At 63.3% G+C, this 41433-nt stretch carries 46 protein-coding genes and 1 pseudogene; 3 read left to right on the forward strand and 44 right to left on the reverse strand.

Going from position 1 to position 41433, the window contains the following annotated elements:
- Positions 1 to 566: 566 nt before the first annotated feature.
- The 5 genes and pseudogenes from Q0687_RS04665 to Q0687_RS04685 all read right to left on the reverse strand — a co-directional run.
- Positions 567 to 1703 (reverse strand): annotated as a pseudogene (locus Q0687_RS04665) (RluA family pseudouridine synthase); the annotation flags it as partial.
- A complete protein-coding gene (locus Q0687_RS04670; RefSeq protein ID WP_298872893.1) occupies positions 1700 to 2017 on the reverse strand; it encodes a HigA family addiction module antitoxin in 318 nt (105 codons plus the stop codon). The gene Q0687_RS04670 and the pseudogene Q0687_RS04665, both read right to left, overlap by 4 nt.
- Positions 2018 to 2026: 9 nt before the next feature.
- Positions 2027 to 2311 (reverse strand): type II toxin-antitoxin system RelE/ParE family toxin, encoded by a 285-nt coding sequence (locus Q0687_RS04675; protein WP_298872896.1) that lies wholly within the window; start codon positions 2309 to 2311, stop codon positions 2027 to 2029.
- 56 nt (positions 2312 to 2367) lie between these two features.
- On the reverse strand, positions 2368 to 3702 hold the full coding sequence (locus Q0687_RS04680; RefSeq protein WP_298872898.1) for a replication-associated recombination protein A: 1335 nt from the start codon (positions 3700 to 3702) through the stop codon (positions 2368 to 2370).
- Complete coding sequence (locus tag Q0687_RS04685; protein ID WP_298872900.1) at positions 3699 to 5105, reverse strand: DegQ family serine endoprotease; 1407 nt, start codon at positions 5103 to 5105, stop codon at positions 3699 to 3701. Before Q0687_RS04685 ends, Q0687_RS04680 begins: the two co-directional genes overlap by 4 nt.
- A 315-nt stretch (positions 5106 to 5420) precedes the next feature.
- Between Q0687_RS04685 and Q0687_RS04690 the strand changes: the two genes are divergently transcribed.
- Positions 5421 to 7052 carry an OprO/OprP family phosphate-selective porin gene (locus Q0687_RS04690; protein ID WP_298872902.1) on the forward strand — a complete coding sequence of 544 codons (1632 nt, stop codon included), beginning with the start codon at positions 5421 to 5423 and terminating at the stop codon, positions 7050 to 7052.
- A 39-nt stretch (positions 7053 to 7091) separates the two neighbouring features.
- Here the strand turns inward: Q0687_RS04690 and Q0687_RS04695 are convergent, their stop codons facing one another.
- Entirely contained in the window at positions 7092 to 7469 is a 378-nt protein-coding gene (locus Q0687_RS04695) for a helix-turn-helix domain-containing protein (protein WP_298872904.1), read from the reverse strand.
- A gap of 121 nt (positions 7470 to 7590) precedes the next feature.
- Between Q0687_RS04695 and Q0687_RS04700 the strand changes: the two genes are divergently transcribed.
- The gene (locus Q0687_RS04700) at positions 7591 to 8604 is read left to right on the forward strand and encodes a zinc-binding alcohol dehydrogenase family protein (RefSeq protein ID WP_298872905.1); all 1014 of its coding nucleotides are present in this window, start codon (positions 7591 to 7593) and stop codon (positions 8602 to 8604) included.
- A gap of 113 nt (positions 8605 to 8717) precedes the next feature.
- On the opposite strand, the gene hisC is transcribed toward Q0687_RS04700, so the two are convergent.
- The 35 genes from hisC to rpsL all read right to left on the reverse strand — a co-directional run bounded on the left by hisC (position 8718) and on the right by rpsL (position 32346).
- Positions 8718 to 9776: a histidinol-phosphate transaminase gene (hisC, locus tag Q0687_RS04705; RefSeq protein ID WP_298872907.1), complete on the reverse strand. Its 1059-nt coding sequence runs from the start codon at positions 9774 to 9776 to the stop codon at positions 8718 to 8720.
- Positions 9773 to 11089: a chloride channel protein gene (locus Q0687_RS04710; RefSeq protein WP_298872909.1), complete on the reverse strand. Its 1317-nt coding sequence runs from the start codon at positions 11087 to 11089 to the stop codon at positions 9773 to 9775. The genes hisC and Q0687_RS04710 overlap by 4 nt, the downstream gene beginning before the upstream one ends.
- Before the next feature lie 115 nt (positions 11090 to 11204).
- Complete coding sequence (locus tag Q0687_RS04715; protein WP_298872911.1) at positions 11205 to 11993, reverse strand: SDR family oxidoreductase; 789 nt, start codon at positions 11991 to 11993, stop codon at positions 11205 to 11207.
- Between the two features lie 80 nt (positions 11994 to 12073).
- The gene (locus Q0687_RS04720) at positions 12074 to 12910 is read right to left on the reverse strand and encodes a c-type cytochrome (RefSeq protein ID WP_298872913.1); all 837 of its coding nucleotides are present in this window, start codon (positions 12908 to 12910) and stop codon (positions 12074 to 12076) included.
- A 121-nt stretch (positions 12911 to 13031) separates the two neighbouring features.
- Positions 13032 to 13448: a 50S ribosomal protein L17 gene (gene rplQ, locus Q0687_RS04725; RefSeq protein ID WP_298872915.1), complete on the reverse strand. Its 417-nt coding sequence runs from the start codon at positions 13446 to 13448 to the stop codon at positions 13032 to 13034.
- 166 nt (positions 13449 to 13614) lie between these two features.
- Positions 13615 to 14646: a DNA-directed RNA polymerase subunit alpha gene (locus Q0687_RS04730; RefSeq protein WP_220005479.1), complete on the reverse strand. Its 1032-nt coding sequence runs from the start codon at positions 14644 to 14646 to the stop codon at positions 13615 to 13617.
- 112 nt (positions 14647 to 14758) lie between these two features.
- Positions 14759 to 15148, reverse strand: coding sequence for a 30S ribosomal protein S11 (gene rpsK / locus Q0687_RS04735; RefSeq protein WP_007603045.1), 390 nt, complete (start codon positions 15146 to 15148; stop codon positions 14759 to 14761).
- Positions 15149 to 15271: 123 nt separating this feature from the next.
- On the reverse strand, positions 15272 to 15640 hold the full coding sequence (gene rpsM / locus Q0687_RS04740; RefSeq protein WP_014494511.1) for a 30S ribosomal protein S13: 369 nt from the start codon (positions 15638 to 15640) through the stop codon (positions 15272 to 15274).
- Between the two features lie 188 nt (positions 15641 to 15828).
- Entirely contained in the window at positions 15829 to 16686 is an 858-nt protein-coding gene (locus Q0687_RS04745) for an adenylate kinase (RefSeq protein ID WP_298872924.1), read from the reverse strand.
- A 275-nt stretch (positions 16687 to 16961) separates the two neighbouring features.
- Entirely contained in the window at positions 16962 to 18293 is a 1332-nt protein-coding gene (gene secY / locus Q0687_RS04750; RefSeq protein ID WP_092228451.1) for a preprotein translocase subunit SecY, read from the reverse strand.
- Between the two features lie 150 nt (positions 18294 to 18443).
- Positions 18444 to 18929, reverse strand: a complete 486-nt coding sequence (gene rplO, locus Q0687_RS04755; RefSeq protein ID WP_280706223.1) for a 50S ribosomal protein L15 — start codon at positions 18927 to 18929, stop codon at positions 18444 to 18446.
- Positions 18930 to 19004: 75 nt separating this feature from the next.
- Entirely contained in the window at positions 19005 to 19199 is a 195-nt protein-coding gene (rpmD, locus tag Q0687_RS04760) for a 50S ribosomal protein L30 (protein WP_298872936.1), read from the reverse strand.
- Positions 19200 to 19224: 25 nt separating this feature from the next.
- Entirely contained in the window at positions 19225 to 19818 is a 594-nt protein-coding gene (rpsE, locus tag Q0687_RS04765) for a 30S ribosomal protein S5 (RefSeq protein ID WP_057745465.1), read from the reverse strand.
- A 44-nt stretch (positions 19819 to 19862) separates the two neighbouring features.
- Positions 19863 to 20225 carry a 50S ribosomal protein L18 gene (gene rplR, locus Q0687_RS04770; RefSeq protein WP_007603036.1) on the reverse strand — a complete coding sequence of 121 codons (363 nt, stop codon included), beginning with the start codon at positions 20223 to 20225 and terminating at the stop codon, positions 19863 to 19865.
- An 11-nt stretch (positions 20226 to 20236) separates the two neighbouring features.
- Complete coding sequence (rplF, locus tag Q0687_RS04775) at positions 20237 to 20770, reverse strand: 50S ribosomal protein L6 (RefSeq protein ID WP_027549201.1); 534 nt, start codon at positions 20768 to 20770, stop codon at positions 20237 to 20239.
- A gap of 16 nt (positions 20771 to 20786) precedes the next feature.
- Positions 20787 to 21185, reverse strand: a complete 399-nt coding sequence (rpsH, locus tag Q0687_RS04780; protein ID WP_195803904.1) for a 30S ribosomal protein S8 — start codon at positions 21183 to 21185, stop codon at positions 20787 to 20789.
- A 14-nt stretch (positions 21186 to 21199) separates the two neighbouring features.
- Positions 21200 to 21505, reverse strand: a complete 306-nt coding sequence (gene rpsN / locus Q0687_RS04785) for a 30S ribosomal protein S14 (RefSeq protein WP_027535302.1) — start codon at positions 21503 to 21505, stop codon at positions 21200 to 21202.
- Between the two features lie 46 nt (positions 21506 to 21551).
- The gene (rplE, locus tag Q0687_RS04790) at positions 21552 to 22109 is read right to left on the reverse strand and encodes a 50S ribosomal protein L5 (protein WP_298872952.1); all 558 of its coding nucleotides are present in this window, start codon (positions 22107 to 22109) and stop codon (positions 21552 to 21554) included.
- Entirely contained in the window at positions 22102 to 22416 is a 315-nt protein-coding gene (gene rplX / locus Q0687_RS04795; protein ID WP_011088142.1) for a 50S ribosomal protein L24, read from the reverse strand. The genes rplE and rplX overlap by 8 nt, the downstream gene beginning before the upstream one ends.
- Positions 22416 to 22784: a 50S ribosomal protein L14 gene (rplN, locus tag Q0687_RS04800; protein WP_008549246.1), complete on the reverse strand. Its 369-nt coding sequence runs from the start codon at positions 22782 to 22784 to the stop codon at positions 22416 to 22418. Before rplN ends, rplX begins: the two co-directional genes overlap by 1 nt.
- Positions 22785 to 22868: 84 nt before the next feature.
- Entirely contained in the window at positions 22869 to 23117 is a 249-nt protein-coding gene (gene rpsQ, locus Q0687_RS04805; protein ID WP_057745481.1) for a 30S ribosomal protein S17, read from the reverse strand.
- 13 nt (positions 23118 to 23130) lie between these two features.
- Complete coding sequence (gene rpmC, locus Q0687_RS04810; protein WP_027535297.1) at positions 23131 to 23337, reverse strand: 50S ribosomal protein L29; 207 nt, start codon at positions 23335 to 23337, stop codon at positions 23131 to 23133.
- 5 nt (positions 23338 to 23342) lie between these two features.
- Positions 23343 to 23756 carry a 50S ribosomal protein L16 gene (rplP, locus tag Q0687_RS04815; protein ID WP_027535296.1) on the reverse strand — a complete coding sequence of 138 codons (414 nt, stop codon included), beginning with the start codon at positions 23754 to 23756 and terminating at the stop codon, positions 23343 to 23345.
- 32 nt (positions 23757 to 23788) lie between these two features.
- Positions 23789 to 24514, reverse strand: coding sequence for a 30S ribosomal protein S3 (gene rpsC, locus Q0687_RS04820; RefSeq protein WP_151649651.1), 726 nt, complete (start codon positions 24512 to 24514; stop codon positions 23789 to 23791).
- A gap of 18 nt (positions 24515 to 24532) precedes the next feature.
- Positions 24533 to 24922 carry a 50S ribosomal protein L22 gene (gene rplV, locus Q0687_RS04825; RefSeq protein WP_057745488.1) on the reverse strand — a complete coding sequence of 130 codons (390 nt, stop codon included), beginning with the start codon at positions 24920 to 24922 and terminating at the stop codon, positions 24533 to 24535.
- Between the two features lie 10 nt (positions 24923 to 24932).
- The gene (gene rpsS, locus Q0687_RS04830) at positions 24933 to 25211 is read right to left on the reverse strand and encodes a 30S ribosomal protein S19 (protein ID WP_008136357.1); all 279 of its coding nucleotides are present in this window, start codon (positions 25209 to 25211) and stop codon (positions 24933 to 24935) included.
- A 12-nt stretch (positions 25212 to 25223) separates the two neighbouring features.
- A complete protein-coding gene (gene rplB / locus Q0687_RS04835) occupies positions 25224 to 26057 on the reverse strand; it encodes a 50S ribosomal protein L2 (protein ID WP_237861443.1) in 834 nt (277 codons plus the stop codon).
- Between the two features lie 12 nt (positions 26058 to 26069).
- The gene (locus Q0687_RS04840; protein ID WP_298872970.1) at positions 26070 to 26372 is read right to left on the reverse strand and encodes a 50S ribosomal protein L23; all 303 of its coding nucleotides are present in this window, start codon (positions 26370 to 26372) and stop codon (positions 26070 to 26072) included.
- Positions 26369 to 26989, reverse strand: coding sequence for a 50S ribosomal protein L4 (rplD, locus tag Q0687_RS04845; RefSeq protein ID WP_011088150.1), 621 nt, complete (start codon positions 26987 to 26989; stop codon positions 26369 to 26371). Before rplD ends, Q0687_RS04840 begins: the two co-directional genes overlap by 4 nt.
- Position 26990: 1 nt before the next feature.
- Positions 26991 to 27707 (reverse strand): 50S ribosomal protein L3, encoded by a 717-nt coding sequence (rplC, locus tag Q0687_RS04850; protein ID WP_298872973.1) that lies wholly within the window; start codon positions 27705 to 27707, stop codon positions 26991 to 26993.
- 53 nt (positions 27708 to 27760) lie between these two features.
- Positions 27761 to 28069, reverse strand: coding sequence for a 30S ribosomal protein S10 (rpsJ, locus tag Q0687_RS04855; RefSeq protein WP_002712302.1), 309 nt, complete (start codon positions 28067 to 28069; stop codon positions 27761 to 27763).
- Positions 28070 to 28154: 85 nt separating this feature from the next.
- The gene (tuf, locus tag Q0687_RS04860; protein WP_194467931.1) at positions 28155 to 29345 is read right to left on the reverse strand and encodes an elongation factor Tu; all 1191 of its coding nucleotides are present in this window, start codon (positions 29343 to 29345) and stop codon (positions 28155 to 28157) included.
- 40 nt (positions 29346 to 29385) lie between these two features.
- On the reverse strand, positions 29386 to 31458 hold the full coding sequence (fusA, locus tag Q0687_RS04865) for an elongation factor G (RefSeq protein ID WP_298872979.1): 2073 nt from the start codon (positions 31456 to 31458) through the stop codon (positions 29386 to 29388).
- Positions 31459 to 31488: 30 nt separating this feature from the next.
- The gene (gene rpsG, locus Q0687_RS04870) at positions 31489 to 31959 is read right to left on the reverse strand and encodes a 30S ribosomal protein S7 (protein WP_212235938.1); all 471 of its coding nucleotides are present in this window, start codon (positions 31957 to 31959) and stop codon (positions 31489 to 31491) included.
- Between the two features lie 15 nt (positions 31960 to 31974).
- On the reverse strand, positions 31975 to 32346 hold the full coding sequence (rpsL, locus tag Q0687_RS04875; RefSeq protein ID WP_007603006.1) for a 30S ribosomal protein S12: 372 nt from the start codon (positions 32344 to 32346) through the stop codon (positions 31975 to 31977).
- 657 nt (positions 32347 to 33003) lie between these two features.
- On the opposite strand from rpsL, the gene Q0687_RS04880 reads away from it, so the two are divergent.
- Entirely contained in the window at positions 33004 to 34251 is a 1248-nt protein-coding gene (locus Q0687_RS04880) for an NAD(P)/FAD-dependent oxidoreductase (RefSeq protein WP_298872985.1), read from the forward strand.
- On the opposite strand, the gene Q0687_RS04885 is transcribed toward Q0687_RS04880, so the two are convergent.
- The 3 genes from Q0687_RS04885 to Q0687_RS04895 all read right to left on the reverse strand — a co-directional run.
- On the reverse strand, positions 34170 to 36206 hold the full coding sequence (locus tag Q0687_RS04885; RefSeq protein WP_298872987.1) for an ABC transporter ATP-binding protein: 2037 nt from the start codon (positions 36204 to 36206) through the stop codon (positions 34170 to 34172). The two genes, Q0687_RS04880 and Q0687_RS04885, sit on opposite strands and share 82 nt — an antisense overlap.
- 134 nt (positions 36207 to 36340) lie before the next feature.
- The gene (locus Q0687_RS04890) at positions 36341 to 38398 is read right to left on the reverse strand and encodes an FAD-dependent oxidoreductase (RefSeq protein WP_298872989.1); all 2058 of its coding nucleotides are present in this window, start codon (positions 38396 to 38398) and stop codon (positions 36341 to 36343) included.
- Positions 38399 to 38590: 192 nt separating this feature from the next.
- A partial coding sequence (locus Q0687_RS04895; RefSeq protein WP_298872991.1) for a DNA-directed RNA polymerase subunit beta' occupies positions 38591 to 41433 on the reverse strand: 2843 nt, incomplete at its 5' end.

Consider the following 41433-nt stretch of genomic DNA (forward strand, 5'->3'; position numbering starts at 1 on the left):
GGATCATGTTCATACCAATTTCAGAAAGCGAGGTCGTCGGAAAGCTCGGTACTGGCCGCATGTATCGCGGCCAGGATCGACAGGTCGAGTGGGGTCATCTCCAGGGTACCCCCGCTGATGAAATCCGGATCGTGGGTGCGGTCGGCGACGCCGCTCCACAGCACGCCGCTGTTGCGCAGGTCGATCATCTGGCCGCTGACGCGGGCGTAGCCCTTGGCGTCGCTGATCGCTACGAAACCGAAGTAATTGCGCACGCTGCCGGCGTCGCGCAACTGCAGCAGCAGCAGGCGGTCGATGCCGGCGCTGGCGCGCAGCGCCGCGTAATCGTGGTCGGCGAACTTGTCGTCGCTGCCTGAACTACGCTTGGGATAGTCGTCAGGATTGACCGGCTGCTCCAGGATCCGCACCTGCAGGCCGCGCGCCTCCAGCTTCTTGGCGATGTCGCCGCGCAGCTGGCGGAACTGGCTCAGGTCGAGTGTCGCCAAGCGCTGGTTGAGCTGGTCGGCGACGGCGTCATTGATGACGACGTCGATCAGGCCCTCCTTGCCCTGGCGGTAGGTGCGCGCCGGCGGCAGCGGCGCGGTGGCGTCGATGACGCCGCCGCGCGGATGCGGGATGACGATGCGGCGCGCGAGCAGATGCAGGCGGTTTTGCAGGCCGCCCGGCAGCTGCCAGTTCTCGATGTTGAAATATTTGGGATCGCCGACGATGGGATGGCCGATATGCGCCATGTGGGCGCGGAGCTGGTGGGTGCGGCCCGTCACGGGCTTCAGCGACACCCAAGTCAGCTTGTTGCCGGCGGTCTCGACCACCGCATAATACGTCACCGCGTGGCTGGCGCCCTCGTCGCCATGCTGGGCGATGCGCATGATGGTGTCGTCCTCGCTCTCCTCTTTCGCAAGGAAGGTCGAGATGCGGCCCTGCTTCGGCTTCGGCAGGCCCGGCACCAGCGCCCAATAGACTTTTCTTGCCGAGCGCGAGCGGAACGCGCCGGTGAGATGCGACGCGGCAAAGCGCGTCTTGGCAATCAACAGACAGCCTGACGTCTCGCGATCGATACGGTGCACGAGGCGCGGCTTCTGACCCTTGGAATCGCGCATCACCTCCAGCATCTGGTCGATGTGGCGCGTCATGCCCGAGCCGCCCTGCACGGCGAGACCAGCCGGCTTGTTCAGCACGAGGACGTCGTCGTCCTCGTAGATCGTCATCTCCTTCAGCGCCTTGAGCGTCTTCTGCGCGCCTTCCGAGAGCTCGTCGACGGCCTTCGGTGCGTCGAGCTTCAGCGGCGGAATACGGACGCTCTGGCCCTCTTCCAGGCGGTCCTTGCTGTCGACGCGCTTGCCGTCGACGCGCAGCTCGCCTTTGCGGACGACGCGCTGGATGTGGGAGAACGACAGGCCGGGAAAGCGCGCTTCGAGGAAGCGGTCGACGCGCATGTTGTTCTCGTCGGCCGTGACAGTGACGGTCTGCACCTTGGTCGGCAGCAGCGCCTCGACTGGTTTTGCCGGCGCGGCCCTCTCCGCTTCCGCCTTGGGCGGACGCCGCTCGGCGCGCTCGCCCGCAAAGCGCGGTGGCTTGCTACCGGGCTTGCCGCCCGGACGCGGCCCGGCCTTCTTCGCGCTCCGTGCCTTGAACGGGCGCGATTCCTTGCGCTCATCGCGATCGCGAGGCTTTGGATTCATTCTCTTGATGCGGCGGCTCATGCGGTTTTTCCAAGCTTTCGTGTCGACTGCGTGTTGGCGCGCCGGGGCAGCGACGCAACTTGCGCGCCCACCTCCTTCTCCGCCAGCCGCAGCTCGTATTGCTGTTGCAGATTCATCCAGAATTGCGGGCTGGTGCCAAACCAATGACCTAGGCGCAGAGCCGTATCGGCAGTAATGCCGCGCTGTCCGTTGATGATACCAGTGATGCGATTGACAGGCACATCGATCTGACGCGACAGCTCCGCGGCAGTTATGCCGAGTTCGCGCAGCTCTTCGGCAAGCTGTTCGCCGGGATGAATGGGCGTGCGGGGCATGAGCTTCCTTTAGTGATAGTCGACGATCTCTACATCAGTTGGGCCAAGTGACCCGTCTGGCCAACTGAAGCAGATCCGCCATTGATCATTAATCCGGATCGAGAATTGTCCTGTACGATCGCCCTTCAAGGCTTCCAGCCGATTACCAGGCAACGCTGCCAAATCAGCCAAGCTTGTTGCCGCATCTAATCGATCGAGACGCGTCTCTGCCTGGCGGGCAAATCCCGAGAATTCCTTAACGTGCTGGCCAGCGGCAAATCGCTCGGTGCGCTTGTCGCGGTAGCTGACGATCATACCGCGACCCTAACAAGATTTACGAGTTACGTAAATAGTAAATCTGAGCGAAGCGTCTATTTCGCGCCCCGCTCTTTCCGCAGCTTCGCCCAGTAGTCCAGGCGCTTCCTGATCTCGCGCTCGAAGCCGCGCTCCGGCGGGTCGTAGAAGGTCTGGCGGCCCAGGGCTTCCGGAAAGTAGTCCTGCCCCGAAAAAGCGTCGGGGACGTCGTGGTCGTATTCGTAGCCTGAACCGTAGCCTTCCGACTTCATCAACTTGGTCGGCGAGTTCAGGATGTGCTTCGGCGGCAGCAACGAGCCGGCTTGCTTGGCCACCTGCATCGCCGTGCCGAACGCCGTGTAGACCGCGTTCGATTTCGGCGCGGTGGCGAGATAGACCACCGCTTGCGCGATGGCGAGCTCGCCTTCGGGATGGCCGAGGAAGTCGAAGGCGTCCTTGGCCGCATTGGCGATGACGAGCGCCTGCGGATCGGCAAGGCCGATATCCTCGACCGCCATGCGCACGACGCGGCGCGCCAGGAACAGCGGATCCTCGCCGGCATCCAACATGCGCGCGAGATAATACAACGCAGCATCCGGATCGGAGCCGCGCACTGATTTATGCAGCGCCGAGATCAGGTTGTAATGGCCATCGGCCGACTTGTCGTAGATCGGCGCGCGACGCTGCAGGATGTCCTGCAATTGCGCGGCATTGAAAATCTCGTCCGCGCGCGCCGAGCGCCACACCTCTTCGGCGAGCGTCAGCGAGGCCCTGCCATCGCCGTCGGCCATGCGCACCAGCACCGCCCTCGCCTCCGCATCGAGCGGCAGCCTGCGACCCTCGACCTCCTCGGCATGCGCGAACAGCTTTTCGATCGCGGCGGCATCGAGCGAGCGAAACACCAGGACGCGTGCCCGGGACAAAAGCGCCGCGTTGAGCTCGAAGGACGGGTTTTCCGTGGTGGCACCGACCATGACGACGGTGCCGTCCTCCATGACGGGCAGAAACGAATCCTGCTGGGCGCGGTTGAACCTGTGCACCTCGTCGACGAACAGCAGCGTGCCCTTGCCCATCTCGCGGCGGGCGCGCGCGGCATCGAAGGCTTTCTTCAAGTCTGCGACACCGGAGAAGACCGCGGAGATCTGCTCGAAATGCAGGTCGGTCGCATCCGCGAGCAGCCGCGCCACCGTGGTCTTGCCGGTGCCCGGCGGTCCCCAGAACACCAGCGACCCCAGCGTGCGCGTCTCCAGCATGCGCGTCAGCGCGCCGTCGGGCCCGAGGATGTGATCCTGCCCGACGACCTCCGACAGCGCCCGCGGCCGCAGCCTGTCAGGCAGCGGATGCGGGGCGTCGTGATCGAGCCCCGCCGCGGCAAAGAGAGTTGGCGTCTCCTGTGGTCGCTTCGGACTCATCCGCCCAGCGTGACGTTGATCTGCTGACCGCCGCGTACCAGCGTAATGCGCCAGAGCCGCTGGCTGACGCCTGCCACTTTCTCGAGGTCGCCGGTCTTGCCGATCTTCTGGTTGTTGACGGCCAGGATGATGTCACCCTTCTGGAAGCCGACCTGGGCAGCCGGCGAGTCGTCACCCAGCTCGGTGATCACGACGCCTTCGGTGTCGGCATCGAGATGCAGTTCGTCGGCCACCGCAGGCGTGATGGTCGACACCTTCGCGCCCTGGAACGGCGAGCGCGCGGTGACGACGAGCTCGTTGCGGCCGATATCAGGCGCGGTCTCGAGCGCGATCGTCAGCTTGAGCGGCTTGCCGCCGCGCTGCACGTCGATCTGGGCTGTTCCGCCGATCGGACGGGTGGCGAAGCGATAGTCGAACGCGTTGGGATCGTCCACGACCTGGCCGTCGATCCCGGTGATGAGGTCGGAGGATTTCAGCCCGGCCTTCGCCGCGGGTCCGTTGGGAACGACGCTCGCGACCAGCGCGCCGGTCGGCGAGCGCAGGCCGAGGCTCTCCGCGATCTCCGGCGTCACCGCCTGCAACTTCGCGCCAAGCCATGGCCGCTTGACCGCCTTGCCGCCGCTCTTGGCGGAGGCGACGACGACGCGAACCATGTTGGCGGGGATCGCAAAGCCGATGCCCTGCGAGCCGCCGGAGCGCGAGTAGATCGCGGTGTTGATGCCGGCGAGCCGGCCGTTCATGTCGACCAGCGCGCCACCGGAATTGCCGGGATTGATCGCCGCATCAGTCTGGATGAAGAACTGATAGTCGGTGATGCCGACCTGCGTGCGCGCCAGCGCCGAGATGATGCCGTGGGTCACGGTCTGGCCGACGCCGAAGGGGTTGCCGATCGCCATCACGACGTCGCCGACCATCAGCTCGTCCGAATTGGTGAATTCGAGCGCCGGAAACTTTTCCTTGGCATCCTTCAGGCGCAACACCGCCAGATCGCTGCGGGAGTCCTTCAAGACGATCTCGGCTTCGAACTCGCGCTTGTCCGATAGCGACACCTTCACCTGGTCGGCGCCTTCGATGACATGGACGTTGGTGACGACGAGCCCGGAGGAATCGACGATCACGCCCGACCCCAGCGACCGCTGCACCTGTTCTTGCTGCTGGCCAGGCACGCCGAAGAAACGGCGGAAGATCGGATCGTCCAGCAGCGGGTTGCGGTTCTGCACCACCTTGGCGGCGTAGACGTTGACGACCGCCGGCTGCACCCGCTGCACGATCGGCGCATAGGACAGCCGCAGCTCGGCCTGTGACGAGGGCACGCGACGGTCCTGCGCCGCAGCCGGATTGAAGTGGGCCGAAAAGCCTATGCACAATGCCGTGACGACGGCGGTCCAGGTCGATCGAAACATTCCTACCTCTTGGAAAAGACGCCGGAATATAGGCGCGTTCGCTCCCCAATAGAAGGGCGCCGGGCGGCAATATTCAGCCCCTTTCCGGTGTGTCCCGCCTGCAAGCCTGACGTGCGAAATCACAATCTGCATGGGGCGGTGGATTGGCATGATGCACATCATCCTGCATTCTCGTGCAAGGCGGATTCGGTTGCGGCGAATTTGCATCAGTGGGAACCGCAGAGCCGGGCGCGCACCGTCGCGGGGCAGTCATCGATCACTCTTAGGCTCTCCCGTTGCGACTTGGGGAAGTTCGTCAAAGGATGGAGTCACGACATGAGCAGGACAAGAATAGCAGCCACGGCGATTGGTCTCGCCGGCGTGCTGGCAGCCTCACAGGCCCAGGCCCAATCAGCAAGCAATAGCGAGCAGGAGATCGCACTCCTGAAGCAGCAGTTGAAGATGCTGGAGCAGAAGCTCGACAAGCTTCAGAACCAGACCGCCGCGAACACGGCCGCCACGGCGAAAGTCCGGCAGGATGCGAAAGCCGAGGCCAAGGCCGAAGCGCGCTCGGAAGCGAAGGCAGCTCTCGCCAACGCCAACGCGGCAATTCCGGTCAAGGGTCCGGTGGCCCCGTCAGGCGTCGTGGTGACGATGCCGAACAACCGGCCGACCATCTGCACCGCGGACGAGCAGAACTGCGTTGCCATCACGAGCCGGGTGCATTGGGATGTCGGCGGGTACAATTACCGTCCCGACACGGCGGCGACGACACCGCAGAAGCTCGACAGTGGCGAGAACCTCCGCCGCGCGCGCATCGGCATCGTCGGCAAGTTCTTCGGCGACTGGAATTACGCCCTGATCTATGATTTCGGCGGCTCGGCGGACGGCTTCGGCGGCACCGGCGCCGCCGGCGCCACCCCTGTCGGCTTCCTCCCGGGCGGCGGCACTTCGGGCGTCGAAAATGCCTATCTTAGCTACACCGGCCTCAAGCCGTTCGGCGGCAAGATGGCGGTCGAAGCCGGCGTGATGGACATCGCCTGGACGATGGACGAATCCACCAGCTCCAACGACATCATGTTCATGGAGCGCGCTTCGTCCGGCCTGATCGCGCAAAACATCGCAGCAGGCGACTTCCGTTCGGCGGTCGGCACCCGCTGGTGGAATGACCAGCTCTGGGTGGGCGCCTATGTCACCGGACCGACCACGGGCGCGATCCACTCCGCCTCGAGCGTCTCCCCGCCCGGCAGCAGCGAGCAATATGGCGCGGTCGCTCGTATCGCCGGCAACCCGATCAGTGGCAATGGCTATTCGGTGCACATCGGTGCTGACGCGGAATGGCTGATCCAGCCGCCGCGCAACCTCGTGACGCAAGCGCAGACGCTCACGCTCAGCGACCGGCCCGAGCTACGCATCGACCCGACGACGCTGATCTCGACGGCTGCGATCGCCAACGTCTCCGGGGCGCAGGTCTACGGCGTCGAAGCGGCCGCGATCTACGGCTCGTTCATCGCGCAAGGCGAATATTACTGGTTCAATGTCGACCGCACGGCGAATACGGGCCTGCCGCCGTTCGGCGCCTCGAGCCTGAAATTCGACGGCGGCTACGCGCAAGTCGGTTATGTCCTGACCGGCGAGACCCGCTCCTACAATGCGGCGAACGCTGCCTACGGTGGCATCAAGCCGGCCAATCCCGTCTCACTCACCGGTGGCGGCTGGGGTGCCTGGGAAATCGCCGGACGCGTGAGCCAGATGAACCTGAACGATCAGCTTGCGACCGCGGCCGGCATCGCGGGTGGACGCCAGACCATCTATACCGCGGCGCTGAACTGGTACGTCAACAACAACGTCCGCTTCATGCTCGACTATCTGCATGGCGACATCTCCAAGCAGGCGAGCGCCACCTCCTCGGTGAACACGGGCTCGACGTTCAACGCGGTCGCGATGCGCACGCAGGTCGCGTTCTAACGCGGTCCCTTCCGGGAGCGGCACGCCGCTCCCGGATATCTACGCCGCGCGCTTCGGTTTCCTGACGACCACCGGTGGCGGTGCGCAGGACAGCCGCTGCTGGTGGCTCTCGCCCCACGCTTTCAGAATGTCGATGACCGGCCGCAGGCTCTCACCGAGCTCGGAGAGGCAATATTCCACGCGCGGTGGCACCTCGGCATAGACCTTGCGAATGACGAGCTTGTCCTCCTCCAGCGCGCGAAGCTGCTTGGTGAGCATGCGCTGGGTGATGCCTGGCATCATGCGGCGCAATTCGCCGAAGCGCTGGGTGCCGCTCTGCAGATGATAGAGGATCACCCCCTTCCATTTGCCGTCGATCAGGTCCAGCGTCGCCTCGACCGAACAGCCCGGACGACGGGCAAAATTGCGCCGTTTCATCTGTATTTTCCCAATAGTATCCAAACAGGGACTATATCCCCAAATGTACAGTACTTGCCAAATGGGAGCCAGCGCGACAGTTAAGACGCCAAGCGAATACGCCATCTGATGGAGACAAGCCATGAAGGCCGTCGGCTACAAAAAGTCGCTTCCGATCGAGGATCAGGACGCGCTGATCGATTTCGAGACCGCCAAGCCAGAGCCGAAGGGACGCGACATCCGCGTCGCCGTGAAGGCGATCTCGGCCAATCCAGTCGATTACAAGGTGCGCAAGCGCGCCGCGCCGCCCGAGGGCGAGACGAAGATTCTGGGCTATGACGCCGCCGGCATCGTCGACGCCGTCGGCCCCGAAGTCACGCTGTTCAAGCCGGGTGACGAGGTGTTCTACGCCGGCTCGATCCTGCGCCAGGGCACCAACTCCGAATTCCATCTGGTTGATGAGCGCATCGTCGGCAACAAGCCGAAGTCACTCTCGTTCGCGCAGGCCGCAGCGCTGCCCCTAACCTCCATCACCGCCTGGGAATTGCTATTCGATCGTCTCGGCGCGGTCCCCGGCAAGAGCGTCGATCCGCGCACGCTGCTGATCACCGGCGGCGCCGGCGGTGTCGGCTCGATCCTGATCCAACTCGCGCGACGCCTCACCGGCCTCACCGTGGTTGCGACCGCGACGCGGCCGGAATCGCAGACATGGTGCCTTGATCTCGGCGCGCACACGGTGATCGACCACGGCAAGCCGATGAAGGAGCAGATCGAGAAGCTCAAGCTGCCGCCGGTCGCGCTGGTCGCAAGCCTCACCTTCACCGATCAGCACTACAAGGGTATCGCCGAGTTCATGGCGCCGCAGGGCCGCTTCGGCCTGATCGACGATCCCCCGGAATTCGCCATGAGCACATTCAAGGGCAAGGCGATCTCGGTGCACTGGGAATCGATGTTCACGCGCTCCTCGTTCCAGACGCCTGACATGATCGCGCAGCATCACCTGCTGAACGACGTCGCCGATCTCATCGACAAGGGCGTGCTGCGCACCACGCTCGACCAGACCTTCGGCACGATCAACGCGGCCAACCTCAAGCGCGCGCACGCGTTGCTCGAGAGCGGCAAGTCGCGCGGCAAGATTGTGCTGGAGGGGTGGTAGCCGAGACGGTCTCGTAGGGTGAGCAAAGGCGCCTTGCGCCGTGCCCACCATCTCGCAATGACGTCGACAGAGGGTGGGCACGCTGCGCTTTGCCCACCCTGCGATTTTTGCGGCTATCGCAAGATCCCCGACAACGCCGCCAACAGCCGGTCGGTCTGCTCATCCGTGCCCACGGTGATGCGCAGATAGTCGGAGATGCGAGCCGCACAAAAGTGGCGGACGATCACGGCCTGCTCCCGCAGCGCCGCCGCTAGCTTCGCCCCCTCATGGGCGGGATGGCGCGCGAAGACGAAATTGGCCAGCGAGGGCAGCACTTCGAAGCCCGCTTCCTTCAATCCGCGGATCAGCCGCACCCGGCCCTCGATCACGCGACGGCGGCTCTGCTGGAAATAGTCCTCGTCCTCGAGGGAGGCGATCGCACCGGCCTGGGCGGGCCGGCCGAGCGGATATGAATTGAAGCTGTCCTTGACGCGCGTCAGCGCGTCGATCAGAGCGGCATCGCCGATCGCATATCCGACCCGAAGCCCGGCCAGTGCGCGTGACTTGGACATGGTCTGCACGACCAGGAGATTGCGATGGGACGCGGCCAGCGGAATCGCGGTCTCCGCGCCGAAATCGACATAGGCCTCATCGACGACCACGGGCACATCAGGATGCGCGTCCAGCAAAGTCGCGATCTCGGCGCGTGACAGCGCGATCCCCGTCGGCGCGTTCGGATTGGGGATAATGATCGCGCCAGCCTGTCGACGATAGTCCGCAACGCGAATCTGCATGGCCTGATCGAGCGGCACTGTCTCGTAGGCAATGCCGAACAGACGGCAGTACACCGGATAGAAACTGTAGGTGATATCGGGAAACAGCAGCGGCGCGTCATGCTTGAGCAGCGCGACGAAGGCATGCGCCAGCACCTCATCCGAACCGTTGCCGACGAACACCTGCTCGGGTCTCACGCCGTGATAGGTGGCAAGAACCTCCCTCAGCGTCGTCGCCTGCGGGTCCGGATAGAGACGCAGCGTATCGGCCGCCGCGTCACGGATCGCCTGCAGCGCCCGCGGCGACGGACCGAGCGGGTTCTCATTGGTGTTGAGCTTGACCAGATCCGCCATGCGCGGCTGCTCGCCCGGCACATAGGGCTTCAACTCATGCGTCAGGCTGCTCCAGAAACGGCTCATCTTTCCTCCCCCTCACGCGGACGCGTCGCCCGCTCGACAAAGCCTTTCGCGAGCGCGTGATAGATCCCCTCCTCGCAGATCATCCGCGAGACGAAATGTGCGATCAGCGCGGCCGCCATCAGGGGCACGACCATGCCGTGATTGTCGGTCATCTCGGTCACGATCACGAAGGCGGTGATCGGCGCCTGCACGACGCCGGCGAAATACGAGACCATGCCGAGCAGCATGATCGCACCGAGCGGCGCGTCGTGGAAGAATGCAGCGACGTTGCTGCCGATGCCGGCGCCGATGGCGAGCGAGGGCGAAAAAATGCCGCCCGGTATGCCGCTGATCGCGGCGAAGCTCGTCGCCAGAAGCTTGAGCACGCCAAAATCCTGCGGCAGCGGGGTTCCGTGATCCAGCGCCGCTTTCACCTGAACGTACCCCGTGCCGTAGATGGTGTCGCCGGACACCAGGCCGCAAATCGCGACGGCGAAGCCGCAGGCAAAAGCGAACAACAGCGGATGGCCCTTGATCGCACGCCCGAGCGGGTTCTTGAAACCGCGAGCCATGGCGATGACGAGACGGCTGAACAGGCCGCCGGCAAGGCCGCCGACGACGCCGCAGGCCGGAACGGCCAGCCAGTCGGCGCCACGCGCCAGCGACATCGCGCTGCTGCCGAAATAGGCGTAATTGCCGGCCAGCGCGAGCGACGTCAGGCCGGCCGCGATGACGGCGGCAATGATAAGACTGGATGTGCGGGTTTCGAACGCACGGCTCATCTCCTCGATGCCGAAGACGATTCCCGCGAGCGGCGTGTTGAAGGCCGCGGCGACGCCGGCGGCCGCACCGGCCAGGATCAATCCGGGCTGGCGGCGCGGCGAGACGCGACCGAGCGCGAACATGATGGAGGCGCCGACCTGAACGGTCGGCCCTTCCCGCCCGACGGAGCCGCCGCACAACAGCCCAAACAGCGTGAGGATCATCTTGCCGATCGCGACCCGGATCGAGACCAGGCTCTCGCGCGCTGCCTGATCCGTCAGATGCCGCGCGGCGATCGCCTGCGGGATGCCGCTGCCCTGGGCATTCGGAAACAGGCGGAGGGTCATATAGGCTGAGAGCATGAAGCCGAGTGGCGTCACCGCCAGCACGGCATAGCGCGACTTGGCCAGCAGAAGCGCAAAGGCGTACTGCGCGAGATCAGCGAGTTGCGCCAGCGCCACGGCTGCCGCGCCGACCCCGATCCCACCCAGCAGAAAAATCGCCCGCCGCTGCCAGCGCGCGGAGATCAGCCTGAACAGGCGTTTGTGGCGAGTCGAGAGGGGCCAGAGCATGGAGGCCCCGTTTTAGCCCGTCTCGCCACGAATGAAAGGGGGCGCAAGCCAATGAAAGGGCGCACAAGAGCAGAGCAGCTAGGCTGGAACTCCGCCCCCAAGCCCGATCGCAGCCTTAAGCGATGGTGTTGACGATGCCGCCTTCCGCCCGCAACGCCGCGCCGTTGGTTGCCGATGCCTCCTTCGAGGCGACATAGACCACCATGTTGGCGATCTCGTCGACACTGGCAAAACGCTGGATCAGCGAGCTCGGCCGGTGCTGCCTGACGAAATTGGCGGCGGCCTCATCGACCGATTGTCCGTTCTGCTTTGCGAGATCCTTCACGAAGGTCTCGACACCCTCGGACATGGTCGGGCCCGGGAGCACCGAGTTCACGGTCACATTGGTCCCCTGGGTGAGCTGCGCGAGGCCACGCGCGACCGCGAGCTGGGCTGTCTTGCTCATACCGTAGTGAATCATCTCGGCGGGAATGTTGAGCCCGGACTCCGAGGAGATGAAGACGATGCGGCCCCAGTTGCGCTTCAACATGCCCTGCATGTAGGCGCGCGAGAGTCGCACGCCGCTCATCACATTGACCTCGAAGAAGCGGCTCCAGTCCTCGTCCGGAATCTCGAAAAAGCCCTTCGGCTCGAAGATGCCGGCATTGTTGATGAGGATGTCGACCTCGGGCAGTGCAGCGACAACCGCCTTGCAGCCCGCTGCGGTCGAGACGTCAGCGGCGATGCCCCGCACCTTGGCACCCGTCCCTTCCAGCTTGCGCACGGCGGCATCGACCTTTTCCTGGCCGCGCCCGTTGATCACAACACTGGCGCCGGAAGCAGCAAGGCCCTTGGCGATGGCGTGGCCGATGCCCGCGGTCGAGCCGGTCACGAGGGCAGTCTTTCCGGAAAGGTCGATCCTCATCAGTCAATCTCCATTGCTGTTGACGGACATATCGTGCGTTGCCGAGCAGCTTCAATCGTCCCTCACCGATGCGTGAGGGTTCAGCTTTTCGGCGGAAGCGTCCGGACGAACGCGACGATGGCATCGAGATCCTGGGCCGTCATGGTGGCGTAGCCAGCATAGGCCATCGGCGGCTTGAGCTTGCGACCGTCGCGCGCGACGCCTTGCGTAATCGCACGTTTGATTTCGTCATCGCTCCACTGCCCGAGGCCCGCCGCGGGATCCGAGGTGATGTTCGGCGAGACGGATTCACCCCACGGGCCTTTGAACGTTCGACCGCCCTTGCCGCTGGCAGCAGCGAAATCGTGCACCACGGACGGCCCTTCCGGCGTGTGGCACTCCAGGCAATGCGCGATGGTCAGGAGATAGCGGCCGCGATCGAGCTTGTCGGACAGCTCCGCCTCGGTCGCCTGCTTGCCGGCATAGATCGGCATCTCCGGCTTCAGCGCGATCCTGTATTCCGGCGCGGGCGTCTCGCGGTGCACTGACGGCACCGAGCGCAAGTAAGCCGTGAGCGCATCGAGATCGCGCCCCGTGAGCACCGTGTAGAAGATGGTCGGCATGATCGGCGCAACGGTCGATCCATTCGGCCTGATACCGCTGACGAGGAAATGTTTCAGCTCGGCATCGCTCCAGTTGCCGATACCGGTGTCCTTGTCCGGCGTGATGTTGGACGCGGTGACCTTGAAGGCGGGCTCGTCGAAAGTCTGCCCGCCAGAGAGCATCCGCGTCATGTCGAGGCCCTGCGGCCCGCGCGGCGTGTGGCAGTTGTTGCAGACCATCACGCTGCCAACGAGATAGGCACCGCGCTCGACCAGCGTCTCGGCTGATACAGGCGACATCAGCAGCGCCAGCGCGACCCAACAGGCCACCCTCATCGAAACCTCCAATCAAAATGCATTCGTCAAAAAACATCGTGCGCAGCATGAGAAATGGCTGCGGGATACAAAAAAGCGGCACCCAGGGGCGCCGCTTTTGAAACGCTGATGTCGAGTTGGCTTACGCCGCCTCGGCTTCCTTCGCCTGCACCGGACCCGAGTCCTGGCCCTTGGCATCGACGTCGCGATCGACGAACTCGATCACGGCCATCGCCGCATTGTCGCCGTAGCGGAAGCCCGCCTTGATGATGCGGGTGTAGCCGCCCTGTCGATCCTTATAACGGGGCGCCAGCACGTCGAACAGCTTCTTGACCTGATCCTTGTCGCGCATCTCGGAGATGGCCTGGCGGCGCAGGGACAGGCCGCCCTTCTTGCCGAGGGTGACGAGCTTCTCGACGATCGGACGAAGCTCCTTGGCCTTGGGCAGCGTGGTGACGATCTGCTCGTGCTTGATCAGCGCGGCCGCCATGTTGGCGAACATCGCGCGGCGGTGCTCGGCCGTGCGGTTGAGCTTCCGATGAACCTTGCCGTGACGCATGTGTATAGTCCTTATTTAAAACTGCCGCGACGGTTCGTCGGACATGTTGCTCAGGTGGGCTGCCTGCGTTCGCCCTGGACGGTCATTCCGGACGGCGCGAAGCGACGATCCGGAATCTCGAGGTTCCCGGTTCGATGCTCGCGCATCGCCCCGGAACGACGAATTCTCAGTAGTGATCTTCGAAGCGCTTGGCGAGTTCGTCGATGTTCTCCGGCGGCCAGCCCGGCACTTCCATGCCGAGGTGCAAACCCATCTGAGCCAGCACTTCCTTGATCTCGTTCAGCGACTTGCGGCCGAAGTTCGGGGTGCGGAGCATTTCCGCTTCGCTCTTCTGCACGAGGTCGCCGATGTAGACGATGTTGTCGTTCTTCAGGCAGTTGGCCGAACGAACCGACAGCTCGAGCTCGTCCACCTTCTTGAGGAAGGCCGGGTTGAAGGCGAGGTCCGGGATGATCTCCTGGGCGACTTCCTTGCGCGGCTCTTCGAAGTTGACGAACACGTTGAGCTGATCCTGCAGGATGCGGGCGGCGTAAGCCACCGAGTCATCCGGCGAGATCGCGCCGTTGGTCTCGATCGTCATGGTCAGCTTGTCATAGTCGAGGATCTGGCCCTCGCGGGTGTTCTCGACCTTGTAGGAGACCTTGCGGACCGGCGAATACAGGCTGTCGACCGGGATCAGGCCGATCGGCGCGTCTTCGGGACGGTTGCGCTCGGCGGGCACGTAGCCCTTGCCGGTCGAGACCGTGAACTCCATGCGGATCTCGGCGCCCTCGTCGAGGGTGCAGATCTGCAGGTCCGGGTTGAGCACGACGACGTCGCCCACGGTCTGGATGTCGCCGGCGGTGACGACGCCCGGGCCGGACTTCTTCACGACCATGCGCTTGGGGCCTTCGCCCTGCATCTTGATCGAGATGTCCTTGATGTTGAGCACGATGTCGGTGACGTCCTCACGGACGCCAGCGATCGAGGAGAACTCGTGCAGCACGCCGTCGATATGCACCGACTGCACCGCTGCGCCCTGGAGCGAAGAGAGCAGGATGCGGCGCAGCGCGTTGCCGAGCGTCTGGCCGAAACCGCGCTCGAGCGGCTCCGCGACGATGGTCGCGAAACGCGAGGAGTCGCTGCCAGGCGTAACCTGGAGCTTGTTCGGCCGAATCAGTTCTTGCCAATTTTTCTGGATCGTCACTGTTTCACCCATACAGGCCAGTCGATTTGAAAATTCAAATACTGGCGTTGGAGAAAGGCCGCAGACCAAGCCCGCGGCTTCTTAAAAAGAGCATCGCGGGCACTACAGCGCCCGCAACTTCGTATCAGACGCGCCGACGCTTGCGCGGACGGCAACCGTTGTGCGGGATCGTGGTCACGTCGCGGATCGAGGTGACGGTGAAGCCCGCAGCCTGCAGCGCGCGGAGCGCCGACTCACGGCCCGAACCGGGACCGGCGACTTCGACTTCCAGCGTGCGCATGCCGTGTTCCTGAGCCTTCTTGGACACGTCTTCAGCGGCGACCTGCGCGGCATACGGGGTCGACTTGCGCGAGCCCTTGAAGCCCATCGTACCCGCGGATGACCAGGCAATCGTGTTGCCCTGCGCGTCGGTGATGGTGATGGTCGTGTTGTTGAAGGACGAGTTCACGTGCGCGACGCCGGAGGCGATGTTCTTGCGCTCACGACGACGAACGCGGGTGGCTTCCTTGCCCATAGAGTACCTTTCCTGAAGATCTCAAACGCCGCCGTAATGCCAGCGGCTACACCTGATGGAACGAAAGGCGCGCGGCGAACAGGTCTCCCCGATTCGCCGCACGCCGCGATTGGAATAGAAAACTTACTTCTTCTTGCCGGCGATGGCCTTGGCCGGACCCTTGCGCGTACGCGCATTGGTGTGGGTGCGCTGACCGCGCACCGGCAGACCGCGACGATGACGCAGGCCGCGATAGCAGCCGAGGTCCATCAGACGCTTGATGTTGATACCGACTTCACGACGCAGGTCGCCCTCGACGAGATAGTCGCGGTCGATCACTTCGCGGATCTGGAGCACTTCAGCGTCGCTGAGCTGATTGACGCGACGATCCTCGGGGATCTTCACCTTTTCGAGGATCTCGCCAGCGATCTTCTGGCCGATGCCATGGATGTACTGGAGCGCGATCAGCACGCGCTTGTTGGTCGGAATGTTCACGCCGGCAATACGGGCCACGGCCTTCTCTCCTGTTGCCGATCCCTCGTCAGGAATCGGGCTTTAAGTGCTTATGTTTCTCGGGCAGGTGTTCACAAACGCGAACACGACGCCCACCCCTGGTCTTCCTGGGGCCCGGCATCGTTTGAAACTATCCGACTTGGATGCGGGGCTTATTAAGGGATTCAGGGGGCTTTCGTCAACCGCCGCTAGCGCTTAGCTCGCTTTTTCGTGACCTTTTTTGCGGCCTTTTTGGCACCTTTTTTGACGGCCCCTTTGGCAGTCTTTTTGACCACTTTCTTGGTCGTTTTCTTGGTTGCCTTCTTGGCTGCTTTCTTGGCGCCTTTCACGGCCTTTTTGGCGGATTTGGCTGTCTTTTTGGCTGATTTCGCCGGCGTTTTGGCCGCTTTGGCCTTTTTGGCCCCCGTCTTGGCGGGTGCCGCCTTGGCCGCGCTGCGGACGTGGGTCTTGGGCTCGACCGCGCCCAGCGCCAGGAGTTGGCGGTGGACGGCGCGGGTCACCTCGTCGATGGCCATCATGCCGTCGATGGTCGAGAGCTTGCGGCGCTCGGAATAGTAGTGAATCAGCGGTTCGGTCTGGCTGCGGTAGCTGGCCAGCCGCTTGGTCAGGACCTCGGGGGTGTCGTCGAGGCGGACCTCCTCCCCGCGCTCCCGCATCTGGGCGACGCGTGTCTCGACGCGACTCAGCAGCGCGCTCTCGTTGACGCGGAGCTCGATCACGGCGTCGAGCTTGAGGTGCTTGTGCCGGAGCAGATTGTCGAGCGCCTCGGCCTGCGGCACGGTGCGCGGGAAACCGTCCAGGATGAAGCCCTGCTTGGCGTCCGGCTGATCGATGCGATCGGAGATGATCCCCACCACCACGTCGTCAGGCACGAGTCCGCCGCCGGCCATGATCTCCTTGGCCTTCAGACCGACCGGCGTTCCCGCCGCGACGGCTGCACGCAACATCTCGCCGGTCGAGAGCTGGACGATGCCATAGCGCTGCACCAGAAGTTGCGCCTGGGTCCCCTTGCCCGACCCCGGCGGTCCCAGAAGTATAATTCTCATCGGCGTACGCCCCCCGATTGGTGAGCGACAGGTCGCGCACCCGTGTTTGAAAGTTTGACAACAGTGCAAACCACAATCGGCGCCGCACCGCTACCCATATCATAGGGGAGCAAATGCCCGGACGCCAAGAAGGCCTTTGAAATCAGGGATTGCGCTGCAGTGAGAGCAGCTCTTCCGATGAGTGGGAATGACCGACGGATCGCCTCGGTGGGCGCCGCGCATCAGTTGCGCGGCGAATCGGCGGCGCAGATGCGCCGCCTTCATGGACGTGCCGCTTAGCGGCGACGGCCCCGCAGCTTCGACTTGCGGATCAGTCCTTCGTACTGATGGGCCAGCAGATAGCCCTGCACCTGCGCAACCGTATCCATGGTGACACTGACCACGATCAGCAGCGACGTGCCGCCGAAGTAGAACGGCACCGATGCGTAGGAGATCAGGATCTCCGGGATCAAGCAGACGATCGCGAGATAGATCGCGCCCAGCACGGTGATGCGCGACAGCACGTAGTCGATATATTCCGCGGTGCGCTCGCCCGGACGGATGCCCGGAATGAAGCCGCCATGCTTCTTCAGATTGTCTGCGGTCTCGGTCGGGTTGAACACGATCGCGGTGTAGAAGAAGGCGAAGAACACGATCAGCGCGAGATAGAGCACCAGGAACAGCGGGCGGCCGTGGCCGAGCTGGGTGGTGATCCACTGGAACCATTCCGGTCCCTTGCCCGCGTTGAAGTTCGCAACCGTGGTCGGCAGCAGCAGCAGCGAGGACGCGAAGATCGGCGGGATCACGCCCGAGGTGTTGAGCTTGAGCGGCAGATGCGAGGACTGGCCCTCGAACATCTTGTTGCCGACCTGACGCTTCGGATACTGGATCAGGAGCCGGCGCTGGGCACGCTCCATGAACACGATGAAGGCGATCACGGCGACCGCCATCACGATAACGACCAGGATCAGGCCGGTCGACATCGCGCCCTGACGGCCGAGCTCGAGCATGTTGGCGAGCGCTGCGGGCAGCTCCGCGACGATGCCGGAGAGAATGATCAGCGAGATGCCGTTGCCGATGCCGCGCGAGGTGATCTGCTCGCCCAGCCACATCAGGAACATGGTGCCGCCGGTCAGCGTGATCGCGGTGGAGAGACGGAAGAACATGCCGGGGTCGCTGACGACGTTGCCGGCGCCTTCGAGGCCGACCGCGATGCCGTAGGACTGGAACGCGGCCAGGATCACCGTCAGGTAGCGGGTGTACTGGTTCAGCGTCTTGCGGCCCGCCTCACCTTCCTTCTTCAGCGCCTCGAGCTGCGGCGAGACGGTGGTGAGGAGCTGGATGATGATCGAGGCCGAGATGTACGGCATGATGTTCAGCGCGAAGATCGCCATGCGGTGGATGCCGCCGCCGGCGAACATGTTGAACATGCCGAGGATGCCGCCTGCCTGCGACTTGAACACCTGCTCCCAGATGTTGGGATCGATGCCGGGCAGCGGGATGTAGGTTCCGAGCCGATAAACGAGCAGCGCACCCAGGGTGAACCAGATGCGCTTCTTCAGTTCGTCGGCCTTGGCGAACGCGCCGAAATTGAGATTGGCTGCCAGTTGTTCCGCTGCTGAGGCCATATTGGACTTTCTCCCGCCGCCTTTTGCGCCGTCATACCCGCGGCCGGGCTATTTTAGCGGACGCCGGACATTATCTGGGGCTTCGGCTTCGATAAGTCCATCGTCCCGCATGCGCAAAGGCCCGCGAGGCGCGGGCCAATGACGCAGTTGTTACGCCGCCTCGCCTTCTTCCTTGGCAGGGGCGAGGATCTTCACCGAACCACCGGCCTTCTCGACCGCTTCGATCGCGGACTTGGTGGCACCATGGACTTCGATGTTCAGCTTGGCCTTGAGCTCACCGCGGCCGAGCAGCCGCAGACCGGCCTTGGCGCGGCGCAGCACGCCGGCCTTCACCAGCGCCTCGACGTTGACGACGGCGCCGGCCTCGAGCTTCTTGGCATCGACCGCGTCCTGGAGACGGTCGAGATTGATCTCGGCGAACTCGACGCGGAAGATGTTGTTGAAGCCGCGCTTGGGCAGACGGCGATGCAACGGCATCTGACCACCTTCGAAGCCCTTGATGCGCACGCCCGAACGCGCGGTCTGACCCTTGCCGCCACGGCCGGACTGCTTACCCTTGCCCGAACCGATGCCACGGCCGACGCGCATGCGCTTCTTGCGCGAGCCGGCATTGTCGGCGATATCGCTGAGCTTCATCGCCCTGCTCCTTGTGTCTTGCGCATGATCTGGTCCGAAAACCGGTATCCAATTTTCGGGATCATGCGCCCTGTTTTACTTCTCGTCGACAATGCGAACGAGATGGTGAACCTTGTCGATCATGCCGCGGACGGCCGGGGTGTCCGGCAGTTCGCTGGTGCGGCCGATCCTGTTGAGCTTGAGCCCGATCAGCGTCGAACGCTGCGAGTGATGGCGGCGGATCGCGCTGCCGGTCTGCTCGAGTTTGATCGTCTTTGCGGCCTTGGCCATCGTGGTCTACTCCGGAAAGCGTTCGTTAGTCGGCGGCCGCCTCGGCATCGCCGCCGATGCGACGACCCTGGAGGGTGGACACCTTGATGTTGCGGCGCGCCGCGACCGAACGCGGTGAGTCCTGATGCTTCAACGCATCGAAGGTCGCACGCACCATGTTGTACGGGTTCGACGAGCCAATCGACTTCGCCACCACGTCCTGGACACCGAGCGTCTCGAACACGGCGCGCATCGGACCGCCGGCGATGATGCCGGTACCAGCCGGAGCTGCACGCAGGTAGACGCGGCCCGCGCCATGACGGCCGGCGATGTCGTGATGCAGCGTACGGCCCTCGCGCAGCGACACGCGGGTCAGGTTGCGCTTGGCGGACTCGGTGGCCTTGCGGATCGCCTCAGGCACTTCGCGCGCCTTGCCGTGACCGAAGCCGGCGCGGCCCTTCTGATCGCCGATCACGACCAGTGCTGCGAAACCGAAGCGCTTCCCGCCCTTGACGACCTTGGCCACGCGATTGATGTGGACGAGCTTGTCGACGAACTCGCTGTCGCGCTCTTCGCGCTCCTTGCGTTCACGTCCGCCGCCGCGTTGATCGCGTCCACCACGTTGTTCGCGTTCTGCCATTTTTCCAATCCTTCAGAGGCTTGCGCCTCAATCCTCAAATTCTGTTAGAAGCTCAGCCCGCTCTCACGCGCAGCGTCGGCGAGAGCCTTGACGCGCCCGTGGTAGAGGTAGCTGCCGCGATCGAACACGACTTCCTTGACGCCCTTCTCGGCGGCGCGTTCGGCCAGCAGCTTGCCGACCGCCTTCGCTGCATCGATGTCAGCGCCGGTCTTGCCGCCGTCGCGCATCGACTTCTCGAGCGAGGAGGCAGAGGCCAGCGTCTCGCCCTTCAGGTCGTCGATGACCTGGGCGTAGATGTGCTTGGACGAGCGGAACACCGACAGACGCGGACGGCCGCCACCGGAGCGGCGCAGCTTCAGCCGCACACTCCGCTTGCGCCGGGCATTCGTAACCTTGGCTTTCGACATGACCGGCTCCGTTACTTCTTCTTGCCTTCCTTGCGGAAGATGAATTCGCCAACATACTTCACGCCCTTGCCCTTGTAGGGCTCCGGCGGACGATAGGAGCGAATCTCGGCGGCGACCTGGCCGACGCGCTGGATGTCGCTCCCGGTCACCGTGATCTCGGTCGGCTTCGGCACGGTGATCGTGATCCCTTCCGGGATCGCGTAGACCACATCGTGGCTGTAGCCGAGCGCGAGCTGCAGGTTCTTGCCCTGCATCGCGGCGCGGTAACCGACGCCGGTGATTTCGAGCTTCTTCTCGAAGCCCTTGGTGACGCCTTCGACCAGATTCGCGACCTGGGCGCGAGCGGTACCGTACAGCGCACGCGCGCGGTTGGTCTCGACCCGCGGGTTCACCTTCACCTGGCCGTTCTCGAGCTTCACCTCGACGTCGTCATGGACGACGAACTGAAGCTGGCCCTTGGGCCCCTTCATCTTGACGGTCTGCCCATCGACGGTCGCGGTCACACCCGACGGAACCGCCACAGGCCTTTTGCCAACTCGTGACATGGATCAAAAACCCTTCTCAGAACACCGTGAAGAGGACTTCACCGCCCACGTTCGCTTCACGCGCACTGTGGTCGGCCATGATCCCCTTCGGCGTCGACAACACCGAAATACCGAGCCCGTTATTGACCCGCGGCAGGTTCTTCACCGAGGCGTAAACTCTGCGCCCGGGCTTGGAGACACGTTCGATCTCGCGGATGACGGGCTCGCCGTCGAAATACTTCAGCTCGATCTCGATCTCGCTACGGCCCGAGGCGTGCTCGAGGGTCGCGTAACCGCGGATGTAGCCCTCGCTCTTCAGCACTTCGAGGACGTTCTCGCGCATCTTCGAGCCGGGCGTGGAGACCTTGCTCTTGGCGCGCATCTGCGCGTTGCGGATGCGGGTGATCAGATCGCTGATTGGATCGTGCGTAGACATCTAAACGACCCTCCTTACCAACTCGACTTCACGAGGCCCGGGACCATGCCCTTGGAGCCAAGGTCGCGGAGCGCGATACGGGACAGTTTGTTCTTGCGATAGTTCGAGCGCGGGCGGCCCGACAGCTCGCAACGCAGACGGATGCGGGTGGCCGACGAATTGCGCGGCATTTCCGCAAGCTTCAGGGTAGCGGCGAACCGCTCCTCCATCGGCAGCGTCTTGTCGGCGATGATCGCCTTCAACCGCTCGCGCTTCGGGGCGGCGTTCTTCACCATCCGCTTGCGCCGGTTGTTCTTCTCGATTGAACTCTTCTTTGCCATGCTTGGCTCCTGGGTATCCGCGTTTGAGAGGCTTTAGGTCAGCGTCTCACTGCCGGAACGGGAAATTGAAAGCGGTCAACAAGGCCCTCGCCTCTTCGTCGGTCTGGGCCGTGGTGCAGACGGTGATGTCCATACCGCGGGCTTCCGTGACCTTGTCGAAGTCGATCTCGGGGAAAATGATGTGCTCCTTGATGCCGAGCGAGTAGTTGCCGCGGCCGTCAAAGCTCTTCGGGTTCAGGCCGCGGAAGTCGCGGACGCGCGGCAGCGCGACCGTCACCAGGCGGTCGATGAACTCGTACATGCGGGCCTTGCGCAGCGTAACCTTGCAGCCGATCGGCTGGTTCTCACGCAGCTTGAAGGTCGCGATCGCGATACGCGAGTAGGTGACGATCGCCTTCTGGCCGGCGATCTGGGTCAGCTCGGCAGCGGCGGTCTCGGCCTTCTTGCGGTCGTTGACGCTGTCGCCAACGCCCATGTTCAGCACGACCTTGTCCAGGCGCGGAACCTGCATGACGTTCTGATAACCGAACTTCTCGGTCATCGCCGTGCGGATCTTCGCATCGTATTCCGCGCGCAGGCGCGGGGTGTAAGCGGCCTCAGCCATCGATCTCAGCTCCCGAGCTCTTGGCGATGCGGACCTTCTTGCCGTCCGCCAGAATCTTGAATCCGACGCGGGTCGGCTTTCCGTCCTTGCCGACATACGCGATGTTGGACAGTTGGATCGGCGCCTCTTTCGAGATGATGCCGCCCTCCTGGGCCTGCGTCTGCTTCTGGTGACGCTTGACCATGTTGATGCCGCGCACGAGCGCCGTGCCGGCGTCGGGACGAACTTCGAACACCTCGCCGGTGCGACCCTTGTCGCGGCCGGTCAGCACGACGACCTTGTCGCCCTTGCGGATCTTCGCAGCCATCACAGCACCTCCGGCGCGAGCGAAATGATCTTCATGTGGTTCTTCGCACGCAGCTCGCGCGGCACGGGCCCGAAGATACGGGTGCCGACCGGCTCGGCCTGGTTGTTGATCAGAACGGCGGCGTTGCGGTCGAAGCGGATGACCGAACCGTCAGCGCGGCGGATGTCCTTGCGGACACGCACCACGACGGCCTTCATCACGTCGCCCTTCTTCACCTTGCCACGCGGAATGGCTTCCTTGATCGAGACGACAATGATGTCGCCGATCGTGGCGTAGCGGCGCTTGGAGCCTCCGAGCACCTTGATACACATGACACGGCGTGCGCCAGAATTATCGGCCACGTCGAGGTTGGTCTGCATCTGAATCATTGATGCACCTCGTCCTCTTTCTCTTTGCGCCAGCCTAGCCGGCGCTCAACATTTCCCTGAAGTCAGTCGGCCAAGGCCAACAGATCAGGCGCTTTTCTTGTGTTCGCCCCGGATCACGATCCAGCACTTCAACTTCGAAATCGGCTTGGTCTCTTCGATCCAGACCATGTCGCCCGGCTTGAACTCGTTGTTCTCGTCGTGCGCGTGATAGTTCTTCGAACGGCGGATCGTCTTCTTGTAGATCGGATGCGTGAAGCGGCGATCGACGCGCACCACGACGGTCTTGGCAGTCTTGTCGCTGACGACCACGCCTTGCAAAGTACGTTTCGGCATATCCGTTAGCCCCTTACTTCTTCTTCGCGCGCGCTTGCGCGGCGACGGTCTTGATCCGGGCGATGTCGCGGCGAGCCTCGCGCAGACGCGAGGTGTTCTCGAGCTGCCCGGTGGCACGCTGGAAGCGCAGGTTGAAGCGCTCCTTCTTCAGGTTCAGGACGGCATCGTCCTGCTGGTCGGGGCTCATCGCGCGGATGTCTTCGATCTTCATCTGGGCCATGACCATTACTCCGCAATGCGCTCGACGAAGCGCGTCTTGATCGGCAGCTTGGCGGCCGCGAGCGTCAGCGCCTCACGCGCCGTCTGGGTGTTGACGCCGTCGATCTCGAACAGCACCCGGCCCGGCTTGACGCGGGCGACCCACAGTTCCGGCGAACCCTTGCCGGAGCCCATGCGGACTTCGGCCGGCTTCTTCGACACCGGAACGTCGGGGAACACGCGGATCCAGACACGGCCGGCGCGCTTCATGTGGCGGGTCAGCGCGCGGCGAGCGGCTTCGATCTGGCGCGCGGTGACGCGCTCAGGCTCGGTCGCCTTCAAGCCGAATTGGCCAAACGCCAACGTCGCGCCCGAAGTCGCAACGCCGTGAATGCGGCCCTTATGCGCCTTCCGGAACTTCGTTTTCTTAGGTTGCATCATGGCTTTAAGCCCTCAAACTCTCTGTGCTGGCGTCAGGCCGCAGCGTTGTCACGGCGCCCACGGCCACCGCGATCACCACCGCCGCTGCTCTCGCCTTCGGCCATTCTCTTGTCCTGGGCCATCGGATCGTGCTCGAGGATCTCACCCTTGAAGATCCAGACCTTGACGCCGCAGGTGCCGAAGGTCGTGAACGCGGTCGCAACGCCGTAGTCGATGTCGGCACGCAACGTGTGCAGCGGCACGCGGCCTTCGCGATACCACTCCATGCGCGCGATTTCCGCACCGCCCAGACGACCCGAGCAGTTGATGCGGATGCCTTCCGCGCCAAGACGCATCGCCGACTGCACGGCACGCTTCATGGCGCGGCGGAACGCCACGCGGCGCTCCAGCTGCTGAGCGATCGACTCGGCCACCAGCGTCGCATCGAGTTCCGGCTTGCGGATTTCGACGATGTTGATGACGACGTCGGACGAGGTGATGTCCGCGACCTTCTTGCGCAGCTTGTCGATGTCGGCGCCCTTCTTGCCGATCACCACGCCCGGACGAGCCGAGTGGATGGTGACGCGGCACTTCTTGTGCGGACGCTCGATCACGATGCGGGCGACGGCTGCCTGCTTGAGCTCCTTGTGCAGGATCTCGCGGATCTTGACGTCCTCGTGCAGCAGCTTGCCGTATTCCTGCTTGCCGGCGAACCAGCGGGAATCCCAGGTCCGGTTGATACCGAGACGCAGACCGATCGGATTGATCTTTTGACCCATCGTTTTCTCCTGCGACCCTTAAGCCGCTGCTGCTTCGGCTTCGACCTGACGAACAATGATCGTCAGCTGCGAAAATGGTTTGTAAACACGGCCCGAGCGGCCACGGCCGCGGGCTGCAAAGCGCTTCATCACGAGGCCGTTTCCGACGAAAGCCTGCGCCACGACGAGATCATCAACGTCGAGGTCGTGGTTGTTCTCGGCATTGGCGATCGCCGATTCCAGACACTTCTTCACGTCGACCGCGATCCGCTTGCGCGAGAACTGCAGATCGGCGAGCGCAGCGGAAGCCTTCCGGCCGCGAATGAGCTGGGCGACCAGGTTGAGCTTCTGCGGGCTCACCCGCAGCATCCGGGCGACCGCCTTGGCCTCGTTCTCGGCGAGGCTCCGTTCGCGCTTAGGTTTGCTCATCGTTTAATCCTCAAGCCTTCTTGGCTTTCTTGTCGCCGGAGTGGCCATGGAAGGTCCGGGTCGGCGAGAACTCGCCGAACTTGTGACCGACCATTTCCTCGTTGACGGCCACCGGCACGTGCTTCTGACCGTTGTAGACGCCGAAGGTCAGACCAACGAACTGCGGCAGGATCGTCGAGCGACGGCTCCAGATCTTGATGACGTCGTGACGGCCGGACGCGCGCGCGGCATCTGCCTTCTTGAGCAGAGAACCCTCGACGAACGGGCCTTTCCAGACTGAACGAACCATGTCCGGCGTTCCTTACTTCTTCCGCTTGTGGCGGCTTAGGAGAATGAATTTGTTGGTCGACTTGTTGGTGCGGGTCTTCTTGCCCTTGGTCGGCTTGCCCCACGGGGTGACCGGGTGGCGACCGCCCGAGGTACGACCTTCACCACCGCCGTGCGGATGGTCGATCGGGTTCATCGAAACGCCGCGGTTATGCGGCTTGCGACCCAGCCAACGATTGCGGCCGGCCTTGCCGATCGACGTATTCATGTGGTCCGGGTTCGACACCGCACCGATCGTGCCGCGACAACGGCCGTGCACCAGACGCTGCTCACCCGAGTTCAGGCGGATGATGACGTAGTCCTGGTCGCGGCCGACGAGCTGGGCGTAGGTGCCGGCGGAACGAGCGAGCTGGCCGCCCTTCCCGATCTTGACCTCGATGTTGTGGATGATCGTGCCGACCGGCATGTTGCCGAGCGGCATGACGTTGCCCGGCTTCACGTCGACATAGTTGCCGGCCACCACGGAATCGCCAACCGCCAGGCGCTGCGGCGCCAGGATATAGGCCTGGGTGCCGTCCTCGTACTTGACCAGCGCGATGAACGCAGTGCGGTTCGGATCATATTCCAGCCGCTCGACGGTCGCAGGCGCGTCGACCTTGTCGCGCTTGAAGTCGACGATGCGCAGGGTCTGCTTGTGACCGCCGCCGCGGAAGCGGACCGTGATACGACCGGTGTTGTTGCGACCGCCCGAGGAGTGCTTGCCTTCGGTGAGCGCCTTGACCGGCTTGCCCTTGTAGAGGGCCGAACGATCGACCATGACCAGCTGGCGCTGGCCCGGTGTCGTGGGGTTGAACTTCTTCAGTGCCATCGTCGTGCGACCTTACAGACCGGTGGTCACGTCGATCCGATGACCCTCTTCGAGGGTCACGATCGCGCGCTTGGTGTTCGACTGCGAGCCGAGATTGCCGCGGAAGACCTTGGTCTTGCCCTTGCGGACCAGCGTGTTGACGCTCTTGACCTTGACGTCGAACAGCTTCTCGACCGCTTCCTTGATCTGCGGCTTGGTCGCCTTGGCGGCCACCTTGAACAGGACCTTGTTGTGCTCGGACGCCAGCGTCGCCTTTTCGGTGACGACAGGGGCGACGATCACGTCATAATGCCGAGGCTCGATATTCTTGCTCATTTGAAGCGCGCCTCCAGCGCATCGATGGCCGCCTTGGTCAGAACGAGCTTCTGACGGCGCAGGATGTCATAGACGTTGATGCCCTGGATCGGCAGCACGTCCATGTTCGGAATGTTGCGGGCCGCAGCGGCAAAGCCGTTGTTGAGCTCGGCACCGTCGATGATCAGCGCGTTGGTCAGGCCGAGACCGGAGAAGTGACCGAGCAGCGCCTTGGTCTTGGCGGCTTCCAGCGCGGCCTTGTCGATCACGAGCAGATCGCCGTCCTTGGCCTTGGCCGACAGCGCATGCTTGAGGGCGAGCGCGCGGACCTTCTTCGGCAGGTCGGTGGCGTGCGAGCGCACGACCGGACCGAAGGCACGACCGCCGCCGCGGAACTGCGGCACGCGGGCCGAGCCGTGACGAGCACCGCCGGTGCCCTTCTGCTTGTACATCTTCTTGCCGGTGCGCCAGATCTCGGCGCGACCCTTGGCCTTGTGGGTACCGGCCTGGCGCTTGTTGAGCTGCCACTGCACGCAACGTGCAATGATGTCCTGGCGCGGCTCGAGACCGAAAATGGCGTCGGACAGCTGGACGGAGCCAGCTTCCTTGCCCTCGAGGGTGGTGACCTTCAATTCCATCTCACGCACCCTCTTGCTGGGCCGCAGCCTCGGCTTCGCCGCCCGCAACCTTGAACTTGCCGGGCTTCGGAGCTTCCTTCGGCAGCGGCTTCTTGACGGCGTCGCGCACGCGGATCCAGCCGCCCTTGGAGCCGGGAACGGCCCCTTCGACGAGGATCAGGCCACGCTCGACATCGGTCTGGACGACGCGAAGATTGAGCGTGGTGATGCGATCGACACCCATGTGGCCGGGCATCTTCTTGTTCTTCCAGGTCTTGCCGGGATCCTGACGACCACCGGTCGAACCGATCGAGCGGTGCGAGACCGACACGCCGTGAGTGGCGCGCAGACCGCCGAAGTTCCAGCGCTTCATACCGCCGGCGAAGCCCTTACCGACCGAGGTGCCGGTGACGTCGACGAACTGGCCGACGACGAAGTGGTCCGCCTGGATCTCGGCGCCGACCGGGATCATCTGATCCGCAGTGACCCGGAACTCCTCGACCTGCCGCTTCGGCTCGACCTTGGCGACCGCGAACTGGCCGCGCTCAGCCTTGGGCATGTACACGGTCTTGCGGCTGCCAGAACCAAGCTGGAGCGCGACATAACCGTTCTTCTCTTCAGTGCGGTGGCCTACGACCTGGCAATTGCCGAGCTTCAGCACGGTCACGGGGATATGCTCGCCGGCCTCTGTAAAGACCCGCGTCATCCCGACCTTTTGTGCGATCACTCCGGAGCGCATCGGCGTGCTTCCTGTTCTTTCTGTCCGCAAGGTGCGAACGTGATCCAAAAATCTTAGAGCTTGATCTCGACGTCGACACCGGCGGCCAGGTCGAGCTTCATCAAAGCATCGACGGTCTGCGGGGTCGGATCGACGATGTCGAGCAGGCGCTTGTGAGTGCGCATCTCGAACTGTTCGCGGCTCTTCTTGTCGACGTGCGGCGAACGGTTGACGGTGAACTTCTCGATGCGGGTGGGCAGCGGAATGGGTCCGCGGACCTGCGCACCGGTACGCTTCGCCGTGTTCACGATCTCGCGGGTCGACGTATCGAGGATACGATGGTCGAACGCCTTGAGACGGATACGAATGTTTTGGCCGTTCATTGCCGTGGTCTCTCTTTAGTGGGGGGTGGCGAATAGCGAATAGCGAATGTCACCATTCGCTACCCGCCAATCCCTATTCGCGTAATTACTCGATGATCGAGGCGACGACGCCGGCGCCGACGGTGCGGCCACCTTCGCGGATGGCGAAGCGGAGCTTCTCTTCCATCGCGATCGGCACGATCAGGTGCACTTCCATGGCGATGTTGTCGCCCGGCATCACCATCTCGGTACCTTCCGGCAGGTGCACGACACCGGTCACGTCGGTGGTGCGGAAGTAGAACTGCGGACGGTAGTTGGTGAAGAACGGGGTATGGCGACCGCCCTCTTCCTTGGTGAGGATGTAAGCCTCAGCCTTGAACTTGGTGTGCGGCTTGACCGAACCCGGCTTGCAGAGCACCTGGCCGCGCTCGACGTCTTCACGCTTGGTACCGCGGAGTAGCGCACCGATGTTGTCGCCGGCTTGGCCCTGATCGAGCAGCTTGCGGAACATTTCGACGCCGGTGACGGTGGTCTTCTGGGTCGCGCGGAGACCGACGATCTCGATTTCCTCGCCGACCTTGACGACGCCGCGCTCGACACGGCCGGTCACGACGGTGCCGCGGCCCGAGATCGAGAACACGTCTTCAACCGGCATCAGGAACGGCTGGTCGATCGGACGCTCCGGCTGCGGGATGTAGCTGTCGACGTTCTTCATCAGCTCGATGATGGCGTCGTGGCCGAGCTTCTTGTCCGAGTCTTCGAGAGCGGCCAGAGCCGAACCCTTGATGATCGGGATCTTGTCGCCCGGGAAGTCGTACTTGGAGAGCAGCTCGCGGACTTCGAGCTCGACGAGCTCGAGCAGCTCCGGATCGTCGACCATGTCGCACTTGTTGAGGAACACGACGAGCGCGGGCACGCCGACCTGGCGGGCGAGCAGGATGTGCTCGCGGGTCTGCGGCATCGGACCGTCAGCGGCCGACACGACCAGGATCGCACCGTCCATCTGGGCGGCGCCGGTGATCATGTTCTTCACGTAGTCGGCGTGGCCGGGGCAGTCGACGTGCGCGTAGTGGCGGTTCGGCGTCTCGTACTCGACGTGCGCGGTCGAGATGGTGATGCCGCGCGCCTTCTCTTCCGGCGCCTTGTCGATCTGGTCGTACGCGGTGAACGTCGCACCGCCGGCTTCGGCGAGAACCTTGGTGATCGCCGCGGTCAGCGACGTCTTGCCATGGTCGACGTGACCGATGGTACCGATGTTGCAGTGCGGCTTGGTACGTTCAAACTTAGCTTTGGCCATTTGACTCTCCGTTCAATCGTCAGTTCGTGACCGACGACAATCAGGCAAACTTCTTCTGGACTTCTGCCGACACGTTGGCCGGCGCTTCTGCGTAGTGGTCGAACTGCATGGTGAAGGTCGCGCGACCCTGGCTCATCGAGCGCAGATTATTCACGTAACCAAACATGTTCATGAGCGGCACCATCGCGTTGATGACGTTGGCGTTGCCGCGCATGTCCTGACCCTGGATCTGACCGCGCCGGGAATTCAGGTCGCCGATGACCGAACCGGTGTAGTCTTCCGGGGTCACCACTTCGACCTTCATGATCGGCTCGAGCAGGACGGACTTGCCCTTCTGCAGCGCTTCGCGGAACGCAGCGCGCGAAGCGATTTCGAAGGCGAGCGCCGATGAGTCGACGTCGTGATACTTGCCGTCGACGAGCTGAACCTTGACGTCGACCACGGGGAAGCCCGCGACCACGCCTGAGCTCATCACGCTGTTGAGGCCCTTTTCAACGCCGGGGATATATTCCTTCGGCACCGCGCCGCCGACGATCTTCGACTCGAACTCGTAGCCCTTGCCGGGCTCGTTCGGCTCGACGACGATCGACACTTCGGCGAACTGACCGGTACCGCCCGTCTGCTTCTTGTGGGTGTACTTGACTTCGGCCTTCTTGGTGACGCGCTCACGGAACGCAACCTGCGGCGCGCCAATGTTGGCGTCGACCTTGTAGGTGCGGCGGAGAATGTCGACCTTGATGTCGAGATGGAGTTCGCCCATGCCCTTGAGGATGGTCTGGCCGGACTCCTGGTCGGTCGACACGCGGAAGGACGGATCCTCCGCGGCAAGCTTCGCCAGCGCCACGCCCAGCTTTTCCTGGTCGGCCTTGGACTTCGGCTCGATCGCGATCTCGATGACCGGCTCGGGGAATTCCATCTTTTCCAGGATGACCTGCTTGTCGGGATCGCACAGCGTGTCACCGGTGCGCGCTTCCTTCAGGCCAGCCAGAGCGACGATATCGCCGGCATAGGCTTCCTTGATGTCTTCGCGATTGTTCGCATGCATCAGCAGCATGCGCCCGATGCGCTCCTTCTTCTCGCGGGTCGAGTTCACGACGCCGGTGCCGCTCTGGAGAACGCCAGAATAGATGCGGCAGAAGGTGATGGTGCCGACGAACGGGTCGTCCATGATCTTGAACGCGAGCAGCGCGAGCGGCTCCTTGTCGTCCGCCTTGCGCACGACTTCGTTGCCGCGGTCGTCGGTGCCCTTGATCGCAGGCACGTCGATCGGCGACGGCAGATAGTCGACGACGGCGTCGAGCAGCGGCTGCACGCCCTTGTTCTTGAAGGCCGAACCGCACAGCACGGGATAGAACGCGCCGGTCAGCACCGCCTTGCGGATCAGCCGCTTCAGCGTCTCCTCGTCCGGCTCCTTGCCGTCGAGATAGGCAGCCATGGCGTCGTCGTCGAGCTCGACGGCGGCTTCCACCATCTTCTCGCGATATTCCTTGGCCTGCTCGACCAGATCGTCCGGGATGGCGACATAGTCGAACTTCGCGCCGAGCGACTCGTCGTTCCAGATGATGCCCTGCATCTTCACGAGGTCGACGAGACCCTTGAAGTTGTTCTCGGCACCGATCGGAAGCTGGATCGCAATCGGCTTGGCACCGAGACGGTCAACGATGTCGGCCAGGCACTTGAAGAAGTCGGCGCCGGTCTTGTCCATCTTGTTGGCGAAGACGATGCGCGGAACCTTGTACTTGTCGCCCTGGCGCCAAACGGTCTCGGTCTGAGGCTCGACGCCCTGGTTCGAGTCGAGCACGCAGACGGCGCCGTCGAGCACGCGCAGCGAACGCTCGACTTCAATGGTGAAGTCAACGTGACCGGGGGTGTCGATGATGTTCAGGCGCTTGCCGGCCCAGAACGCCGTGGTCGCAGCCGAGGTGATCGTGATGCCACGCTCCTGCTCCTGCTCCATCCAGTCCATCGTCGCGGCACCTTCGTGCACTTCGCCGATCTTGTGGCTCTTGCCGGTGTAATAGAGGATGCGCTCGGTCGTCGTGGTCTTGCCGGCATCGATATGCGCCATGATACCGAAATTGCGGTAGTTCTCTATGGCATGAACGCGAGGCATGGGATGTTCCTTAGATTCCGTGTGTCGCCGTTACCAGCGATAGTGCGAGAAGGCGCGGTTGGCTTCCGCCATCCGGTGCACGTCTTCACGCTTCTTGACGGCGTTGCCACGGTTGTTCGAGGCGTCCAGCAGCTCAGCCGAGAGCCGCTCGGTCATGGTCTTCTCGTTGCGCTCGCGCGCAGCCGAGATCAGCCAGCGGATGCCCAGAGCCTGACGGCGCACCGAGCGAACTTCGACCGGAACCTGGTAGGTCGCGCCACCGACGCGGCGGGAGCGCACTTCGATCGTCGGCATGACGTTCTCGAGTGCCTGCTCGAACACGCCGAGCGGGTTCTGCTTGGTCTTGGATTCGATGATGCCGAACGCACCGTAGACGATGCCTTCCGCAACCGACTTCTTGCCGGCGTACATCACCGAGTTCATGAACTTCGTGACGATGATGTTCCCGAACTTCGGATCGGGAAGAACTTCGCGCTTTTCCGCTGAGTGGCGACGAGACATTGAGCTGGTTCCCGCTTACTTCGGACGCTTCGCGCCGTACTTCGAACGACGCTGCTTACGGTTCTTGACGCCCTGGGTATCCAGAACGCCGCGGAGGATGTGGTAGCGCACGCCGGGCAAGTCCTTGACGCGACCGCCGCGGATCATGACCACCGAGTGCTCCTGAAGGTTATGGCCTTCACCCGGGATGTAGCCGATCACCTCGAAACCGTTGGTCAGACGCACCTTGGCGACCTTACGAAGCGCCGAGTTCGGCTTCTTCGGGGTCGTGGTGTAGACGCGCGTGCAAACGCCACGCTTCTGCGGCGACTGCTGCAGCGCCGGCACCTTCTTGCGCGACTTCTGCACTTCACGCGGTTGAGCGATCAGCTGGTTGATCGTCGGCATCCTGGCCTTACCCTTTGTTATCGCGGCCCCTTGCGGATCCGCTGTCTTGCCGCGGCCCGTCGCCGGAACCGCAAATTCTTGTCGCGCTACCCGCCCGACGGGGCTCGCCTCGCGCGGAACATCCGCACAAAGCGAAATCGCGCCAACCGCTCATTGCTGAGTGGAAAGCGCTTCGACGCCACAGAGGACCGCAGTATGGAGACCGATCAGCGTAAAGCCGCGGCCCGCGCACTGAGGTCATGCATCCGAATTCGGCCTCACGAGAACATGCTCGAAAGACCTAAAATCGCACTGGCATTGCCTAGCTATTATCGACAGCGTTTGAGCGGCATTCGTCGAGGTTGGTGCCCGTCTTTGTGACCCCTGAGGGATCAACGGGTGGCCCGTTCCGACGTTGGCGATGCTCACCGCCTGTCGTTAAGTGAGGCGCTTTCTATAAGTGAGAATCGCTCAAGTCAAGGCGAAACGACAGTCACAAAGCGCTTCTCGCACCTTGAGAAATTGCCTGCTCGGTGCATGCCGGATATGGGTATGGAGCCCCTGCTCCGCCAGCCTCAGCCTAATTTTTACCCGGAGGAAATGTACTTTTATAACCAACGCTAAGGCTTTTTTTCCTCTTGATGCGTCAATCTGCCTCCTTCGGCAGAGACAAGCGCCATGCGGTACACCGATATTGCCATCATTGGCGGGGGACTTGCCGGCTCAACCGCCGCAGCGATGCTGGGGCGCGCCGGTATTTCGGCTGTCATGATCGACCCGCATGAGACCTATCCGGCCGATTTTCGCGTCGAGAAGCTCAGCGGTCACGCCCAGGTCGAGCGATTCCAGCGCACGGGAATCGCAGACCAGGTGCTGCGCCGTGCGACGTTCTCCGGCGAGAACTGGATCGCACGGTTCGGCCGTCTCCTCGACAAGGCGCCGAGCCGGCAGTTCAACATCCTCTATGATTCCCTGGTTAACGCGATCCGCGACGAGATTCCCGACACCGTCGAACGAATCTGGACCAAAGCGGTATCGGTCGAGACCAGCCCCGAGCGGCAGAGGGTGGCGCTCGCCAATGATGAGACGATTTCGGCCCGCCTGGTCGTGTTCGCCAACGGTCTGAACGTCGGCCTGCGGCACCAGCTTGGCATCACCAGAAACATCATCAGCGCGTGCCATTCGATCTCGATCGGGTTCGATGTGGCACCGGCCGGGCGGAATGCGTTCGACTTTCCGGCGCTGACCTATTTCTCCGAACGGCCGAGCGACCGTATTCCCTACATCTCGCTGTTTCCGGTCGGCACGCGGATGCGGGCCAATTTGTTCGTGTATCGCAGCTTCGACGATCCCTGGCTGCGCGAATTCCGCCGCGCGCCCGCGGAAACATTGAATGCCGCCCTGCCCCGCCTCAAGCGCATCACCGGCGCCTTCGACATCATGGGCGAGCTTAAGATTCGCCCGGTCGATCTCTACGTGAACGATGCCAGCCACCAGCCGGGCGTGGTGCTGGCGGGCGATGCCTTCGCAACCTCCTGCCCGGTCGCGGGCACCGGTTGCGACAAGGTGTTCACCGACGTCGAGCGGCTCTGCAACGTCCACATCCCGCAATGGCTGGCGTCTGACGGGATGGATGCGAACAAGATCGCGGCCTTCTACGCCGATCCCGTCAAGCGGGCCTGCGATGAATGGTCGGCGGCAAAAGCGTTCGATTTCCGCCAGGTGTCGATTGCGACGAGCCCCTACTGGACCGCGCAGCGCTGGGCGCGCTTCACGGCGTGGTCGACCCAAGGATTATTGCGGCGGCTGGGAGGGGTACTCCATCTGGAGCCGAACTTCCTCGGTCACTCCTCGTCGTCCTCGTCCTCATCATCCTCGTCGAGGTCTTCGTCGTCCTCGTCATCGTCGCTATCGTCATCGGCCTGAGCGACCACGCCGTGCGGCTGGTGGATCTGGTCGTTCCACAGCTTGCGATAGGTGCCGTTCTTGGCGAGCAGCTCGGCATGCGAACCGCGCTCGATCGCCCTGCCCCCTGAAATCACGATGATCTCGTCCATCTCGACCACCGACGTCAGGCGATGGGTCGACCAGATCATGGTGCGGCCCTTGGCGACCTTCAGCAACGTGCGGTTGATCGCGGCCTCCGTGGTCTGGTCGAGTGCCGAGGTCGCCTCATCCAGCAGCAGCACGGAGGGATTGCGGATGACGGCGCGCGCGATCGCGATGCGCTGACGCTGACCGCCCGACAGCGTATCGCCGCGCTCGCCGACCGGCGTGTCGTAGCGCTGCGGCAGGCTCATGATGTAGCGGTGGATCTCGGCCTTCTTGGCCGCCTCCTCCACCTCGTCGTCGGTCGCGCCCTCCTTGCCGAGCCGGATGTTCTCGCGGATCGACACGTTGAAGAGCATGTTCTCCTGAAACACCACCGCCATGCTCCGGCGCAACGAATCCAGTGTCACCTTGCGGACGTCGACGCCGTCGATGGTGACGCGGCCTTCGTCCGGCACGTAGAGGCGCAAGATCAGGTTCAACAGCGTGCTCTTGCCGGAGCCCGAGGGGCCGACGATGGCGATGCGCTTGCCGGCATTGAGCTTGAGGCTGAGATTGTCCAGCACCGGCGTCTGCGCGCCCTCGTACTGGAACGTCACGTGGTCGAAGGTGATGTCGTGAGTGATGCGCGGCAGATCCGGCGCGCCCGGACGATCGGCACCGCGGGTGGGCTGATCCAGCAACTCCTGCATGTGCCGAATCGCGGCGGCCGAGGAGATCGACACCGGGATGAAGTGCATCACATGAGCGATGTTGTAGGAGACCTCCCAGAACGCGCTCTCGAAGGTGACGAAGGTGCCGATGGTGATCTGGCCCTTGGTCGCGAGATAGGCGCCGATCGCAAGGACGACGAGATGCAGCAACAGCACCGAGATGGTGACGGTGCGCTCCACCATCGTCGACAGGAACCCGGCGGCCGCGATCCTGTTGCGTGCCGCGTCGTTGCGGAAGGTGAAGAAGCCGAACATCTTGCGCTGCAGGCTGAACGCCTTGATCACGGCCTGCGCCGCCACGTTCTCCTGCACCATGCCGAGCAATGCGCTTTCGTTCAGCTTCTGCTCGTAATTGGCCTGCACCGCCTTCGGCGTCAGGATGCGCGGGCCGATCAGCGTGATCGGAAACACCAACAGCGCAACGACTGCGAGCTGCCAGTTCAGGAACAGCATCAGGATGATGCCCGCGATCAATTCCAGAAACGGCAGCGCGGCGCTGTTGGCGAAAGACTTGACCGAGCCTTCGAAGGCCGACAGGTCGACCGAGAAGCGCGACAGAATCTCGCCGCGTTTGGTGCGGCCGAAATAGGCAGCCGGCAGGTCCTGAACGTGCTCGAACAGGCGCTTGCGGACATCGGAGATGACGCAGGCGGCCAGCCGCGCGTCCCAGCGCTCGTACCAGACCGCGACGATCGAGGTGAAGATGCCGGCGACCGCGAGCACGCCGAGGATCTTGTACAGTGCCTGGAAATCCTCCTCGCCGAGCGCGTCGTCGATCAGGAACTTCAGGCTGAGCGGCATGATGACGTTGAACAGCGTCTCGACGAGAACGCCGAACGCCACATAGCCCAGGATGCGCTTGTAGTTGGACAGGAAAGGCTTGACGAAACCCAGGATGGTCGCGAGCGCGCCGGCGGCTTCGCGTGCGGTAAAGACGACGAGATCCTCGTCATCATCGTCGTCGTCGAGCTCTAGCTCGTCCTCGTCATCATCCTCGTCTTCGTCGTCCTCGTCGTCCTCGAGATCCGGCTTGGCGCTGGAGGCGAGCTTGTCGTCGAGCTCGGCCGCCTCTTGCGCGGCGAGCTTCTGTTTGTCGGGAGAGAGAGGCCTGGACGCCATGAAACCAACCGATGCTGACGGCCGGCATGACCGCAGAGAAAGCAGAAAATAGCGGAAGCCGCTATTTGCACCGATTCTATGCGATCAGGATGAATTCGGCAAAGCAATTGGCGATTTTCATCCGCCCCGTGATGCTAGTCGTCGTCCTCGACCTTGTCGAAGAAGGAATAGCGCAAGCTGTCGGCGTCGGCATACCACTGGCCCGGGCCCTTGTTGGCGGCGAGCGTCGCGGTCCAGAGCGCGTCGGTGCAATCCTTGCGATGCATCGACAGATCGAAGCCGTTACCGAAGAACAGCTCGGACCATTCCCACCAGGTGCCGAGCTTCTTGACCCCGCGCAAGAGGTCGTAGCGGTCGATCACGGCGGAGGCCATGTCCGAGGTCACAGAACCGAACACGAGGCCGGTCTTGACCACGCGGTTAAACTCGCGGATCGCGCGGACCACCTGCTTCGGAGCAACGTGGCAGAGGCTGGTCTCGAACACGAAGTCGAAGCTGCCGTCCTTGAACGGCATGTCGGTGATCGAGCCGAGCTTGTTGTACTTCTTCAGAGCCTTCGGCGTCTTGGCGTGGATGGCGCGATTGTTCTCGATGCCCCAGGCATCGATGCCGCGATCGCGCAACGCGCCGACCAGCTCGCCGCTGGCGGAGCCCGCCACCAGGAGTTTTGCGCCCTTGGCCCTGCCCCAGACGATCCCGATCAGTTTTGTGAGATAGTCTGGGTCGGTGAATTGCTTCCACGCCTCGCTATAGGGACCGAGGCCGCGGTAACTCTCGAAATAGTCGCGATCGATCTTGTCGGAGATCGGCTCGCCTTCTTCCTGCGCACGCTCGCGGCGCAGCCGCATCATCTCGGTCAGGATGATGTCGGTCGCCGCGTCCGAGGAGTCGAGCAGACCGTTCAACGTGGAGTCGAACAGATAGTCGCCGACCACGACGATGCCGGGATGCTCCTTCGGCTCGGGCCGGTGATTGGTCATGACATCGCGCACCGGTAGACCACCCGGGATCGCATTCACCGACGACAGCCAGCGGTGGATCTTGCCTTCCATGAAATGCGCACGCGCATCGCCCAGCGAGGCCGGCAGCGATTTCACGGCGGCGTCGATCAGCTCCTGGTCAGACAGATTGGCGAACGCGAGCGCATCGGAGCCGGGAATGAGCCAGTTCAAGACACCATGCTTGCCGACGTCGTGGCGCGCGCCCTCGTTGTAGACGCAGCAGCCGCCGAAAGCTTCCGACATGAACCAGGCGCCGGGAATCTTGTCGCCCCAGAACGGGGAGTCGAACAGAATCGAGACGCGCAGATAGTGCGCGGGACGGTCGAAATACGACACGTGCTTGACCATCGACTTGCGCAGCTGCTCGCCTTCCCAGCCCATGGTGGCGAGCCAGGAATGCGGCAGGCAGACCAGCACGAGATCGAAGTCGCGCGTCTCCGGCCCCTTGCCGTTCATCATCTTGAGCTGGTAGCGGCCGGTCGGCGCCTTGCCGACGGTGAGCACGCGGTGATTGAGCTGGATGTCGGCATTAACCTCCGACTGCAGGCAATCGATCAACTGCTCGTTGCCGTTCTGGATGGAATAGAGGCCGATATAGCCGTCGACATCCATAAGATAGTTCTTCAGCGCGTTGAGGCCGTTGGTGTTGTGGCTTTCGGTCGCGATGTCCGAGCGCGCCATCACCTTGAAGAAGCGCTTTGCGGTCTCGTCCTCGACCTCCTCGTCGAGCACCTGCTCGGCGGTCTTGTAGGCCCACGGGTTCTCGTTGTCGTGCGCGCCGACGCCCTCGTAATACTCGACCGGCGACAGCGCCTCGGCGCAGCGCTTGCGAAACGCCTCGATCGCGGCGGCGGTCTTGGCGCCGTATTTGCGGCGCATGCCCGCGACGTCGTCGAGCAGCTCGCCGCCGAACTGCACCTGCTCGGCGTCCATCGGAATGGTCTGCAGGCCGAAATGCTGGATCAGCTCGCGCAGCGGATCGGGACCCGTCATCGAGTAGTCATAGATCTCCGCAACGCCGGCCTCGTACAGCGCCGGCGCGGAATCGAATTTGCGCGTGACGATCTTGCCGCCGAGCCGGTCGGAGGCCTCGAAAATGGTGATGCGGCAGAGGTCCCCGAGCTTACGCTTCAGGTACCAAGCGCTCATCAGCCCGCCGGGGCCACCGCCTACGATTGCGAGATCAAGCATGTTAGTTCCGTGGTCTCCGGCCCTGCCCCCGTCACAGGACCACCGGTCTAAGTTCCCTTAGCAGAAGCGCTTTTGCGCCTGAAGGAAAGATGAACAAAGGTTGATCCCGCATCGCAACAGGCAAACAAAGCAGCAAAAAGGCCGGCTTTCGCCGGCCTTTTCGTTGTCCTCAGTAATCCTACGGATGATCTATCATTCCGCGGGCGGCAGCGCAGGAAGCTCTGCTTCCGGCGCGGGCGACACAACGGCCGCCTGCTTCTCGCGCTCGTCCAAAATCAGCTTGTCGCGCTTCATGGCGACTTCGCGGATCTTCGCCATGGAGGCGCCGGTGCCCGCCGGGATCAGCCGGCCGACGATGACGTTCTCCTTGAGGCCTTCGAGCGGATCGACCTTGCCGTTGACCGCCGCTTCCGTGAGCACGCGGGTGGTCTCCTGGAACGAGGCCGCCGAGAAGAAGGAGCGGGTCTGCAGGCTCGCCTTGGTGATGCCGAGCAGAACCGGCGTACCCGTGGCGGGCTTCTTGCCCTCTTCCTTGGCCTTCTCGTTGAGCGCGTCGAACTCGATCTTGTCGACCTGCTCGCCGGAGATCATGTCCGTGTCGCCCTGGTCGGTGACTTCCACCTTCTGGAGCATCTGACGGACAATCACCTCGATGTGCTTGTCGTTGATGAGCACGCCCTGAAGCCGATAGACCTCCTGGATTTCGTTGACCAGGTAGGCCGCAAGCTCCTCGATGCCCTTGACCGCAAGGATGTCGTGCGGCGCCGGGTTGCCTTCCACGATGAAGTCGCCCTTTTCGACGATGTCACCGTCCTGAAGGTGGATGTGCTTGCCCTTCGGGATCAGGTACTCGCGCGCCTCGTCGGTCTTGTCCATCGGCTCGATCGAGATGCGACGCTTGTTCTTGTAGTCGCGCCCGAACCGGATGGTGCCCGCGATTTCAGCGATGATCGCAGCATCCTTCGGACGCCGTGCCTCGAACAGTTCCGCCACCCGCGGCAGACCGCCGGTGATGTCACGCGTCTTGGCGCTTTCGGTCGAGACACGGGCGAGGATGTCGCCTGCCTGGACCTTGGCTCCGACGTCGACCGAGAGAATGCCGTCGACCGACAGCATGTAGCGGGCATCGCCGCCACGGGCGAGCTTGAGCACCTTGCCGTCCTTGCCCTTGACCACGATGGCCGGACGCAGGTCCGAGCCGCCGCGGGTCGAGCGCCAGTCGATGACAACGCGCTTGGCGATACCGGTGGCCTCGTCCAGCGTTTCCGAGATCGACTGGCCTTCGACCAGATCCTCGAAGCCGATGGTGCCTTCCACTTCGGTGAGAAGCGGACGGGTGTATGGATCCCACTCGACGATGCGCTGGCCACGCTTGACCATGTCGCCCTCGTCCACGTGCAGGCGGGCGCCGTACTGAATACGGTGCGTCGCACGCTCGGTACCGTCCGCATCGACGATCGCAATCACCATGTTGCGGACCATCGCGACCAGGTGGCCTTCGCTGTTGCGGGCGATGGCCTTGTTCCGGATCACGATCTTGCCGTCGAAATTGGCTTCGACGAACGACTGCTCGTTGAGCTGCGCCGCACCACCGATGTGGAAGGTGCGCATGGTCAGCTGGGTACCCGGCTCACCGATCGACTGCGCCGCGATCACGCCGACGGCTTCACCGTGGTTGACCGGCGTACCGCGAGCGAGATCGCGGCCGTAGCACTTGCCGCAGATGCCGTTGACGAGTTCGCAGGTCAGCGCCGAGCGGATCTTCACCTCCTGCACACCACCCTGCTGGATGGCGTCCAGATGGCTTTCTTCCATCAGCGTGTCGCGCTTGATGATCACCTTGCCGGAAGCGTCCTTGATGTCTTCGCAGGCCGTGCGTCCGAGGATGCGCGAGCCCAGCGAAGCGACCACGGTGCCGGCATCGACGATGGCACGCATCTTGATGCCGAGCTTGGTGCCGCAATCGGACTGCGTGATGATGCAGTCCTGTGCGACGTCGACCAGACGACGGGTCAAGTAGCCCGAGTTCGCGGTCTTCAACGCGGTATCCGCGAGACCCTTACGGGCGCCGTGGGTCGAGTTGAAGTACTCGAGAACCGAGAGGCCTTCCTTGAAGTTCGAGATGATCGGCGTCTCGATGATCTCACCCGACGGCTTGGCCATCAGGCCGCGCATGCCGGCGAGCTGGCGCATCTGGGCCGGCGAACCACGGGCACCGGAGTGGGCCATCATGTAGATCGAGTTGATGTCGGCATCAGCTCCAGCCGCCGTCTTCTTGGTGGAGGAGATTTCCTTCATCATCGCCTTGGCGATTTCTTCCGTGGCCTTAGACCAGGCGTCGACGACCTTGTTGTACTTCTCGCCATGGGTGATCAGACCGTCGTTGTACTGCTGCTCGAAATCCTTCGCCAGCGTACGGGTGGTGTCGACGATCTTCCACTTGGAGTGCGGCACGACCATGTCGTCCTTGCCGAACGAGATTCCGGCCTTGAACGCATTGTAGAAGCCGAGCGCCATGATGCGGTCGCAGAAGATCACAGTCTCCTTCTGACCGCAGTGACGGTAGACCTGGTCGATGACGCCCGAGATCTCGCGCTTGGTCATCAGCTTGTTGATGATCTCGTACGAGATGCGCGGGTTCTTCGGCAGCAGATTGCCGAGCATGACACGGCCGGCGGTGGTTTCGATCCAGCGCTTGGAGACCTTGCCGGTCTCGTCCATGCCTTCCCACCGATACTTGATCTTGGTGTGGAGGTGGATGACCTTCGCGTGCAGGGCATGCTCGAGCTCGGCCATGTCGCCGAACAGCTTGCCCTCGCCGGGCAGGCCTTCGCGCATGATCGAGACGTAGTAGAGACCGAGCACGATGTCCTGCGAGGGCACGATGATCGGCTGGCCGTTCGCCGGATGCAGGATGTTGTTGGTCGACATCATCAGGACGCGCGCTTCCAGCTGCGCTTCGAGCGACAGCGGAACGTGCACGGCCATCTGGTCACCGTCGAAGTCGGCGTTGAACGCCGAGCAGACCAGCGGGT

Source organism: uncultured Bradyrhizobium sp., from assembly GCF_936928535.1.
In the GTDB taxonomy this organism is placed as follows: domain Bacteria; phylum Pseudomonadota; class Alphaproteobacteria; order Rhizobiales; family Xanthobacteraceae; genus Bradyrhizobium.

Excerpts from the sequence above, each read along its gene's own strand:
- Q0687_RS04890 (WP_298872989.1), bottom strand. The coding sequence starts at position 38,398 with ATGCTTGATCTCGCAATCGTAGGCGGTGGCCCCGGCGGGCTGATGAGC.
- rpsS (WP_008136357.1), bottom strand. The coding sequence starts at position 25,211 with ATGGTTCGTTCAGTCTGGAAAGGCCCGTTCGTCGAGGGTTCTCTGCTC.
- Q0687_RS04685 (WP_298872900.1), bottom strand. The coding sequence starts at position 5,105 with ATGTTTCGATCGACCTGGACCGCCGTCGTCACGGCATTGTGCATAGGC.
- Q0687_RS04730 (WP_220005479.1), bottom strand. The coding sequence starts at position 14,646 with ATGGGTGAAACAGTGACGATCCAGAAAAATTGGCAAGAACTGATTCGG.
- rplX (WP_011088142.1), bottom strand. The coding sequence starts at position 22,416 with ATGGCTGCGAAGATCCGCAAGGGCGACAAGGTCGTCGTGCTGACCGGC.
- Q0687_RS04675 (WP_298872896.1), bottom strand. The coding sequence starts at position 2,311 with ATGATCGTCAGCTACCGCGACAAGCGCACCGAGCGATTTGCCGCTGGC.
- secY (WP_092228451.1), bottom strand. The coding sequence starts at position 18,293 with ATGGCCTCAGCAGCGGAACAACTGGCAGCCAATCTCAATTTCGGCGCG.
- Q0687_RS04690 (WP_298872902.1), top strand. The coding sequence starts at position 5,421 with ATGAGCAGGACAAGAATAGCAGCCACGGCGATTGGTCTCGCCGGCGTG.
- Q0687_RS04880 (WP_298872985.1), top strand. The coding sequence starts at position 33,004 with ATGCGGTACACCGATATTGCCATCATTGGCGGGGGACTTGCCGGCTCA.
- rpsH (WP_195803904.1), bottom strand. The coding sequence starts at position 21,185 with ATGTCTACGCACGATCCAATCAGCGATCTGATCACCCGCATCCGCAAC.
- rplP (WP_027535296.1), bottom strand. The coding sequence starts at position 23,756 with ATGATGCAACCTAAGAAAACGAAGTTCCGGAAGGCGCATAAGGGCCGC.
- rplN (WP_008549246.1), bottom strand. The coding sequence starts at position 22,784 with ATGATTCAGATGCAGACCAACCTCGACGTGGCCGATAATTCTGGCGCA.
- rplE (WP_298872952.1), bottom strand. The coding sequence starts at position 22,109 with ATGGCTGAGGCCGCTTACACCCCGCGCCTGCGCGCGGAATACGATGCG.
- rplR (WP_007603036.1), bottom strand. The coding sequence starts at position 20,225 with ATGTCGAAAGCCAAGGTTACGAATGCCCGGCGCAAGCGGAGTGTGCGG.
- fusA (WP_298872979.1), bottom strand. The coding sequence starts at position 31,458 with ATGCCTCGCGTTCATGCCATAGAGAACTACCGCAATTTCGGTATCATG.
- Q0687_RS04670 (WP_298872893.1), bottom strand. The coding sequence starts at position 2,017 with ATGCCCCGCACGCCCATTCATCCCGGCGAACAGCTTGCCGAAGAGCTG.
- rpsE (WP_057745465.1), bottom strand. The coding sequence starts at position 19,818 with ATGGCAGAACGCGAACAACGTGGTGGACGCGATCAACGCGGCGGCGGA.
- rpsN (WP_027535302.1), bottom strand. The coding sequence starts at position 21,505 with ATGGCAAAGAAGAGTTCAATCGAGAAGAACAACCGGCGCAAGCGGATG.
- Q0687_RS04695 (WP_298872904.1), bottom strand. The coding sequence starts at position 7,469 with ATGAAACGGCGCAATTTTGCCCGTCGTCCGGGCTGTTCGGTCGAGGCG.
- Q0687_RS04745 (WP_298872924.1), bottom strand. The coding sequence starts at position 16,686 with ATGAGAATTATACTTCTGGGACCGCCGGGGTCGGGCAAGGGGACCCAG.
- rpsL (WP_007603006.1), bottom strand. The coding sequence starts at position 32,346 with ATGCCGACGATCAACCAGCTGATCGCTCAACCGCGTGAAGTGCAGAAG.
- rpsC (WP_151649651.1), bottom strand. The coding sequence starts at position 24,514 with ATGGGTCAAAAGATCAATCCGATCGGTCTGCGTCTCGGTATCAACCGG.
- Q0687_RS04885 (WP_298872987.1), bottom strand. The coding sequence starts at position 36,206 with ATGGCGTCCAGGCCTCTCTCTCCCGACAAACAGAAGCTCGCCGCGCAA.
- rplB (WP_237861443.1), bottom strand. The coding sequence starts at position 26,057 with ATGGCACTGAAGAAGTTCAACCCCACGACACCGGGCCAGCGCCAGCTG.
- rpsK (WP_007603045.1), bottom strand. The coding sequence starts at position 15,148 with ATGGGCAAGGAAGCCACCCGCGTTCGTCGTCGTGAGCGCAAGAACATC.
- rpsG (WP_212235938.1), bottom strand. The coding sequence starts at position 31,959 with ATGTCTCGTCGCCACTCAGCGGAAAAGCGCGAAGTTCTTCCCGATCCG.
- rplO (WP_280706223.1), bottom strand. The coding sequence starts at position 18,929 with ATGAAGCTCAGCGATATCGCCGACAATGCCGGCTCGCGCAAGAAGCGC.
- rplC (WP_298872973.1), bottom strand. The coding sequence starts at position 27,707 with ATGCGCTCCGGAGTGATCGCACAAAAGGTCGGGATGACGCGGGTCTTT.
- rpmD (WP_298872936.1), bottom strand. The coding sequence starts at position 19,199 with ATGGCCAAGGCCGCAAAGACGATCAAACTCGAGCAGACCGGCAGCGCG.
- hisC (WP_298872907.1), bottom strand. The coding sequence starts at position 9,776 with ATGAGCCGTTTCTGGAGCAGCCTGACGCATGAGTTGAAGCCCTATGTG.
- Q0687_RS04680 (WP_298872898.1), bottom strand. The coding sequence starts at position 3,702 with ATGAGTCCGAAGCGACCACAGGAGACGCCAACTCTCTTTGCCGCGGCG.
- rplV (WP_057745488.1), bottom strand. The coding sequence starts at position 24,922 with ATGAGCAAACCTAAGCGCGAACGGAGCCTCGCCGAGAACGAGGCCAAG.
- Q0687_RS04700 (WP_298872905.1), top strand. The coding sequence starts at position 7,591 with ATGAAGGCCGTCGGCTACAAAAAGTCGCTTCCGATCGAGGATCAGGAC.
- rpsJ (WP_002712302.1), bottom strand. The coding sequence starts at position 28,069 with ATGAACGGCCAAAACATTCGTATCCGTCTCAAGGCGTTCGACCATCGT.
- Q0687_RS04720 (WP_298872913.1), bottom strand. The coding sequence starts at position 12,910 with ATGAGGGTGGCCTGTTGGGTCGCGCTGGCGCTGCTGATGTCGCCTGTA.
- Q0687_RS04715 (WP_298872911.1), bottom strand. The coding sequence starts at position 11,993 with ATGAGGATCGACCTTTCCGGAAAGACTGCCCTCGTGACCGGCTCGACC.
- rplD (WP_011088150.1), bottom strand. The coding sequence starts at position 26,989 with ATGGAATTGAAGGTCACCACCCTCGAGGGCAAGGAAGCTGGCTCCGTC.
- rplQ (WP_298872915.1), bottom strand. The coding sequence starts at position 13,448 with ATGCGTCACGGCAAGGTTCATCGGAAGCTCAACCGCACGGCCGAGCAC.
- rplF (WP_027549201.1), bottom strand. The coding sequence starts at position 20,770 with ATGTCACGAGTTGGCAAAAGGCCTGTGGCGGTTCCGTCGGGTGTGACC.
- Q0687_RS04840 (WP_298872970.1), bottom strand. The coding sequence starts at position 26,372 with ATGAGCAAGAATATCGAGCCTCGGCATTATGACGTGATCGTCGCCCCT.
- tuf (WP_194467931.1), bottom strand. The coding sequence starts at position 29,345 with ATGGCCAAAGCTAAGTTTGAACGTACCAAGCCGCACTGCAACATCGGT.
- rpsQ (WP_057745481.1), bottom strand. The coding sequence starts at position 23,117 with ATGCCGAAACGTACTTTGCAAGGCGTGGTCGTCAGCGACAAGACTGCC.
- rpmC (WP_027535297.1), bottom strand. The coding sequence starts at position 23,337 with ATGGCCCAGATGAAGATCGAAGACATCCGCGCGATGAGCCCCGACCAG.
- Q0687_RS04710 (WP_298872909.1), bottom strand. The coding sequence starts at position 11,089 with ATGCTCTGGCCCCTCTCGACTCGCCACAAACGCCTGTTCAGGCTGATC.